At 50.0% G+C, this 56,244-nt stretch carries 57 protein-coding genes, 1 tRNA gene, 1 other RNA gene and 1 pseudogene (1 of these 60 only partly in view); 28 read left to right on the top strand and 32 right to left on the bottom strand.

The features are described 5' to 3' along the window. The 4 genes from AC1S52_RS30250 to AC1S52_RS30235 form a co-directional block, all read right to left on the bottom strand. Positions 1–1,961, bottom strand: partial view of a glycerol-3-phosphate acyltransferase gene (locus AC1S52_RS30250; RefSeq protein WP_482032764.1) — the 5' portion only. It extends 1,018 nt beyond the left edge of the window; the window shows 1,961 of its 2,979 coding nt (coding positions 1–1,961); it begins with the start codon at positions 1,959–1,961; its stop codon lies beyond the left edge, outside the window. A gap of 96 nt (positions 1,962–2,057) precedes the next feature. Beyond that, entirely contained in the window at positions 2,058–2,513 is a 456-nt protein-coding gene (locus AC1S52_RS30245) for a bactofilin family protein (protein ID WP_482032763.1), read from the bottom strand. Positions 2,514–2,767: 254 nt separating this feature from the next. Continuing rightward, a complete protein-coding gene (locus AC1S52_RS30240) occupies positions 2,768–2,971 on the bottom strand; it encodes a hypothetical protein (RefSeq protein ID WP_482032762.1) in 204 nt (67 codons plus the stop codon). 6 nt (positions 2,972–2,977) lie between these two features. Continuing rightward, positions 2,978–3,682: a Coq4 family protein gene (locus AC1S52_RS30235; protein WP_482032761.1), complete on the bottom strand. Its 705-nt coding sequence runs from the start codon at positions 3,680–3,682 to the stop codon at positions 2,978–2,980. Positions 3,683–3,781: 99 nt separating this feature from the next. Here AC1S52_RS30235 and AC1S52_RS30230 point away from each other — a divergent pair, with 99 nt between their 5' ends. After that, positions 3,782–4,414 (top strand): TetR/AcrR family transcriptional regulator, encoded by a 633-nt coding sequence (locus tag AC1S52_RS30230; RefSeq protein WP_482032760.1) that lies wholly within the window; start codon positions 3,782–3,784, stop codon positions 4,412–4,414. A gap of 50 nt (positions 4,415–4,464) precedes the next feature. On the opposite strand, the gene galK is transcribed toward AC1S52_RS30230, so the two are convergent. Genes galK through galT form a run of 3 tightly spaced genes read right to left on the bottom strand, consistent with a single transcriptional unit; the run spans position 4,465 to position 6,839 of the window. Further along, entirely contained in the window at positions 4,465–5,523 is a 1,059-nt protein-coding gene (galK, locus tag AC1S52_RS30225; RefSeq protein ID WP_482032759.1) for a galactokinase, read from the bottom strand. Beyond that, on the bottom strand, positions 5,501–5,629 hold the full coding sequence (locus AC1S52_RS30220) for a hypothetical protein (protein ID WP_482032758.1): 129 nt from the start codon (positions 5,627–5,629) through the stop codon (positions 5,501–5,503). Before AC1S52_RS30220 ends, galK begins: the two co-directional genes overlap by 23 nt. A 25-nt stretch (positions 5,630–5,654) precedes the next feature. Then, positions 5,655–6,839: a galactose-1-phosphate uridylyltransferase gene (gene galT / locus AC1S52_RS30215; protein WP_482032757.1), complete on the bottom strand. Its 1,185-nt coding sequence runs from the start codon at positions 6,837–6,839 to the stop codon at positions 5,655–5,657. A 365-nt stretch (positions 6,840–7,204) separates the two neighbouring features. Between galT and AC1S52_RS30210 the strand changes: the two genes are divergently transcribed. Continuing rightward, positions 7,205–7,708 (top strand): hypothetical protein, encoded by a 504-nt coding sequence (locus tag AC1S52_RS30210; protein WP_482032756.1) that lies wholly within the window; start codon positions 7,205–7,207, stop codon positions 7,706–7,708. A 310-nt stretch (positions 7,709–8,018) separates the two neighbouring features. Here the strand turns inward: AC1S52_RS30210 and AC1S52_RS30205 are convergent, their stop codons facing one another. After that, a complete protein-coding gene (locus tag AC1S52_RS30205; protein WP_482032755.1) occupies positions 8,019–8,351 on the bottom strand; it encodes a CRISPR-associated protein Cas4 in 333 nt (110 codons plus the stop codon). On the opposite strand from AC1S52_RS30205, the gene AC1S52_RS30200 reads away from it, so the two are divergent. Then, positions 8,344–8,886: a Uma2 family endonuclease gene (locus AC1S52_RS30200; protein ID WP_482032754.1), complete on the top strand. Its 543-nt coding sequence runs from the start codon at positions 8,344–8,346 to the stop codon at positions 8,884–8,886. The genes AC1S52_RS30205 and AC1S52_RS30200 overlap by 8 nt on opposite strands. Here the strand turns inward: AC1S52_RS30200 and AC1S52_RS30195 are convergent. The 3 genes and pseudogenes from AC1S52_RS30195 to AC1S52_RS30185 form a co-directional block, all read right to left on the bottom strand. Then, positions 8,839–9,018: pseudogene (locus AC1S52_RS30195) on the bottom strand (hypothetical protein); the annotation flags it as partial. The gene AC1S52_RS30200 and the pseudogene AC1S52_RS30195 sit on opposite strands and share 48 nt — an antisense overlap. 62 nt (positions 9,019–9,080) lie before the next feature. Further along, positions 9,081–9,154 (bottom strand) — tRNA-Pro (locus tag AC1S52_RS30190). 36 nt (positions 9,155–9,190) lie between these two features. Continuing rightward, on the bottom strand, positions 9,191–9,712 hold the full coding sequence (locus AC1S52_RS30185) for a GNAT family N-acetyltransferase (RefSeq protein WP_482032753.1): 522 nt from the start codon (positions 9,710–9,712) through the stop codon (positions 9,191–9,193). A 229-nt stretch (positions 9,713–9,941) separates the two neighbouring features. On the opposite strand from AC1S52_RS30185, the gene AC1S52_RS30180 reads away from it, so the two are divergent. The 3 genes from AC1S52_RS30180 (at position 9,942) to AC1S52_RS30170 (ending at position 11,886) form a co-directional block, all read left to right on the top strand. Continuing rightward, positions 9,942–10,667, top strand: coding sequence for an ACT domain-containing protein (locus tag AC1S52_RS30180; protein ID WP_223047624.1), 726 nt, complete (start codon positions 9,942–9,944; stop codon positions 10,665–10,667). A 122-nt stretch (positions 10,668–10,789) separates the two neighbouring features. Continuing rightward, positions 10,790–11,689 (top strand): alpha/beta fold hydrolase, encoded by a 900-nt coding sequence (locus AC1S52_RS30175; protein ID WP_482032752.1) that lies wholly within the window; start codon positions 10,790–10,792, stop codon positions 11,687–11,689. 32 nt (positions 11,690–11,721) lie between these two features. Further along, positions 11,722–11,886 (top strand): hypothetical protein, encoded by a 165-nt coding sequence (locus tag AC1S52_RS30170; RefSeq protein WP_482032751.1) that lies wholly within the window; start codon positions 11,722–11,724, stop codon positions 11,884–11,886. Between the two features lie 390 nt (positions 11,887–12,276). On the opposite strand, the gene tsaD is transcribed toward AC1S52_RS30170, so the two are convergent. Further along, entirely contained in the window at positions 12,277–13,338 is a 1,062-nt protein-coding gene (tsaD, locus tag AC1S52_RS30165) for a tRNA (adenosine(37)-N6)-threonylcarbamoyltransferase complex transferase subunit TsaD (protein ID WP_482032750.1), read from the bottom strand. A gap of 163 nt (positions 13,339–13,501) precedes the next feature. Here tsaD and AC1S52_RS30160 point away from each other — a divergent pair, with 163 nt between their 5' ends. From AC1S52_RS30160 to AC1S52_RS30150, 3 genes are all read left to right on the top strand, one after another. After that, positions 13,502–13,993 carry a Photosystem I reaction center subunit III gene (locus tag AC1S52_RS30160; RefSeq protein WP_482032749.1) on the top strand — a complete coding sequence of 164 codons (492 nt, stop codon included), beginning with the start codon at positions 13,502–13,504 and terminating at the stop codon, positions 13,991–13,993. 38 nt (positions 13,994–14,031) lie between these two features. Then, complete coding sequence (gene psaJ, locus AC1S52_RS30155) at positions 14,032–14,160, top strand: photosystem I reaction center subunit IX (protein WP_482032748.1); 129 nt, start codon at positions 14,032–14,034, stop codon at positions 14,158–14,160. 228 nt (positions 14,161–14,388) lie between these two features. Next, positions 14,389–14,874, top strand: a complete 486-nt coding sequence (locus tag AC1S52_RS30150) for a photosystem I reaction center subunit XI (protein WP_482032747.1) — start codon at positions 14,389–14,391, stop codon at positions 14,872–14,874. A gap of 22 nt (positions 14,875–14,896) precedes the next feature. On the opposite strand, the gene AC1S52_RS30145 is transcribed toward AC1S52_RS30150, so the two are convergent. Further along, positions 14,897–15,667 carry a DUF429 domain-containing protein gene (locus tag AC1S52_RS30145; RefSeq protein WP_482032746.1) on the bottom strand — a complete coding sequence of 257 codons (771 nt, stop codon included), beginning with the start codon at positions 15,665–15,667 and terminating at the stop codon, positions 14,897–14,899. 28 nt (positions 15,668–15,695) lie between these two features. Between AC1S52_RS30145 and AC1S52_RS30140 the strand changes: the two genes are divergently transcribed. The 3 genes from AC1S52_RS30140 (at position 15,696) to ndhO (ending at position 16,681) form a co-directional block, all read left to right on the top strand. Next, a complete protein-coding gene (locus AC1S52_RS30140) occupies positions 15,696–16,076 on the top strand; it encodes a hypothetical protein (RefSeq protein ID WP_482032745.1) in 381 nt (126 codons plus the stop codon). A gap of 34 nt (positions 16,077–16,110) precedes the next feature. Next, on the top strand, positions 16,111–16,263 hold the full coding sequence (locus AC1S52_RS30135; RefSeq protein ID WP_482032744.1) for a hypothetical protein: 153 nt from the start codon (positions 16,111–16,113) through the stop codon (positions 16,261–16,263). A 169-nt stretch (positions 16,264–16,432) separates the two neighbouring features. After that, on the top strand, positions 16,433–16,681 hold the full coding sequence (ndhO, locus tag AC1S52_RS30130) for an NAD(P)H-quinone oxidoreductase subunit O (RefSeq protein WP_482032743.1): 249 nt from the start codon (positions 16,433–16,435) through the stop codon (positions 16,679–16,681). Positions 16,682–16,755: 74 nt separating this feature from the next. On the opposite strand, the gene tsaB is transcribed toward ndhO, so the two are convergent. Continuing rightward, positions 16,756–17,397, bottom strand: a complete 642-nt coding sequence (tsaB, locus tag AC1S52_RS30125) for a tRNA (adenosine(37)-N6)-threonylcarbamoyltransferase complex dimerization subunit type 1 TsaB (protein WP_482032742.1) — start codon at positions 17,395–17,397, stop codon at positions 16,756–16,758. A gap of 172 nt (positions 17,398–17,569) precedes the next feature. After that, the gene (locus AC1S52_RS30120) at positions 17,570–18,241 is read right to left on the bottom strand and encodes a DUF3593 domain-containing protein (protein ID WP_482032741.1); all 672 of its coding nucleotides are present in this window, start codon (positions 18,239–18,241) and stop codon (positions 17,570–17,572) included. A 123-nt stretch (positions 18,242–18,364) separates the two neighbouring features. On the opposite strand from AC1S52_RS30120, the gene csaB reads away from it, so the two are divergent. From csaB to AC1S52_RS30105, 3 genes are all read left to right on the top strand, one after another. Beyond that, positions 18,365–19,438, top strand: coding sequence for a polysaccharide pyruvyl transferase CsaB (csaB, locus tag AC1S52_RS30115; RefSeq protein ID WP_482032740.1), 1,074 nt, complete (start codon positions 18,365–18,367; stop codon positions 19,436–19,438). 95 nt (positions 19,439–19,533) lie between these two features. After that, complete coding sequence (locus AC1S52_RS30110; RefSeq protein ID WP_482032739.1) at positions 19,534–19,962, top strand: NUDIX domain-containing protein; 429 nt, start codon at positions 19,534–19,536, stop codon at positions 19,960–19,962. Continuing rightward, positions 19,959–20,354: a RidA family protein gene (locus AC1S52_RS30105; RefSeq protein WP_482032738.1), complete on the top strand. Its 396-nt coding sequence runs from the start codon at positions 19,959–19,961 to the stop codon at positions 20,352–20,354. Before AC1S52_RS30110 ends, AC1S52_RS30105 begins: the two co-directional genes overlap by 4 nt. 72 nt (positions 20,355–20,426) lie before the next feature. On the opposite strand, the gene AC1S52_RS30100 is transcribed toward AC1S52_RS30105, so the two are convergent. Continuing rightward, entirely contained in the window at positions 20,427–22,103 is a 1,677-nt protein-coding gene (locus tag AC1S52_RS30100) for an iron uptake porin (RefSeq protein ID WP_482032737.1), read from the bottom strand. Positions 22,104–22,730: 627 nt separating this feature from the next. Between AC1S52_RS30100 and AC1S52_RS30095 the strand changes: the two genes are divergently transcribed. The 3 genes from AC1S52_RS30095 to AC1S52_RS30085 all read left to right on the top strand — a co-directional run bounded on the left by AC1S52_RS30095 (position 22,731) and on the right by AC1S52_RS30085 (position 26,679). Beyond that, entirely contained in the window at positions 22,731–23,786 is a 1,056-nt protein-coding gene (locus AC1S52_RS30095) for a Fe(3+) ABC transporter substrate-binding protein (protein ID WP_482032736.1), read from the top strand. Positions 23,787–23,945: 159 nt separating this feature from the next. Next, on the top strand, positions 23,946–24,923 hold the full coding sequence (locus tag AC1S52_RS30090; protein WP_482032735.1) for an NAD-dependent epimerase/dehydratase family protein: 978 nt from the start codon (positions 23,946–23,948) through the stop codon (positions 24,921–24,923). A gap of 157 nt (positions 24,924–25,080) precedes the next feature. Continuing rightward, a complete protein-coding gene (locus AC1S52_RS30085) occupies positions 25,081–26,679 on the top strand; it encodes a mechanosensitive ion channel family protein (protein ID WP_482032734.1) in 1,599 nt (532 codons plus the stop codon). 142 nt (positions 26,680–26,821) lie between these two features. Here AC1S52_RS30085 and AC1S52_RS30080 read toward each other — a convergent pair whose 3' ends face one another. Next, positions 26,822–29,251, bottom strand: coding sequence for a hybrid sensor histidine kinase/response regulator (locus AC1S52_RS30080; protein ID WP_482032733.1), 2,430 nt, complete (start codon positions 29,249–29,251; stop codon positions 26,822–26,824). Positions 29,252–29,524: 273 nt separating this feature from the next. Here AC1S52_RS30080 and cobN point away from each other — a divergent pair, with 273 nt between their 5' ends. The 3 genes from cobN to AC1S52_RS30065 all read left to right on the top strand — a co-directional run bounded on the left by cobN (position 29,525) and on the right by AC1S52_RS30065 (position 36,418). Further along, a complete protein-coding gene (gene cobN / locus AC1S52_RS30075) occupies positions 29,525–33,607 on the top strand; it encodes a cobaltochelatase subunit CobN (protein ID WP_482032732.1) in 4,083 nt (1,360 codons plus the stop codon). Positions 33,608–33,975: 368 nt separating this feature from the next. Next, on the top strand, positions 33,976–35,553 hold the full coding sequence (locus tag AC1S52_RS30070; RefSeq protein WP_482032731.1) for a DUF8082 domain-containing protein: 1,578 nt from the start codon (positions 33,976–33,978) through the stop codon (positions 35,551–35,553). Between the two features lie 100 nt (positions 35,554–35,653). Further along, a complete protein-coding gene (locus AC1S52_RS30065; RefSeq protein ID WP_482032730.1) occupies positions 35,654–36,418 on the top strand; it encodes a hypothetical protein in 765 nt (254 codons plus the stop codon). A gap of 33 nt (positions 36,419–36,451) precedes the next feature. Here AC1S52_RS30065 and AC1S52_RS30060 read toward each other — a convergent pair whose 3' ends face one another. Next, complete coding sequence (locus tag AC1S52_RS30060) at positions 36,452–37,309, bottom strand: DNA adenine methylase (RefSeq protein WP_482032729.1); 858 nt, start codon at positions 37,307–37,309, stop codon at positions 36,452–36,454. 171 nt (positions 37,310–37,480) lie between these two features. Between AC1S52_RS30060 and AC1S52_RS30055 the strand changes: the two genes are divergently transcribed. Next, the gene (locus AC1S52_RS30055; RefSeq protein ID WP_482032728.1) at positions 37,481–37,693 is read left to right on the top strand and encodes a hypothetical protein; all 213 of its coding nucleotides are present in this window, start codon (positions 37,481–37,483) and stop codon (positions 37,691–37,693) included. Between the two features lie 23 nt (positions 37,694–37,716). Here AC1S52_RS30055 and AC1S52_RS30050 read toward each other — a convergent pair whose 3' ends face one another. Then, a complete protein-coding gene (locus tag AC1S52_RS30050; protein WP_482032727.1) occupies positions 37,717–38,211 on the bottom strand; it encodes a plastocyanin/azurin family copper-binding protein in 495 nt (164 codons plus the stop codon). Positions 38,212–38,484: 273 nt separating this feature from the next. Between AC1S52_RS30050 and AC1S52_RS30045 the strand changes: the two genes are divergently transcribed. Continuing rightward, positions 38,485–38,784 (top strand): DUF2103 domain-containing protein, encoded by a 300-nt coding sequence (locus tag AC1S52_RS30045; RefSeq protein WP_482032726.1) that lies wholly within the window; start codon positions 38,485–38,487, stop codon positions 38,782–38,784. Positions 38,785–38,883: 99 nt separating this feature from the next. Here the strand turns inward: AC1S52_RS30045 and AC1S52_RS30040 are convergent, their stop codons facing one another. Both AC1S52_RS30040 and AC1S52_RS30035 read right to left on the bottom strand, forming a co-directional pair. Continuing rightward, on the bottom strand, positions 38,884–39,198 hold the full coding sequence (locus AC1S52_RS30040; protein WP_482032725.1) for a hypothetical protein: 315 nt from the start codon (positions 39,196–39,198) through the stop codon (positions 38,884–38,886). A gap of 249 nt (positions 39,199–39,447) precedes the next feature. After that, positions 39,448–40,158 carry an MORN repeat-containing protein gene (locus AC1S52_RS30035; RefSeq protein ID WP_482032724.1) on the bottom strand — a complete coding sequence of 237 codons (711 nt, stop codon included), beginning with the start codon at positions 40,156–40,158 and terminating at the stop codon, positions 39,448–39,450. 478 nt (positions 40,159–40,636) lie between these two features. On the opposite strand from AC1S52_RS30035, the gene AC1S52_RS30030 reads away from it, so the two are divergent. Beyond that, complete coding sequence (locus tag AC1S52_RS30030) at positions 40,637–42,106, top strand: DUF3370 domain-containing protein (RefSeq protein ID WP_482032723.1); 1,470 nt, start codon at positions 40,637–40,639, stop codon at positions 42,104–42,106. A 77-nt stretch (positions 42,107–42,183) separates the two neighbouring features. Here the strand turns inward: AC1S52_RS30030 and AC1S52_RS30025 are convergent, their stop codons facing one another. The 8 genes from AC1S52_RS30025 to ffs form a co-directional block, all read right to left on the bottom strand. After that, complete coding sequence (locus AC1S52_RS30025) at positions 42,184–42,687, bottom strand: GNAT family N-acetyltransferase (RefSeq protein WP_482032722.1); 504 nt, start codon at positions 42,685–42,687, stop codon at positions 42,184–42,186. A gap of 26 nt (positions 42,688–42,713) precedes the next feature. Continuing rightward, positions 42,714–42,956 carry a hypothetical protein gene (locus AC1S52_RS30020; RefSeq protein WP_482032721.1) on the bottom strand — a complete coding sequence of 81 codons (243 nt, stop codon included), beginning with the start codon at positions 42,954–42,956 and terminating at the stop codon, positions 42,714–42,716. 83 nt (positions 42,957–43,039) lie between these two features. Continuing rightward, positions 43,040–44,416 carry an AmpG family muropeptide MFS transporter gene (locus tag AC1S52_RS30015; protein ID WP_482032720.1) on the bottom strand — a complete coding sequence of 459 codons (1,377 nt, stop codon included), beginning with the start codon at positions 44,414–44,416 and terminating at the stop codon, positions 43,040–43,042. 95 nt (positions 44,417–44,511) lie between these two features. Beyond that, positions 44,512–45,132 (bottom strand): transcriptional repressor LexA, encoded by a 621-nt coding sequence (gene lexA, locus AC1S52_RS30010; protein WP_482032719.1) that lies wholly within the window; start codon positions 45,130–45,132, stop codon positions 44,512–44,514. Positions 45,133–45,364: 232 nt separating this feature from the next. Continuing rightward, positions 45,365–46,285, bottom strand: a complete 921-nt coding sequence (gene argF / locus AC1S52_RS30005; protein ID WP_482032718.1) for an ornithine carbamoyltransferase — start codon at positions 46,283–46,285, stop codon at positions 45,365–45,367. Positions 46,286–46,466: 181 nt separating this feature from the next. Then, entirely contained in the window at positions 46,467–46,895 is a 429-nt protein-coding gene (locus tag AC1S52_RS30000) for a hypothetical protein (RefSeq protein ID WP_482032717.1), read from the bottom strand. A 362-nt stretch (positions 46,896–47,257) separates the two neighbouring features. After that, on the bottom strand, positions 47,258–47,629 hold the full coding sequence (locus tag AC1S52_RS29995; protein WP_482032716.1) for a phasin family protein: 372 nt from the start codon (positions 47,627–47,629) through the stop codon (positions 47,258–47,260). Between the two features lie 219 nt (positions 47,630–47,848). Further along, positions 47,849–47,945: signal recognition particle sRNA small type (gene ffs / locus AC1S52_RS29990), an RNA gene on the bottom strand. Between the two features lie 194 nt (positions 47,946–48,139). Between ffs and AC1S52_RS29985 the strand changes: the two genes are divergently transcribed. Beyond that, positions 48,140–49,477: an ATP-dependent DNA helicase gene (locus AC1S52_RS29985; protein ID WP_482032715.1), complete on the top strand. Its 1,338-nt coding sequence runs from the start codon at positions 48,140–48,142 to the stop codon at positions 49,475–49,477. Between the two features lie 32 nt (positions 49,478–49,509). Here the strand turns inward: AC1S52_RS29985 and AC1S52_RS29980 are convergent, their stop codons facing one another. Beyond that, positions 49,510–49,776 carry a YciI family protein gene (locus AC1S52_RS29980; protein ID WP_482032714.1) on the bottom strand — a complete coding sequence of 89 codons (267 nt, stop codon included), beginning with the start codon at positions 49,774–49,776 and terminating at the stop codon, positions 49,510–49,512. A gap of 158 nt (positions 49,777–49,934) precedes the next feature. On the opposite strand from AC1S52_RS29980, the gene AC1S52_RS29975 reads away from it, so the two are divergent. Then, positions 49,935–50,522 carry a 2'-5' RNA ligase family protein gene (locus AC1S52_RS29975; RefSeq protein ID WP_482032713.1) on the top strand — a complete coding sequence of 196 codons (588 nt, stop codon included), beginning with the start codon at positions 49,935–49,937 and terminating at the stop codon, positions 50,520–50,522. Positions 50,523–50,725: 203 nt separating this feature from the next. Next, positions 50,726–51,781 (top strand): ABC transporter permease, encoded by a 1,056-nt coding sequence (locus AC1S52_RS29970; protein ID WP_482032712.1) that lies wholly within the window; start codon positions 50,726–50,728, stop codon positions 51,779–51,781. Between the two features lie 21 nt (positions 51,782–51,802). On the opposite strand, the gene AC1S52_RS29965 is transcribed toward AC1S52_RS29970, so the two are convergent. Next, positions 51,803–51,952 carry a hypothetical protein gene (locus AC1S52_RS29965; RefSeq protein ID WP_482032711.1) on the bottom strand — a complete coding sequence of 50 codons (150 nt, stop codon included), beginning with the start codon at positions 51,950–51,952 and terminating at the stop codon, positions 51,803–51,805. A gap of 68 nt (positions 51,953–52,020) precedes the next feature. Here AC1S52_RS29965 and AC1S52_RS29960 point away from each other — a divergent pair, with 68 nt between their 5' ends. Next, positions 52,021–52,989, top strand: coding sequence for an ABC transporter permease (locus AC1S52_RS29960; protein ID WP_482032710.1), 969 nt, complete (start codon positions 52,021–52,023; stop codon positions 52,987–52,989). Positions 52,990–53,104: 115 nt separating this feature from the next. Here the strand turns inward: AC1S52_RS29960 and AC1S52_RS29955 are convergent, their stop codons facing one another. Beyond that, complete coding sequence (locus AC1S52_RS29955; protein ID WP_482032709.1) at positions 53,105–55,540, bottom strand: ligase-associated DNA damage response DEXH box helicase; 2,436 nt, start codon at positions 55,538–55,540, stop codon at positions 53,105–53,107. Positions 55,541–56,244 lie beyond the last annotated feature (704 nt).

The following is a 56,244-nucleotide window of genomic DNA, read 5'->3' as shown; positions in this document are numbered from 1 at the left end:
ACCTCTGGAGTATCGCGATTGTCCAGATCTTCATCATTGACTTTAGCGATTGCCTTACGGAGGGCTGCACTCAGGGGAGCCAGAATACTGTAGTAAGTGGCAATCTGCAAGTGCTTCAGAATGACATCAATTCGCTCTAGTAACTGAGAAGTGGAAAGTCTAGAAGCGGGAGTCTGGGCAAGGGCGGCAAGGGTGGGAGCAAATCGCTGCTGGTCGTCTTTCTGGAAGCCTTTTTCTAAAGCCAACTCCCGACTGAGTAACCGCAGTAGCCCTGGTAGGTTTCTCACGGTCGAGTTGAGCGGCGGTCGGCTGAACTTTGCACCCCGGGTCAAAAACTCCAGGCTTTCGGGGGGCAACCCCATCCGGAGAAAGATTTGCCCTAACAGGGAAGCATTGAAGTAGGCACGGGAGTAATGCAACGTCGCTGTCTCATTAAAATCCAGCCCCCTGGCACGGTTCGCCAGCACGATAGTAAAAATCTTGCCCCAGACCCCACAGGTTAAGGGACGATTAATCGACCAGGTCAGCGGGCGAATCAATCCTGGAATGACTTCAGCGGCGATTTTGCGGGTCCAGATGGGTAGGAGCGTAGTAATCGGGCGCGTTTGCAGCAGCCAGACGACGGTGCCGTCATAGCTCCACTCAATGTCCTGGGGAATTCCGTGGTAGTGTGCCTCTAGATGGCGAGCCAGAAAGGCGACCTGTTGAATCACCTGGGGCGGAACGGTGCCACTCCCTTCAACTGGCAGAGTCAGATCTGTGGGAAGCCGCCAGTCATTTTGCTTCAGAGCTGCCAGAGCGGAATCGGGCACCCATACCTGATAACTTTCGGGGGTGACCTGTCCAGACACAACCTGAGAGGCACTTCCAGGTAATGCCTCAATGACTACAGCCTCCCCCTGCCGGGAAATTGGATCGCGGCTAAAAGCAACGCCAGAAAAGGTGCCCCGGATTTGTTTTTGGATCAAGACTGTCATTGAGGCGGTGGGTAAGCCGCGATCGCGGCGGTACTGCACAGCCGCCGGAGCATCGTAGGAAGCCAGGCAGCGGGAAATTGCTGGCATCAACTGTTCTCGCCGGGTTACACTCAACACCGTTTCATACTGTCCTGCGGCGGATGCCGTTTCCGAATCTTCGCCAACGGCGGAAGATCGAACGACGAGGGGAAGGCGAGGGGAAGGGTCTAGCAGGCTCAACAAAGGGTCTGGGTCATCGCCGGGAATCAGCACCCACCCCATAGGTACCGGATAGCCCAAACGTTTGAGATGGGCAAGGGTGGCTGCCTTTTGACCCACTTTTTGGGCATCCAGGGATTTGTCCAGGGAAGGAACGGCGCGATCGCCCTGAAAAAACCGGAATACCCCCTGGGAATTGGACTGGGCACCTGCGGATGTCATCTCCAGATCATCAGGAATTTTCATATAAATCCAACCCAACAAAACTGCCAGAGCAATGGTTGCCACAATCAGATCAAGCTCTTGACTATGGAGCAACGCGGTTATTAGTGGAAACAGAACCAGGACACTAAACCGTGCCTGTCGCCGTTCTCGCAGAATTGTAAAACTGATACCACTGATCAAAAACACTAACCCAGCGGCGATCGGGTCATGCACCCCATAACCCCACACCACATTGGTCGTTCCCGCCCCTTTGCCAAACCAGTAGCGCCCCATCACCAGCGCAATCAGCGCTATGATTTCCCAGGCGGGATCTTTTGGGAAAAAAGAGCGGGCAAGTAAGACAACAGCAATTCCCTTGAAAGCCTCAGATAGGACTGCCAAAATTCCAGCTAAACGCCCACCGTGGTAAAACGCGGCTGAGACGCTGACATTGCCAGTCCCAAGCTGCCGGAGTCGTTGCCTGGTCAACCCATAGGTCATCCATTCAATTAGCGGCAAGCCACCCAAAAGCGGGCAGACCGTAAAAATGAGAAAGGCACCCCAAACCTGAGTCAATGTCATGGAACTGATGCTGTGATGGTGAGTAGTGCGTTAACCAAGACAACGCACAATCTACACCCGCAATTATGCGCCTCATAGCTGCACAGAGCCAGCCTGCTAATATCCTTCCTTGGGGTAATACTCATCCGTTGTACCCGCTAGTTCCGGGCGGTTACGACTTCCTGGCAAAGCTTTCACATCCCCCGTTTCGATATATCCCACATAAAAAGCCCCTGCCTCAATACTCAAAGCATTGGCACTTACGTCTCCCTCCAGACGGGCAGTGCGACTCAGCGTTAGGGTTCCCTCCAAAGCCACTCGTGCCTTGAGTACACCATGCACAACCAGGTTTCTTGCCCGCAGTTCTGGCCCCTCAATTAACCCTGTTTCAGATATCACCACGTCGCCCCTGACTTCGACCGTACCGTGGATGATGCCGTCCACTAACAAGTCCCCTTCGACATGCATCGTTCCCTGAAACTCACTATTCGGAGCAATGTAGGTAGGTCCCACTTTCTTAGGCTGTTGCGGACTTTGTTGATAGTTTCGCTGAGGATTTTTTCTTCCAAACATGGTTTCCTTAGAGGGTAAAACTCAAGAACTCAATCCCGCTGACGGACTCTGTACCGCTAACTCATCGAACGCTGTGCGACACATGACACCCATCGTTGCAGAAAATCAAGAAGTTATAAAGTAGGAATTTACAAATCAATCAGCGATCGCTTCCAGCGTACCTTGTGTTGGACTAGAAGTCAGGGGATAAGCGTCCGTGTTTGTAGGGTTTATATAAACACTCTCCATGTCGATCAGTTAGATAGATGGGCAGGTTAGACCCAATATTCAGGTTGGATCAAATCGATCGCGATCGCCAATAAGTTGGCAAAATTGATGCGGCTGTAGAGTTGCCAAAACCGGATCTGGACACGGGTACGATGCTCATCCGTTGCAGTTACTAGATGCCAGAGGGTAAGGACGAGGGGCAACCAGGGATAGGTGAGGCGAACAGTGCGCCAGAAAAATTTGCAAGCCATTTTGATTTAAGCCGTTACAGGTTGCAGATTCAGTTCTACACGCCACTCAGCCAGAGGTTTTTGCCATGCCTCTTCCCATTTCTGGGCAATCAAGGGGCTGGCGGTTTTACCCATCTGCCACCCCTGCGCAATGGCACCCAGCATCAAGTTCAGCGATTCCGGTTGCAGTAACGTCGCACTAATTAAGGCATTAGCAATCAGCAAACCGGACAGCGGCAGTTGAAATTGCGCCAGGTAAAAGGCTTGTAAGCCAATTTCTCCTATTTCGCTGACATAAAATCCGGTAATGATATGCCAGATATCATGAGTCTGTTGCCAACGATATTCGACATAACGGCTATCCGAATCGATCGCGATCGCTGCCTCAAACGGTTGAAACCCCAATTGCCGCATCTGGTGGGCATAGACGTATCCCAAGGACTCTGGGGGATATTGCAGCAATTTCTCTAAATTATGGGGTGGAGCCAGGTAGCGTTCTGCCAGGATAGCCGCAACTTCAGGTCTTGTTCTCATGGAGGCGATCGCTAGTTGGAATGCAGGACTATCGACCAGACTGTGGCTCAAATTCCATACTGGTTCCAGACTGCCACTGTCATCAAACAAGAGCGTTACAAACGCTTTTATCCCTCTCATCGTTTGGACGACAGATTGCAGGGTCGTCCCAGCAGGCAGATAGGGGAGGCGAACAACCAAGGAATGAATGGGCTGCATCAATGACCTCCGGGGATGAAACCCGATAAAATATGAACAACACTCATATTTATAAAATACGAACACCGTTCATGTTTTGTCAAGCAAAGGGGATAGGTAATGACTGACGATCGCCCAAAAGCCTCAACCATGCGTCGTCAGCCCAAGCAGTTACGCAGTCAGGAGCGGGTGCATCACATTCTGGATGTAGCGGAGCAACTTTTTATTGAACTGGGCTATGAGCAGACCACGACACGGGCGATCGCAACTCGTGCAGAAGTTCCCGTTGGATCCCTGTATCAGTTCTTTCCAGACAAAGAGGCGATCGTGCGAGCACTTGCCAATCGCTACTTTGAGCAAGAATATCGGATGTTTGTGCAACTTCATGCAGAACTGGCAGAGGTGGAAATTTCTCTCTATGTGGATCGCATGATTGATGCATTTGTGCAGTTTGCTGATGACCATCCTGGCTATCGTGCCGTTTTGGGACAGTTGATTGACCTGGTGACGGTTGCCGATGCCAATAGGATGAATGAATTCGACCAACGGATGCTGACCGGGCTGGCAGATTTTCTGTCGCGCCGAAATCTTGACCTTGATGCTGCCCGCTGCGAACTCATTGCAACCACTGTATTCAAAGCGGCTAATGAGTTGCTGTGGCTGGCGTTTACTCGCAGTCCAGCGCAGCGACAGGCACTGGTAGCAGAAACCAAAACCCTGATTACGGCTTATCTACAAACCTATCAGGTTTGATTCACGATAAAAAATCTCCAATCCCTTTGCTTGATTGCTCAACAAGTTTTTTAATCCACTAGGATATGTCCTTGATAGCCAGCGTTGTTGTATTGGTTGAGAACCGTTTCTGCGATCGCTTTCCCTGTTCCAGTTTTGACTAAGGCTACACAAGCCCCCCCAAATCCGGCTCCGGTTAAGCGTGCCCCAAAGACATCCGGTGTGGTTTGCAAAATCTCCACCAACTGATCGAGAGCCGGAACCGAAACCTCGTAGTCATCGCGCAGGCTAAGGTGGGAAGCGTTGATTAATTCGCCAAAGGTTGCAGCCGAAATGCCTTCTAACACCTGCAATACCCGGTTATTTTCAGTGATCACATGTCGGGCGCGGCGGCGAATCGGTTCGGGTAAGGATTCTGCCATTTGAGGATCTCTAATATCTCGCAATGCCTGGACACCTAACTGGCGTGCGGCTTCCTCGCACTCTGCCCGTCGCAGATTGTAACCACTGCTAACCAGTGATCGCGCCACACCGCTATCCATCACGACAATTTCTGCCCCGGCTGGCAAGGAAAGCATCTGACGAGCGAGGGTACGGGTATCGAGAAATAGCATGTGTTCCGTATCTGCCAGACTACAAGCCATCTGGTCAAGAATGCCACAATTGACTCCGGCGTATTGAATCTCTGCTTTTTGTCCCAGTTGAGCAATTCTTACATCATCCAGGTCAAGCTTGAGGAGCGATCTCAATCCCCGTAAGGTTGCCACTTCCAGGGCTGCACTACTCGATAACCCTGAGCCGATTGGCACGCAAGAAGTCACAAACAAATTGATGGGGGGAATGGGATGACCTGCTTGCTCTAACACCCGAATGCAGCCATCAACATAGCGGGCAAATCCTGGCGGGGTAGATTCAGCCGGGTTAACGTCAATCCGTTCTTCTAATTCAGCGGAGTAAAAATGGTGGCGATCGTTGGGACTATACCCAATGCAAACGGTTGTCTGCTGGGGAATGGCAATGGGTAAGACAAACCCCTCGTTGTAGTCGGTGTGTTCGCCTAATAAATTCACTCGTCCCGGTGCAGTTGCCTCAACCTCAGGGGTGGCATTAAAAATCTGCTGAAAATCCACTTGCCTGCTCCAAAATATAGCCCTTTTCAAGGGTGTACTTTACCCAGGTGCAAACCGTTGTAGTGACCGCTCCAGCGGCAAGCACAGAGCCGTGCTGCAATTCCAATGTAGGGGAACCTGGTGCCGTTTCACTACCCCAGTTCCACGGGGACTGCCTGCAATTCTTTTGCTTTCTCTTCGGGTAAGGCATCGTTGGCAAACATTCCGGCTGCCAGTTCGGTTCCAGCTAAGTATTTAAGTTTGTCGGAGGTGCGGTAAGGAGGATAAACCTCGGCGTGGAGGTGCCATTCGGGATGGGGGGCGCTGTTGACGGGCGCTTGAAACCATGCCATCAGGTAGGGGAAGGGACGATGCCACAGTCCGTCATACTTTAATGTCACAGTTTTGAGTGCCCTGGCAAGTCCGGCTTGCTGGGCTGGGGTCAAATCTAGAAACGTGGCGACGGGTTGAATGGGGGCAATCCACACTTCATAGGGATAACGGGCACAGACTGGGACAAAGGCGATCGCCCACTCATCCCGGTACACAATTCGCTGATTATCTTCAATCTCTTGCTGAATTAAATCGTGCAGCAACCCCCGTTGATGTTGCTGGTAGTACTGAAGCTGGCACGCCCCCATACGGGCGGGAACTGGGGGGACAAAGGGATAGGCATAAATCTGCCCATGAGGATGGTGCAATGTAACACCCACCTCAACCCCTTTATTTTCAAACGGTAGGATGTACTGAATTTGGGGCTGCTGACTCAGGTTGCGGGTGCGATCGCCCCAGACTTGAAGCAGCAATTGTAAATGATCCAAGGGTAAGGAACTTAGGGAAGCCTGCGGGTCCTGGGTAAACACCACCACCTCACAGGCTCCATTGGCTGGCAAGGTATCAACGATGGCTGGAGGGGCATCTGGCGCAGAGGGAATTAAGGACGGAAACCGATTATCAAACACGGCAATGTCATAGTCTCCTGCTGGCAGTTCGGTTGGAAACTGAGGGTCTTTGGTAGGCGCTAACGGGTTATACGCTGCGGGCGGCATAAACGTTCGCCCCTGGCGATGACTGGCATAAGCCACCCACTCGCCCCGCAGCGGATTCCAGCGCAGGTGAGGGTTTGCCCGAATCGGATCTTTGCCTGGACTGGGAGCGACTATACCTGCGGGAATGGGGTGTCGGCTGTATAGAGTCAGGTGGCGTCCGTCTGGCTTTAAGAGTGTTTGAGAATACATTTTTCCCTGGATGTCATACCGATTCAAACGGTTATTGCTACAAATGACCCCACCGCCTGCGGCACCTCCCGCGCTTCGCGCCGCTGACGCTAGAGCCAACGGAAGGTAGGGAGGGGTTCAATGGGTCGCGATCGCAATTTAAATTGGTGTTCAGTTAACGGTGTGGAGCAGAAGCCCTGAACATTGCGACCTCGTCCACTGTTTGTAACAATACGGTGTATGGTCGTTGCACCGCTAAAACTTTACAAGAATGAGCCTAGCCTCAGGAATGGGACCTCCGTGCCAACTTGCCGATCGCTGATAATGCCACGTCCCTGGTGTGCCGTCAGGAAAGTTTTGAGGTCTACGACCCGTCAAAATTTAGCCATCATTAACTTCCTGGGTATTCGCTATCAGTCAAATTAAATTTGACAGAGTACTAGTAGGCTAGAAAAGCCGACTTTTTGTTCAACGGTGTTCATTTCATGCAAAAGACTCATGCCTTTGCGATCCTTGTTCCTGTCCCAGAGATGCACTTAATTTCTGGGGTGGAGGCAATCGCCGCTCAACTGGACTCTGACGATCTGCCACCCGACCATGTGCCCAAAGTGGCTCTTGGCAGCATGGACTTTGAAGTGTTTGGCGAGGTCGAAAAGCTGCGGGGTGGAAAGGCGATCGATGTCTTTATCTATGCCTCTCATGCCAAAGGGGAGCAACCCTTAAACCCGGAGGTAACCTGGAGAGGATTGTACCTTGGCTATGTGGGTTCTCGTCGAGGTCGCTATCCAGGTAAATCAATTTATCGTCCTGAATCGACGGCTGCCGATCCCCCAACCTGGGCAGTGTTTTGGGAGGTGCAAGGGCTAGAGCCGCTTAAGCGCCGCATCCCAATTGGGAGTTTGCGTGGGAAGAATAAGAAAACAAATTATCAAGCTCGGTTTATTCCAGAAGGTCCTGTTCTGATTGAATATCCTACAATCCGGTCGTGATTGGTAGTAAGCGGCGTAGGTTTGGTGGGGGGAAAGGTGTTGGGTGTTAGGGGCAGGAATGGCAGATAGATTTTCCCCTGTCAGTACTAGATTCTCCAGGTTGTAATCCATTTTTCTTTTTTGGTTTCAGTCCCGTTGAACGGGATTAGGGGTCTGGCGAGGTTTTTCTGATCCATAGGTAATGGTTCGTTTTACCGCTTCAGCATCCAAAACATAATCCGAATCGAGTCATCATCGGATTTAACCAGCTTTTCCAAACTGAATTTGCAATTTAGTAAACTGCACAGTCGTTAAAAAACACTCGAAAAGACTACATTGAGTCCATTTGCCGTAGCCAGAGAAAACGAGTTCGACGTTTGTTGGCAGGGTTGGTGTCTGGCAGGCGATCGCTCCAGACCCATTGTTGTTGGTGAATTTGGATGTCTCCATCTGAAATAGTTTCTTCTTGATTGATGTTGCGATGTAAATGTTGTCCAAGAATAATATGTTCGTTGTCTTCCATTTTTCCTAAGACGTATTCCAAATAGAAACGGCGGGGACAATACTCCCAGGCATTGAGGTATGCCAGGGGCAGGTAATCTTCGGTCATGTGACGCTGTCCTAGAATAGGGGTAGAACTGAGCTGGAAAAAGCTGATGGTCATTGCAGCCGCATCTAAAACAATGTCACTGGAAGTATTTCTAGAAAATCCGCTGGATCGAGTCGAGTGGGTGGATGAGGCGTTAATCGAAAAATCTGAGATGACAGCAAAAACAGGGCGAATTCAAGCACGATTAGCCTACTATTGGCGAAGTCATTTGCTCTCCAGTGGTCAGGGTGGGGAAGTGTATACGGAAACGGCTTGCCGCACCGTTGGGCGAGTTCGTTGTCCTGACGTTGCTTATCTCCCTCCCGATCTCGTCCAACAATTTGGAGACTTCAAAGTATTACCTCAAAGTTTTCCACTCATTGCTGAAATCATTTCTCCTATCGATGAAGCAGAAGAAGTTTTTACCAAAGTTCGCGAGTATCTAGAATCGAGTGCCCAGGAAGTGTGGCTGATTTTTCCAGAGAGCCGCTGGCTGATGATTGTGACCGAGCAATCGCAATCACTATTAAACGAGCAACAATCGGCAATGACTCAACTGGTTTTACCAGGGTTTAGTGTGCCTGTTGGAGAACTGATTGCGCGACGATAGGCGTCTAACTATACCCATGCCCATTAGCGTTTTGCGTCCTACTCCGGTAAAGAGGGCAAAGTCTCCAAGCCTGTTGATTTGCTTAATCATGGGTGGTTCAATATCCCCAATATTTGAAAAGATAAGATCACCGACACAGCCATTAAAAAGCCCTAGAACCTTGACTAGCTCTAGGGTTTACCGATTTCTGAAAATCGGGATGACAGGATTTGAACCTGCGGCATCCTGCTCCCAAAGCAGGCGCGCTACCAAGCTGCGCTACATCCCGTTAACGTTTACCCAGCTAGTATAACCTGCCACTGCCTTAATCGGGATACCAAAACATGCCTTTAATACCCTCTGGGTCAGACATAAATCCTAGATTTCGGTAAAATTCCACAACTTGAGGGTCTGCAAATAGAGTAATGTTGCTAATATCTTCACTCCGCAGCTTTTTGATAACTTGCCTCATCAATGCTTTGCCCAAGCCTTTACCCTGGAAGTCTGGGTGGACTACTACATCCCAGATAGTGGCATTGAAGGCGTGATCTGAGGTTGCGCGTGAGAAGCCAATTAAGCGACGTTGAGTTCCCCGTTGTTCCCACATTGAAACAACCAAAAAGCTGTGCTGAATCGCTTTTTTAACTTTTCGCAGAGGGCGACGGGACCACCCCACCGCATCACACAGTTCTTCAAGCTCGTAGAGGTCAATTTCTCTATCAGTACTAAAAAATATCCGCGAACTAGCGCGATCGCTAGCCGCATCGCTAACGTAAGATTCGACCTGTAATGTCTTAGACACCCCAGGAACATCAGAACTACTAAACAGGCTTTTCCAAAAACCCATGCAACCGTGGTTAAGGTAGTAGAAGTTGGATCACAGTACTAGATAGTATATTCTGCTCTACCTCTTCTTCGCTGCTCTGAAATACCAATCCATTCTCCGGCGACCCAAATTTAAGCGTGGCATTTGAAGCAGTAAGCGGTATAAAAGAGGTCAACTGGGATAGTTTTTAGCACTGACCATCCATTCTTTACCACCCATCTTTCAAAATTGACGACATGAGTTCCTGATTATGGCTCTAGGCTTGAAGTCATCGACACTGGAGTTATTAAAACGCTTCAATCGGGCGTTTCCCCAGTTTTATGAGCAGTTTGTTAGCAGTGAGATTCAACTGCAAAATCTGAGGTTGGCATACCACCTGTATCGAACCAAGCAGGCAGTGATTGAACTGAAGCAAGAAGGCAGCAAAAGCGCGCTCCACTTTGCTTACCGCAACCAATCTTTTCTGCTCAGCGATATTTTTGGGGTTCTGGCTGCCTATGGGCTGACGATCCACAGCCTGAGCCTGTACGGGCAGATTTACCCGCCGATGCTGGTGTTCATTAAGCTGATTGTGTCTCGTAGTGGCAAGGCATTAACTGAAAAGACGGCGGAAAACGTCTGTCGGGCAATTCGGGAAGCTCTGGCAGGACGATTTGAAGTGGAGGAAATGCTGGCAGTCGAGTTCAATCTAGATGCCGGGTTGGAGCAAGTTGAGACAGAGTTTTACGTTGACCCGGTGTTTCACCTGCCAGCCTTGCTGATTGAAGCCGACAACCAGCCGGGTTTGTTTTATAAGGTGATGTATGCCATATGGCAGGAGGATTTGCTGGTCGTTAATGCAAACCTGCTGGTCTGGCGAGGTCGTACCCGTCTTATCTTGTATCTACTGGGACCCAACGAAAGTTTAATCCCAGAATATCTGGGACAGAAGATTGCAGAAGGAGTGAAGCAGAGACTTTTGGGGAGACGGTTTTAGTTGAAAGTGAAATGTCCTTTGTCATTCGTCCTTTGTCATCTATAAAGACTACTCACTGACCACTGACCACTGACTCATAGCCAACAACCGCCTATCCCCTTCGCGCAGGTTAGCATAGAGCTATGCCAACCATTGATATTACGGGCGTTTCACACGCCTACGATCTAACAGAGCCGACCACTTCGACCAATGTTTTAGTCTTTATCCACGGGTGGCTTCTAAGCCGCTGTTACTGGCAACCTTTGATTGAGCGGTTGTCAACCGAATATCAATGTCTGTCCTACGACTTACGGGGATTTGGTTGCTCCCAAGTTGCCTTAAGCTCAGAGGTTCAGCCGTCTTGCAGTCGCTACAGTTTGTCTGCCTATGCCTCCGATGTGGTGCTGATGCTGAAGCAGCTAGGGATTCAGCGGGCATGGCTGGTTGGACATTCCCTGGGAGGTAGTATTGCCCTGTGGGCAGCAGATCAATCGCCTGAAGTGGTTCAAGGGGTCATTTGCTTAAATGCGGGTGGAGGGATCTATCTAAAAGAAGAATTTGAGCGGTTTCGGGCAGCGGGGCAGCAGTTGGTCAAATGGCGACCACGCTGGTTGCGCTATGTGCCATTGCTGGACTTACTGTTTACGAGGGCAAGTGTGGCACGAGCGATCGCTCGCCCGTGGGGCAAGCAACGTCTGCTTGATTTTGTTACTGCCCATCCGGAAGCTGCTCTGGGAGCGCTGTTGGATTCAACCACCGAAGCCGAGGTTCATCGTCTACCCCAGATTGTTTCCCGTCTGAAGCAGCCGGTTTACTTCATGGCTGGGGAGCAAGATCCGATTATGGAACCGAAATATGTCCGTCACCTGGCAAGTTTTCATTCCCTATTTCAGACGTGGGGGGCAAACGTGATAGAAATTCCGAATTGCGGACACATGGCAATGGTGGAACAGCCTGATGCAGTGGCTGAAAAAATCCGCTTAATCCTTGCCGGTCAATGGTTTGAAGGAGAGAACATAGATTCTAGTCGATTACATCAATAATGTTTTAGAGATAGGAAAATCCTGGTTCCTGTATGGCGCTTGACATTATTGGTCCAACCAAACGAACGGCAATCTACGACGAAGATTTGCCGATGTTTCAAATGCTGAAAGACTTTGGGCTGAAGGCTCCGCAATTTGAAGTAATTTGGGAAAGGTTTTATCAAAACCCCCTGTGTGGATGCCTTCGCATGGCTTGAGGAGATTAAAAGACTACGTGAAGCTTATCTTCTAGCTCTAGGCAAAGCTAGAAACGTTCATACGGAAAATCCCGAACTCCGAAGACAAACCCTGGATAGATTGGGACAATCTGACCGATGGGTGGTGAGATTTGGTGAGTTAATCGCGGTTTGCGAGGATGCGATCGCAGCGGAGCAGGATCTTCAATTTTTGAGCGATTGATATTTAGTAGCTGAGTATTTACGCAGCCTAACAGCAATCTCATTGTTATCCATATATGTTGGCTCTACTTCTTAAACTTAATGACACTAAAGTAAGGCATTCATGGAAAAATTTGGAGGACTTAGCAAAGGTTTTAGACTTAACTCAGTTCTATTCAACTAAGTACAGCTTATCAGGCATCTTCAGGTTCAGCCGAGCGAGATTTCAGGTAAATTGTAAAGCTGCATCACATCTGAAATTGCCATGCGAGACTGGGCACCCAGGGTCAGGGGTGAGGTGTGTCCCCGCTCCAGGTGGTCGGCGGCGGCGCAGGCAATCATGGCGGCATTGTCGGTGCAGAACTTGAGGGGTGGAAAGAGAACCCGCAGGTTGTGAGCTTCAGCCGCTTTCTGGAGATGTTGACGTAAGCCACTGTTTGCCGCGACACCACCACCGATGGCAATTGTGTCGAGTCCATAGTCCAGGGCGCAGGCGATCGCTCGTTTCGTTAGTGCTCTAGCAACCGTCTCCTGAAAGCTGGCAGCCAGGTCTGCCACAGGCAAAGGCTGGTCGCTCTCTTGAAGTTTTTGAGTCAGCCGCAAAACGGCGGTCTTTAAGCCGCTAAAGCTGGAATCATAGCGGTGGAAGCCACCGTCTGGTAACGACACCTGACCTTCTGGCAGCGGAAAAGCCCTGGGGCTTCCCTGGGTTGCCAGTTGGTCGATGATGGGTCCACCGGGGTAGCCCAACCCCATCAAGCGAGCCACTTTGTCAAACGCTTCCCCGGCAGCATCATCGCGGGTCTGCCCCAGAATCTCGTAATGACCACAATCTTTGACATAGATCAAACTGGTATGACCGCCGGAAACCAGCAGACAGAGGAACGGAGGCTGCAAATCCGGTGCGGTCAGGTAAGAGGCATAGATGTGCCCTTCCAGATGATGTATGCCAATCAAGGGCTTTTGATGTAGCAGTGCCAGGGTTTTGGCAGCGGTCAGACCCACCAGCAGGGCACCCACCAGACCTGGGGCACAGGTCGCCGCGATCCCATCAATGTCAGACCAGCCTAAGTTCGCCTCCTCAAATGCCTCGGTCACTGCTCCATTCAACGTCTCCACATGCTGGCGAGAAGCGACTTCTGGCACAATTCCGCCATAACGTCGATGCAGCGGAATCTGAGACGAAACAATATTACTCAAAACGTGACGATTTTTAACAATCGCCACCGCCGTTTCGTCACAACTTGTTTCAATTGCAAGGATGGTAGCCATTTCCTGGTAATTTTTGGGGTATAGTCACTTCTTGTAGCTTAAAATCAATTGGTTTTGCTGAAAGCAGAAGAACGCTGCTTAATGGCGATCGCTTTGCTTTCTGTAAATCCTCTCTGTCTTGATACATGAAGTTTTTTGTTCTGTAACAAAGGGAAACAATTCCATGAGACGATTGTTTGCTCTAATTCTTGCCATCTCCCTCTGGTTTAGCGTCGCTCCAATGTCTTCCGCTAATGCCGCTCCCACTGGTCCTGTCCTCGTCCCCTGTAAAGAGTCCCCTGCTTTTCAGCAACGGATGAAGTCATCGACAAGCGCAACGGCAGCACGTCGCGCTCAGGCTTATGGCGATTTGCAGTGTGGTCAAGAAGGTCTGCCCCACCTGGTTGTAGACCCTGACTACGCTCACCTGGGCGAATTTGTCATTCCCAGTCTACTCTTTCTGCTGATTGCAGGGTGGATTGGTTGGGCTGGTCGCTCCTATATCCAGGCTGCTAAGAAGACGAGTAATCCAGAAGAGAAGGAAATCATTATTGATGTTCCTCTGGCAATTCAATGTGCCCTTGGTGGTGTTGTGTGGCCCCTTGCCGCGCTCAAAGAGTTCACCACTGGCGAATTGACCGCTAAGGACGATGAGATTCCTATCTCGGTCCGTTAATTCATCCGATGTTCTAAGGCAATTTTGGAGAGTCTTCCATGCAGTATTTCGTTAAGTATCTTTCCACCGCTCCGGTGATTACCGCGATCTGGTTAACCATTACGGCTGGCATTTTGATTGAGTTCAACCGTTTCTTCCCCGATATTCTGTTCCACCCCATGCCCTAGGGGTTTTCTCAGACGCTTGCAGGCTTACCCTGGTCAGCGTTCAATGGAAATCGTTCCTGTTAACTAGAAATTCGCAGTTACCGTAGGGTAGCTGCGATTTATTTTTTGTAACATATAGCAGGTGACCGCTAATTGGATGGAAGCCCTAATACAGCCAAGGTTTTGAATCAGTGGTTCAGATCTACCTGAATGTACTGGCTTCGTAAAACTTATTAAATTGAATGATTTATGCAAGACAAAGACATTAAAGTCCGTTCAAGCGGTCCCAGGAACCGAGAAGTGGTTCATGGATCTGGCGATCGCTGGGTGGGAAATCTGGCTACCCCAATCAATGCTTCGGCACTGGTAACCACCTATCTCAATCTACTGCCTGCTTATCGTAAAGGATTATCACCTCTGCAACGGGGTGTGGAAGTGGGCATGGCGCATGGCTACTGGTTAGTTGGTCCGTTTGCCCGGTTGGGTCCGCTGCGGGAAAGTGCGATCGCCAACTCTGTAGGGCTGCTTTGTGCGATCGTGCTGATTGGCATTTGCACCCTTGGCTTATGGCTCTATGCCCTTAGCAATCCCCCCATTCCTATAGCCAGTAACGTACCTGCCGCCTTCAAAACCTCCGGCGGCTGGACTCAGTTTGCCAATGGCTTTTTAGTCGGTGGAAGTGGAGGGGCGATCGTGGCATGGCTGGTTTTGGTAGGAGTCAGTCTATTAGGGTAAGTTGAGAATTGATAGTTGGGGCTTAGACCTCCGAGGTTTTCAAAACCTCGGAGGTCTGGGAGTCCCTCCCTAGCGGCACCACGATATACCCTTCCGTCCGATCGCCCAGAACCTGGTTTCGCTTTAGTCCCCAGTACCACCAGTGGGCAGCGATGTAGGCGCAGATGATGCTGTCTAGCTGGTCTTCCAGTGCCTTGAGGGCGGTTCCTTTGAGGGGGATCTCTGGTAGGACGATTTGGCTCCGGGCAAGGTCCAGGCTGGGTTCCAGGAGGGGAAGGCGATCGCAGATGTAGGTTCTGAGTTTTGCTAACTCTACCCGCCGTTCCGCTAAGGTTCCTTTTTTGTACTTCAAAATTCGCTCCAGCCCAAACAGATGGACGATCGCTGGATGGGGGAAGGCTTCGATCTGATAGCGACCGGGCTGCTTGGGTTCCATCAGGGGAGCGTGGTGAAATCCCCGTGCTTCCAGGCTTAAACCAAAGCCAAGGGTGCGTTCAGCAAAACGACTGCCCAGGTTAGCCGGGTAGCAACCCGCATGGTAGCGACCAAAGTATTTGTGGGCGAGGCGATCGGGGAGCCGCATTCCGGTCAGGTTGGGGATCAGAGTTGGAGCATCGACCGCAACCAGGGCAGGTTCGGGGTCAGGTGCCCAGGTATCGATCCAGGCAAGCACATCGGTAATGGCTACCTGCCGCTGTAAGTCGAGTAGCTCCAGCCTGTCCTTTTGCCACTCCAGGCAACAGAGTCCGCTGGCTCCTGTAGTCCAGCCGAAGTCAACTCCTAAAAATCTCATTTATTTTTGTATGCCAGAATAGGTAGAAATGTTTATCCAGCAGCTATCAGGAGTTTCAGCAATGGACTCAGATAATCAATCGGATCCTACGCCAAAACAGCCTTCAAGGATTGGTAAAGTAACCTTTGTTCTCTTCATTTTGTTTGCTGTAGGTTTGGCAGTCCTAAATCATTCCCCTCAATGGATTCTGCCCGCTCTAGTACTTCTTGCTTGGATATTCGCTTTAACTCCTCAACAAAGGATTGTAGGAATAGGTGCATTTCTGGCGGTGCTGATTTTATTGGGTATGGCAGTGGAAACTAAGGACCATAATCCAGTATTGAGCAGTAGTAGCCTCCTAGGTGCGCTTTTTGTATCTTTGGGGGCTGTGGCAGTTGTGGCAGTCCCCAGGATGCAGCTATTTCTGTAAAGACACTGCTACCGGACAAAAGCTCCCTACATTCATGGATTCTTTAGTGATGGCGGATACTGGAGCAACGGGCATGGAAACTGGAGTGATGGCGGTGGCTGCGGTGGAGATAGTGGCGGCAGTTGTGGGGATGGATAACTTAATGAAAGTGAGGTGCAACTTGGTAGCCGAGATCCCCGGCTTCTAAGAGAGGTTTACAAAGCTCGTCAGCAATGCAGTTAAGAAGCCGGGGATCTAAGTTTATGTTTATGTTCCTTGTTAGCAATCCCAAAAATCTTTAGCCTTTGGCTTCTGCCTTCTAACTCCTGCTCTCCCTTACAATTCATAAAGGAATTCATTAGTAGCACCTCAAAACTATGGCAATTAAACGCGGCGATCTGGTAAAGGCTGTCAAGGAAAAGCTGGAAAACAGTCTGGAAGCGAAAGCCAGTGATACTCGCTATTCTCCCTATATTTTTGAAACTCCTGGCGAAGTCGTAGATCTGAGTGGCGACTATGCTCTTGTCAAGTGGGGTATCGTCCCAACTCCGAATGTCTGGTTACGCCAGGATCAATTAGAGTCATTTAGCCCCAAACCAGCCGCCAGTAAGAAGGGAGAGAAGTGAGGAGTCGGGGGTTGTTAGTCATTGGTCATTGGTCATTGGTCACTCTCAATTCTCAACTCTCAACTCTCAACTCCTCACCCCTTCTCCACCGGATGCTGCCCATAAAATGGCAGTGCCTCTGACCAGTGGGGGCGGTTTCCATGTTGCCAGGAAAGATGAGCCAGTTCCAGCAGGCTGGTCACGGAATCTCCCAGTTCACCGTTGACTTCAACCAGATGGTAGGGACTTGTCCAATCCTCTAGAGTTTGTTGCCAATCTGCTGGATTCATTACCCCATCGGATAATAGGGATTTCAGCCCTAACCCATTGGAAAAGGGTTGATAGATAGCAGTGAAAAGTTCTCCTCGCTGGGCAGGCATCTGTAAAGCGATGTCTGATGGTTGGGGTAGCTGGTTGACGGTTGACCAGGCGATCGCCTCCAGGGTGGAAATCGCAAACAGGGGAATGTCTAATTGCTGTGCCAGGGTTCGAGCGGTGACCACTCCGATTCGAGTACCTGTGAAGCCTCCCGGTCCCCTGGCAACGGCAATCAATGCCAGATCAGACCAGCGTTGGGGTTTGAGAAACTCTGCCAGGTGAACATGCAGATGGGTTGATAAATCTCGTCCCAGATCCCAAACCTGGGAACGGCTATCTCCAGCAACGTTGCTGATAGCAAGCCCCAACTCTGGACTGGCAGTATGAATCGCTAAACCGTAGGAAGTAGACAATTGCATGAAGGATATTTGAATCGCACCTTAGCCGGAAACCCTTGGTGCCAATACAACTAATACCATTTCTTTATGAGGCTGCACTGAACAAGGGGCTTAAGCCCCTTGCCTGACAAGGGTTAGTTCTGCTCATCCTTAAATGAAATTGGTATAACAACTAACAACTAACAGCTAACAACTAATAATCTTCCTGCTCTAACATTTGCTGCCGTTCTATCACAGCCTGCCGGAAGCCGAGCACAACCAGGATATTTGACAGGGTTAGAAAGGACTCGGCACTCCCATGCAGCCAGTCCACATCCGCCAGGTTTTGACCATAGGCGACTTTGGCATAAATGCCCGCTGGAATAGTGACTCCTACAAATACCAGGGTCATGTAAAACCCGATTAGCGCCAGTCGAGGCATTTGGCGAGAGCGGGTAATGAACCAGAGAAATGCCAGGTAGGGAAATAGGGAAACGGCAAACAGAGTATCTTTGGAAATGGAAACCGCTGGGAGGAGGAACAGACTGGGCGCGATCGCCCCGCCCCTGACCCCAGTATTCTGTCCCTTATCCCCTGTTCCCTGCCTCCACAGCACCCAGGCGGCAATCATCAACGTCACATTTCCCACAACCGTCATTGAGGCTTGCAGCGTCACCAACCATGTCAGGGACTCTGGGTTGTCAAAAAAATGCCAGGTGCAGGCACACATGGCGCTCACCAGAGCAGGCAGCATCGCCAGCGAGAACCACCACCAGGCACGATTACCCGTTAATTCGCCATAGCGCCAGATGAGCCAGATAGCGGCAATCCATTCAATAACACTAGAGGTGTGGATGATCCAGGTAGGGATGGAGAGGGCGTGCATAGTGAGGTGAGGGGTGAGGAGAGTTGTTGGTTGTTGGTTGTTGGTTGTTAGAGCAGAGGGGAAAGGTTTTGAGTTTGGAACGCATTCCTCTAACTTAGAACTCATAACTCAAAACTCAACACTATGGGAACCGTGCGAGCGATTTTATGTGGATATTATGGGCAGGGTAATGGGGGAGATGAGGCGTTGCTGGCTTCGTTATTGCAGATGTTACCGAAGCATGTGCTGCCGCTGGTGTTGTCTGGGAATCCACAGCAGACGAGCGATCGCTACGGTGTGGCTGCCATCAACCGGAAAGATCCCCAGGCTCTATTGCGGGCATTCCGCCAGTCCCAGGTATTTATCTGGGGAGGCGGTAGTTTAATTCAGGATGCCACCAGTGCCATGAGTCCTCTCTACTACACCGGGCTAATGAAACTGGCTCAAATTTTTGGCTTGAAGACGATCGCCTGGGCACAGGGGATTGGTCCCCTGAAACGACCCTTCACCCGCTGGGCAGCCAAACATACCTTTGCCGGATGCTCGGTCGTGAGTGTGCGCGATCGTGGCTCGGCTGAGTTTCTGGCGGATTGGGGCATTCCTTTTACGCTGGCTCCCGATCCGGTATGGGCAATGGAGTCGAAGCCAGTCAGTGGACTGTGGGATTTGCCCGCACCCAGGGTCGCCGTGAATCTGCGGACCCATCCTTTACTGACTCCAACTAAACTGGCAAACCTGACCCAGGCTTTGATTGATTTTCAGAAAGCAACCCAGACCTGCATTTTGTTAGTACCGTTTCAAAAGAGCCAGGATCTGGCGATCGCCCAAACCATTCAACCCCAACTCCCCGGTCCCAGCCAGATTATCAGCCTGGAAGATCCCCAGCAGTTAAAAGGATTGTTTCGCGGGGTTGAGATGGCAATTTCCATGCGCTTCCACGGACTAATTATGGCTGCTGCCGAAGAGTGCCGCTGCTTTGCCCTCAGCTATGACCCCAAAGTCCGCCAGCTTATGCAAGATCTGTCTCTCCCTGGTTGGGAACTCACAGACATTCCAGCCAACCCCAACCAGATCAGCCAAACCTGGATCGAACAATATGCCAATGGTTCCCCCCTATCGAATGACCAGATTCAATTTCTGGTCGATCGGGCACTGATTCATGGAGAATTGTTGCAACAAGAATTGGGGCAAAGGGGAGAGGCAGGAGGCAGTTGTTAATTAGCGTTCATCTAAACTCAAAACCTCCGAGGTCTAAGTAACCTGACGATTTCCAACTCTCAACTCTCAACCCTCAACTTCTCACTCCTTACCCCATGACCTACCGCAATCCCACACCCGCTGTTGATATCATCATTGAACTGATTGACCGCCCTCACCGTCCGATTGTTTTGATCGAGCGGCTCAATCCTCCTTACGGTTGGGCGATTCCCGGTGGATTTGTGGACTACGGGGAATTGATAGAAACCGCTGCCCAGCGAGAGGCACACGAGGAAACGGGTTTAGAAGTCGAGTTGATTGAACAGTTTCACGTCTATTCCGATCCGAACCGAGATCCTCGCCAGCACACCATTGGTATCGTGTTTTTGGCAACTGCCCAGGGTGAACCCAATGCTGGAGATGACGCGAAGCACCTGGAAATCTTCGATCCCTGGCAAATTCCTAAAAATTTGTGTTTCGACCACGATAAAATTTTGCAGGACTATCTCCGCTACCGATTCTACGGACACCGACCACGATTATGACTCGCAAAATCATTCGTACCGATTCCGCTCCGGCTCCTGTAGGTCCCTATAATCAGGCGATCGCGGCAAGTGGGCAATTCGTCTTTGTGGCGGGACAGATCCCGCTGGATCCCGTAACAGGGCAAATTGTAGGGGATGGGGATGTGGCAAAACAAACCGAGCAAGCCATCTCAAACTTAAAAGCGATTCTGGAAGCGGCAGGTGCCACACTGTCGGATGTAGTGAAAACCAGTGTGTTTCTGGCAAATATGAATGACTTTGCTGCCATGAATGCAGTTTATGCCCAATATTTTGAGGAAAATACTGCTCCTGCCCGTGCCTGTGTCGAGGTTTCCCGATTGCCCAAGGATGTTCTGGTGGAAATTGAGTGTATTGCCGCGATCGCAGGTTAAGAATGGAAAAAAGCCCCTTTGTTACCGAGGGGCTGGTCTGATGTGAGGGGAATTTTAGGGCATTAATCCGATTTAGAACGAGAAGGTTGTCCGAATTAAACCCACATAAACGGTGTCGTTGTTGCGATTGTGTTCCGGGTTAAAGATTACAATCACTCCTGGTGTAATCGAAATATTCGGACTGACTTGATAGCGGTAAAGGGTTTCAACATGGATGGAAGTGTCCGAATTTTGACGAGTTCTGATGTCGTTATCCGTCACTTTGGGAGGCATTCCAACAATAATTCCACCCAAGTTGCCTTTCTTGCCCAGATCGGGAAACGCCAGGTTCACTGACCAGTTCCAAATGGTAGCGTCAGCACCTCGGTTAACTCCAGCTTCAGCATTTGCCTGAGTGAGTCCAGCCCAGCCTCCCAGGTTAAATCGAGGACTAATCAGCCAACTGGCAGTCGCGCCATAGGAATTAGTCGAAGTGGCAACCTGGTTAAATGGGCGTTGGGCGAAAGCGCTGCCAGTACTGCTTGTCGCATTTACATCAAACCCAGCAAAGTAATTGCGAACGTAGGTCGCTCCTACGCTGAAGGTTTTGCTGGGCGAAAAAGTGAGTTGGGCAAGGGCGCTATAGTTGCCGTCAAACAGTCCTCTTTTTTCCTCTGGGTTACTGGCATTCTTTGCCCGGTAAGCCAGTGCCAGAGTCAGAGAATCCGCAAATTTGTGTTCTAAAGCAATACCAGCACCTTCGGCTATTCGATACAGGGGACTGAAGCGCCCAAACCGGGAAATTGAGCCGGAACCATCACTTTGTAAGAATGGATTGAGTGGATTTGCGATATTTTCTGAACCGTAAGCATTCGCGATCAACCAGACTCGCGTTTTGTCTCCCAGGGGAAAGCGATAGAACAGGTCATCCACATTGACCTGATTTCCTTCATTTCCATCAAAGGCGAGTCGAGTCATGTTGGTTCCAGTTACATTACCGCTAAAAGGAGTAATGTTTCTTCCCTGGATGCGAACTCTTAGTTGATCTTTGCCCGTAAAGCTCGTATCAAAGTTTAAACGCGCTCGATTTGCCAGAATCGGGTTGTCTTGCAGTTCTCCTCCACCAGCGGCTTCATTGCCAAAGACACTTGCCAGGGCAAAAATGACTTCCCCTCTCAGTTTGGTTGTGGTCGAAAACTGTTGCCTTTCCAGGGTGGCAGTGCGAACTTCAAGAGAATCCACCCGACCGCGCAGGGTTGCCAATTCTGCGGCGAACTCTTCCTGCATCCGCTGAACTGCCAGCAGGTCTTCTTTGCGAACCAGATCGGCGGTGCCTGCCACAATCAATTCATTGATCCGATCCATGCAAGCGTTTAGTCCGGCGGCAAACTCGTAGCGGGACAGTGCCCGGTTGCCTCGATAGGTGCGATCGGGATAGCCCACAATACAGCCATAGCGCTCGACCAGGGACTGCAATGCCTGGAATGCCCAGTCTGTAGGGCGGACATCAGATAGCTGGGACACCGAAGTGACTTGAGCTAGGGAAGATTCATCTAGAGAGGGGGAACCCTCACCCACAGACATTGGGGAGAAATCACTTTGAGCGATCGCCCGCCCTTCACCTGGCTGACTCAAGGGGCGATCGCTAACTGGCGCTAAGACTTCTGCCTGCGGAGACAGAACTTCCTCAGCCCTTGTTTGAGCAGAGACCATTACTCCCAGGGCGATCGGAGTCGTTAGCAGCACACTATGCAGCAGCAATTGATTCATTGGCTTTGTTCACTCTCCCACCATTACAGAACTATTTAATTGAAAGTAAAACTCATTAATTCACTACGCTTTTATGCCCAACACAAAGCTAGCCCTGGAGTCCATCGACCTTAGACAAACCGCAGAAAACCTGTCCAGAAGTGATCTGACTGCAATGCAAATCAATCTGAAATTGCAGCAGAACACTGGACTATGCATCCTGGGAGGCACGTCTAGAGCGATAAAGCTCAGAGCTTATTGGCTAATACTCTCAAAAAAGTAGCTGGCTGAGGGTTGCTCTGTCAACATCAATTGCCAATAAGTTGCAATATTTATGCCTCGCACAATTCCCTATCCGCTTAAAAAGATCAGTCTCGTCATCAGCAGACCTGGGAAATCTCCGTTTAAGGATATAAAAAATAGCTAAAACCTATTTCCCAAAAGCATTCTGAGGCATGGCGAATTTTCTATCTTGAATGGTCATCATCAAAGCAATACAGAATTAAACTGATCGACAGGAATCCACTTGACAGTGGCCCTGATTTATCCTACTTTCCTTATTAGTAATCTATTTCAATAACCTCAACAAACTACTGGAAGGGCAACTCAGACGCTCTTTCAAGATCGACATGGGAATGAATGAGAAAAATGGGAATTACTAGACGTGTTTTCATCGCTGCTGGCGCAGCCGCGGCAGCCGTAGGGATGCATCACTTGAGCAAGTCAGTCAGCTTTGCTCAGTCTAATCAAGTGATTAATCTTTACTCAGCGCGGCACTACGATACCGACACGGCAATCTACGAAAGCTTTACCCAGAAGACCGGGATTAAAGTCAACCTGGTTGAAGCGGATGCCGATAAGCTGATTGAGCGGATGAAGAGTGAAGGGGCAAATAGTCCGGCGGATGTGCTGATTACCGTCGATGCCGGTCGCCTTTGGCGGGCGCAGGAAGCGGATTTGCTGCAACCCGTTACATCGGCTGTGTTGAAGAAGGCAGTCCCAGCTAACCTGGCAGAGCCAGCGGGCTACTGGTATGGCTTTACCAAGCGAGCACGGGTGATTGTTTACAACAAAGACAAGGTGAAACCCGCCGAGCTTTCGACCTATGAGGATCTGGCGAATCCGAAGTGGAAAGGACGGGTGATTTCGCGCACCTCTAGCCATGTCTATAACCAGTCCCTAACTGGCTCGATTCTGGCGGCGGATGGACCCCAAGAAACGGAAGCCTGGGCAAAAGGGCTGGTTGCCAACTTTGCTCGTCCACCAGAAGGGAACGATACTGCCCAGATCAGGGCAGTGGCATCGGGAGCGGCAGACGTTACTTTTGTCAATCAATACTATGTAGTACGGCTGCTGAAGTCAGACAAGCCAGAAGACAAGGCAGTGGCTTCTAAAATTGGGGTGTTTTTCCCCAATCAGGGAAAGGGCGATCGCGGCACTCACATTAATATCAGTGGTGCTGGAGTGGTGAAGACTTCCAAAAACCAGCAGGCTGCCATTCTATTTCTGGAACATCTGGCAAGTCCCCAGGTGCAGGAAATTTTTGCCAAAGGGAACAATGAGTATCCAATTCTAGAAGGGGTTGCGAAAGATCCGGTGCTTGCCAGCCTGGGTACCTTCAAGGAGGATAAGCTGAATGCGGCGACCTACGGTAAAAATAACGGTGAAGCATTGAAGTTGATGGATCGGGCAGGTTGGAAGTGATACTCCATCCTTCTACTTAAAAGATCTGATTCAGCCTGGAAAGCAATTCTTCCAGCATCGAGCCTCTATCCAGATCCCCGGAATCTCGTAGATTCCGGGGATCTAAAGCCTGTTGTTCTGTGTTGTGTCACAATAGGTCGAACATTCAGGTTTGGGGACATGAAGGTACTTGTTACAGGAGCTAGTGGGTTTACAGGATCTCATCTGGTTAAAGCTCTAGAACAGCGAGGAGACGAAGTTACCGCTCTGGTAAGAAAGTCGAGTAACCTGTCACGATTGGAGGGGTGCAAGGCAACGTTGGTTTATGGGGACGTGGGCGATCGCGCCATCCTGAAAGCCGCCACCACAGGAGTAGATACGGTTTTTCATACGGCTGCCTATGTGGAACTGGGGATCGTGAATGAAGCCGAGATGGAGCGAGTGAATGTGGAAGGGACTCGCGCCGTTCTGGAGGCTGCACAGGCTGCGGGGGTTTCTAAACTGGTTTATTGCAGCACGATTGGTGTGTTTGGGGATACCCAGGGGCGCTTAGTCAATGAAACCTTTAAACGGGAGCAACCCGACTTTTCCTCTGCCTACGATCGCACCAAATTTGAAGCACAGAAACTGGTTGATCAAGCAGCGGCGGCAGGGTTTCCGGTGGTCAGCATTTTACCATCGGGCATCTTTGGTGCCGATGACCCCCACTTTGGTCCCATCCTCAAACAATTCCTTAAGGGCGGGCTGAAACTATGGGCAGGCGGTAGCCGCATCACTGGTATCGTTCACGTAGACGATCTGGCAACCGCCATGATCCTGGCGGCTGAAAAAGGCAAACCGGGAGAACACTACATCATCTCTGCGGGAGAAATGACCACCTCCGAGATGTTTGCCCTGCTTGGCAAGGAAAGAGGCATTCCCGCCCCCAATGAAGCGCCAGAATTTTTAGTCCGCCTGCTGGGAAACCTACTTGACCCCACTGGTCGCCTATTTTCCTGGCAACCACCCTTGAGCCGCGAACGAGTCCATTACATCTACGATCGCTGCGTCCGAGTCGATGCCAGCAAAGCCCGTCAAGAACTGGGATGGCAACCGCGATCGGCAGAAGCCGTGATACGGGAGTTGGGGCGGAGTGGAGAATTGAAAGTGGAAACTTGAGAGTTGGAAGTTGGGGAATGGAGTTATTTGTCCTTTGTCATTCGTCCTTGTCCTTAATCCCCGATCCAAACACTGTTTTGTAGTTTCATATACAGTCTTAACCCCAAAGCCAGAAGAGGCTTGAGATGCTGCCTGTCACTTAGTGTTTTGACGAACTGTGGACATCGCTATTACCTTCGCTCAAGTTGTTTTTTTAATTGTTGTCTTCACGGGACTCAACTGGCTGGTTAGGATTTTGTTTAAGCTGCTGACCACCACTTGGTTCAAGGGTCAGATTCAGAAATTGCTGACGCTACGGCAAAATATTAATCTCCTATGCCTGCTAACCTGTGTTGGGTTCTGCTTTGTGATTGTCAGCATTAACAGCGTGTTGATCTATCAGGGCAAAAGTGTCCAGGAATTCCAACTCAATTTGATTCGCAGCGTTCCACCAGAATTTTGGTTGGCATCGGTGACGGCGATCGCCAAGTGCATCATCCTGTTGCTGCTGGTCAAATATTGCCTACCCTTTCTGCATCAATGGTTAAACCGGGCAAGTACCTTCGCCAAAAACTACGATCGCATCACTGCCAACGATGAAGCCGTTGAAGCATTTTTCACCTATCTGAAAAAGACCCTCACCAATAGCATTTGGATATTTGCAGGAATTCTGTGTACCCAATTTCTCTACTTACCCGACGTTGTTCCGAAATATCTGTATATTGCGCTCAAATCCTACGTGGCGATCGCGATCGGGCAATTGGTCATCAAAACCCTGACAGCCTTGATCGATACGCTCGATGCACTCAGCATCCAGTATTCCAATCCTGATAATCTGTTGCGCTACTACGAACGGTTTCGCCATCTGGTTCCGGCACTGAAAAAGTGTGTGGCATATATGCTTTATGTCGGCATTGCAGCCCTGATTATTCAAGAAATTGATTTCATTGCCTGGATTGCATCCTATGCCGATGACATGATTGGCATCATTACCATTTATTTTGCCTGCGGAGTTCTAATTGAGTTGACCAATGTTGTGCTTGAAGATTTAGTCCTCAGCACTGAGCATCTGACGGACTTGCAGCGGCAGCGGCGACTGACGATTATTCCCCTACTCAAAAGTGTTTTGAAATATGCAATTTACTTCTCAGCCGCCCTGATTATCCTCAAAATTTTCACCATCGATCCGACTCCACTTCTGGCAGGCGCAGGGCTGGTTGGCATTGTAATTGGTTTCGGTGCTCAAAACCTGATCAATGATATTGTGTGTGGGTTTTTCGTCCTGTTTGAAAATTACTACCTGGTGGGTGATTATATTGAAGCCGGAAAGATGGAGGAAAGACCTGTAGAAGGAGTTGTAGAGGCGATTGAACTGAGAACTACCCATATCCGCCATCCCGATGGTCAACTACAAATCATCCGTAATGGCGAGATTGGCTCCATCATCAACTACTCTAAGCAATATACTTACGCCAAAGTGGAAGTGCCTGTAACCGATCTCGCCAACCTGGAACAGGTCTACTCCCTCATTGAAACGGTTGGGCAACAACTAAAAGCAGATTGTCTGGACGTATTAGAAGCAACCCAGGTGGATGGCTTGGAAACCCTTGGCAGAGATAATTTGGTACTCCTCACCCGAACGAAAGTAAAACCCGGTAAACATTTAGATACCCAACGTCTGCTCAGACGGAAACTGACCCAAGCCCTCGATCAAGCTGGATATTCCTGGGCAGTGTCCTCCCAGAATGGAGGAATGCTAGGGCTAATCAAGTCCTAGTAGAGCAACCTAAAAGTTCTGCAACGTAGGTTGGGTTGAGCACTAGCTCAACCCAACACTTTCAACAGGTCGTGTTGCAAAATTAAATACTCACTGTATTAGCAGGAAAGTCTGCTTCAGGTTTTTGACGCTGACGCACACCCTACTCTTTGCTAACCAATGCCGCCACCTTATCCAGCAGTTGATAGGGCTGAACAGGTTTTGCCAGGTAAGCATTGGCTCCTGCTGCCAGACAGCGTTCCCGGTCTTCAGGGAGTGCCCTGGCAGTCAGTGCCAAAATTTTAATGGTTTTTGTCGCAGGGTGATAGCGGAGAAATTGGATGACTTCGTAGCCGTCCATTCCCGGTAGCTGAATGTCTGTGATCACTAACAGCGGTTGCAACATTTCAATTTGCTTAATCGCAGTAGAACCATCCAGCATCCAGACGACCTGACAACCCGCGGCTGTGAGCAAATCACAGACCAGCATGGCGGTTTCTTCATGGTCTTCAATTAGAACAATACGCCCACCAAACGATAGGACATTGTTGATTCTTTTAGCTTTGTCCAGGCTCTCAGCTACGAGGGTCGAAGAGGAGACCTGGAAATTGTCCGTTGCTCCATTTTTGGCACTGGGCACCAGTGGGTGAGCAGGAAGTTTGACGGTAAATACAGAGCCGACTCCAACCGTCGAATCTACATCAATGGAGCCACCGTGAAGTTCCACCAATTGTTTGGTCAGAGCCAATCCCAAACCAGTGCCTTCGTAGTTGCGGTGATAGGTGCTGTCTAGTTGCTGAAATTTTTGGAACAGGAGGGAGTGCTGGTTTGCTGGAATCCCAATCCCTGTATCTTGGACTTGGAAAATGGCTTGGTTGTTCTCAACCCAAACCCGCAAAGTTACCTGTCCGCCCGTTGGGGTAAATTTGACGGCATTACTCAAAAGATTGAGCAGAATTTGATGAATCCGTCGTCGATCAGCGGTGAAAGAGTCTTCTCCCAGGGGTGCGCTATTGGAATGAGTGTCCAGGCGCAAATCCAGAACCAGCTCAACTCCGCTGGAGTGTGCCTTTTCCCGAAGCATTTGTAAGCTCTGATGCGCAAGCTGAGACAGAGAAAAATGAGTGACATTTAAGACTGTTTTACCCGCTTCAACCTGAGACACATCCAGAATATCGTTAATTAGCTCTAGCAAATGTTCGCCACTACGTTTGATGATACGGAGATATTCCTGCTGCTTTTGTGGTTGTAATGAGTAAGTATCTGGCTTCTGGGACATGGCACGCAACAGTGTTTCAGCCATTCCAATGACGCAGGTCAGGGGCGTGCGTAACTCATGGCTCATAGCAGCCAAAAATTCAGTCTTAGCACGGCTGGCAGACTGCGCTGCAACCAGGGCATCGCCTAGCTCCTGGGTGCGTTCCACCACTCGTTGTTCTAGCATTTGTTTCTGCTGCTGCAACTGAGTGTAAAGCCGGGACTGGTTGATAGCGATCGCCAGATGCTCGGCAATCCGCTTCATAAATACCTTTTCGTGATCCTGCCAGCAGCGTGGTTTGGTGCATTGATGGGCAATCAATAACCCCCATAGTTCCTTCTGCACCGTAATTGGAACGACGAGCTTTGCCCGTGCCTGAACCCGCCGCATTAGTTTCAGCAGGCAGGGGGAGAGGGCAAAGGTTGCTTCAGTATCGTCAATTGCCTGAATAAACCCCTTAGAGTATCGCTCTAAGTAATTGGGAACATCTGGGAAACATTGCATTCCCTCTTCCATGTTCAGGGCGGCAGGTAGTGACTCTGAGGCTCTCGATTCATAGGTAATCCGTCCGTAGGCAGTGCGTGGGTATTGGGCTTTGTCCGCCCATCTGCGATCGCATCTTTGGGCGATCGCAGATGGGTGAAACTCATAAACCACCACCCGTTCCGTCTGGAGCAGTTGGCGCACCTGCTTCACGGTGGTTTCCAGAATATCCGGCAGGTTCATGCTCTGGCGGATTTGACTCGTCACCTCATTCAGTAAGCGTTCCTGCTCTACCTGTTGCTGCAATGCCGCCGCCACCACCAGATCACAGGAAATGTCTTCAGACGGTGGGAGCGCCACCGATAGCGCCACCGCCAACATTTCCGCTAATCGCAGTGTAAACTCACTTTGCACCGTCGGGTCATTGGGCTGAAGCTGTTGAATCGCCTGCTTTAGCGTATTGGCGGCTAACGGGTCGTCGTGAAGTTTGTCGGACAAACCTGTTAAAAAAGATTCAATTTCATCGATATTAAAGGTCAGCCCAACCTGGCAGACCATCCACCTCATCACATTATCCGGTGGCAGCACCTCATCAATCGGCTGATTCTGCAAAGGTTCCGCTTTTCCAGGTGGAGTTTCTGCCAGCAATAACCCACTAAACTGGCTGGAAATGACTACCACAAACCGTTCAACCTGCCCCAACGGTCGTTGATTTGCAGGTAACACCGCTTCTGTGAGGACCAGGGGGGCTTCTGCGATCGATTGGACGGTCTGACGCATCACGTTGCCAAGCTGATCAAACACCGCAGAGGGCAAAATTCGGCGAAGACTAAAGGCACGAGCAAGAGACATCAAGGGAGCCTGGAGTTCAGAAGCATGGACTAGATGCACGCTGCCATGAAAATATGCTGTTTAAAGAATGAAACTGAAGTTCTTTAAAACCGCTCAGATTCTAAACATCATCTGTTCAAGGGCAATCAAACTCCGAATACCCCAGTCCTTCAAGACAAATTATTAAAGGCTGATTATTGTCAGCTTAACCAGGTAGACTCAGAGCTGTTCGTTATCATCTCTTGAGTATAGAGCCATCAAATCAGAATCGCTCAATCTAGACCCGTTACATCCATGCACCGCATTGCTGCTACACCGGGAGGGTGGAACCCTGAAGGAGAAGGAGTTGTTTTCCTGGAACAAACTCCCGCACCGCTGGTTTTCCTGACGGCTGCCGATACCGATATTCAAACGCTAGCAGGAGCCATCAGCCAGCTACCCCCCTCCTTTCCAGCCCTACGGGTCGCCAACCTGCTGCACCTGCAACAACCGCTGACCATTGACACCTACGCCGAAGATGTCCTGGATCAGGCTCAGGTGATTCTGCTGCGCCTCTTAGGGGGACGGGCATACTGGTCTTACGGATTAGAAGTTGTCCAGGAGCTGGTGCAGCGAACAGGGAATACCCTGATTGTTTTGCCAGGAGACGATCGCCCCGACCCCGAATTACTTAGCCTCTCCACCATTCCCCTGACTGCCGTTAACCAGATCTGGCGCTACTTCACCGAAGGCGGCGTTGAAAATGTTACCCATGCCCTCCAATTCATTGCCGATCTTTGCCTGCAAGGACAGTACAATCCCCCCGCCCCCAAATCCATTCCGCCAATCGGCATCTATCCCTGGCAGAAATCTGCCCCTATCCCACCCTCAACTCCCAACTCCCAACTTCCACCTCCCAACTCATCCCCCCTCCCCCCGCTCCCCCAAATCGGCATCCTCTTCTACCGGGCACACTACCTGGCAGGCAACACCGCCCCCATTGATACCCTCTGTCGGGCGCTAGTGAAACGAAACCTGGAACCCGTCCCCGTCTTCCTTTCCTCCCTCAGAGATGCCAACCTACAGGATGAACTTCGCTCTCTGCTACAGCCTAAGGATGCGCCTGCGATAGCTCTGCTGCTCAACACCATGAGCTTTTCCGTCGCCCAACTCACCGCCGATGCCCCCAGAGTCGATCTCTGGCAGCAGTTGAATGTCCCCGTTTTGCAGGTGATTCTGAGCAGTGGCACTATAGACCAGTGGCGAAACCAATGGCGGGGGCTGTCCCCGCGAGACATAGCAATGAATGTCGCGCTACCAGAAGTCGATGGGCGCATCATCACCCGTGCCGTTTCCTTTAAAGCCATCAAGACTCGCAATGAGGCACTGGAAACTGATGTTGTGACCTACGAACCCGTGGGCGATCGCATCCAATTTGTTGCTGACCTTGCCGCCAACTGGGTCAACCTCCGCCGCACCCCTCCAGAACAGCGCAAAATTGCCTTGATCCTGGCAAATTACCCCACCCGCGATGGTCGTTTGGCAAACGGGGTCGGGTTGGACACTCCCGCCAGTTGTGTTGAACTGATTAAAGCCCTCCAGCAAGCCGGTTACTGGGTAGAAAACCCACCTCAAACCGCTGACGAACTCATCCAGCGCCTCACGACCGGCATCACCAATGACCCTGAAGGACGGGAACTCCGCCCCACCCATCAAAGCCTTACCCAGGCGGAGTATCAATCCTACTTTGCCAGCCTGCCAGCAACGGTACAGGAAGGGATTCGTGAACGGTGGGACAGCGGGGCAGCGGAACACGGAAGGGGGATTAAACTCATTAACAACCAACAACCAACAACCAACAACCAACAACTAACAACTAACAACTCCATCCCCATCCCCGGCATCCAACTTGGCAATCTCTTCATCGGCATCCAACCCACCCGTGGCTATGACAAAGACCCATCTCTGAACTATCACGCCCCCGATCTGGAACCCACCCACGAATATCTCGCCTTCTATCACTGGCTACGATCGCAGTTTGGGGCGCAGGCGATCGCCCACATCGGTAAACACGGCAATCTGGAGTGGCTACCAGGGAAAAGCATTGCGCTTTCGGCATCCTGCTATCCCGAAGTCGCGCTTGGTCCCATTCCCCACCTGTATCCCTTCATCGTCAACGATCCGGGGGAAGGTGCCCAGGCAAAGCGGCGATCGCAAGCCGTTATCCTGGATCACCTCACCCCACCCATGACCCGCGCCGAACTGTACGGACCCTTGCAGCAGCTAGAAGGGTTGATCGATGAGTACTACGAGGCACAAAGCCTGAACCCGTCTAGATTAGAGGCAATCCAAGAACGAATTGCTAGCTTGATCCAGCAGGAGAAGTTGGAGTGGGATGTAGGGGTCAGGGGTCAGGGGTCAGGGGTCAGGGAAGTAGGAGGGCAAGGGAGTAGAGGAGCAGAGGGGCAGAGGGGCGGAGGGGCACTCTCAACCTTCACCTCTCAATTCCCAACTCTCAATTCCCAACTCTCAACTCTCAACTCTCAACTCTCAACTTCTCTCCCCCTCACCCCCTCAGAGGCATTCACCGACCTCATCACTTCTATGGACGGTTACCTCTGTGAGCTGAAAGAGGCTCAGATCAGAGATGGGTTGCATATTTTTGGGCAGTGCCCCCAGGGACGGCAGTTACGAGATTTGATCGTAGCGATCGCCCGCCAACCAGGAGCGGGACGACTCGGTTTAACCCGCGCCCTTGCCCAGGACTGGGGATGGGAGTTTGACCCTCTAAAGGCTGATATGGCTCAACTTTGGGAAGCCAGAAGCCAGAAGCCAGAAGTCAGAAAACAGGAAGATGGCTATCCAGTACCCTCACCCCCTCACCCCCTCACCTCTCACCAAACCGTAGGGGATGCGATCGCACTCCTGGAAACCCATACCGCCTGTTTAGTCGAGCAGTACTGTTTGGAGGCTGCTCAGGGAGACAGACAACCAGATGAGGGGGTTTCTCTGCCGCTGACTCAGAAAGAACTGACTTGGATCAAATCCCATCTCCTGCCCGCCTTGCAGCAAACCAATCAGGAAATCACCTACTTTCTGCGGGGGCTGGATGGTCAGTATGTTCCGGCGGGTCCTGCCGGTGCCCCTACCCGCGGTCGTCCAGAGGTTCTTCCCACGGGACGCAACTTTTACTCGGTAGATATCCGTGCCATCCCAACTGAAACCGCCTGGGATGTGGGGCGCAAAGCGGCAGAAGCTTTAATTGAGCGCTACACCCAGGAGCATGGGGAGTATCCCAAAACTCTGGGGCTTTCCGTGTGGGGTACCTCCTGTATGCGCACGGGAGGAGATGACCTGGCAGAGGCGCTGGCACTGCTGGGCGTTAAACCTGTGTGGGAAGGCATTGCTCGTCGGGTAATTGATTTTGAGATCCTGCCTCTGTCTGTCCTGGGTCGTCCCAGAGTGGATGTGACCTTGCGGATTTCTGGATTTTTCCGGGATGCATTTCCCAATTTGATCGATTTATTCGACCAGGCGGTTGCAGCCGTTGCAGACCTGGATGAACCCGATGATCAAAACCCGCTGGCGGCACAGGTAAAGCAGGAAACAGCTTACTGGCAGTCTATAGGGTTGGCAAAGGACAAAGCGAAGGAGCGATCGCGCTATCGCATTTTTGGCTCTAAACCGGGTGCCTACGGTGCCGGACTCCAGGGACTGATTGAAGCCCAAAACTGGACCGAGGATGCCGACCTTGCCCGCGCCTATATTAACTGGAGTAGCTACGCCTATACCGCGCTTGTCCCAGGCAACCCTGGCGGAACTGCTGCCCCGGAGGCATTTGAGCAACGCTTGAGCCAGCTACAAATTGTCTTACAAAACCAGGACAACCGCGAACATGATCTGCTCGACTCCGACGACTATTACCAGTTCCAGGGGGGCTTAACCGCCGCCGTGCGTGTTATTCAGGGGCACAATCCAGAAACCTATGTTGGTGACCACTCCCAACCTGAAAACCCCAAAATCCGCCGCCTCCAGGAAGAAATTGCCCGCGTCTATCGCTCCCGCGTCGTCAATCCTAAATGGCTGGCAGGGGTGATGCGTCACGGCTACAAAGGTGCCTTTGAAATGGCGGCAACTGTCGATTATCTGTTTGCCTATGATGCCACCGCCCATTGTGTGGAAGACTTCATGTATCAGGGCATTGCCGAAACCTATTTGTTTGACCCAGCGATCCAGGCGTTTGTGCAACAAAAAAATCCCTGGGCACTGCGTGATATGGCAGAGCGCCTCCTGGAAGCCAACCAACGGGGACTCTGGCAGTCCGTGTCATCAGCCACGCTAGAAAAATTACGGGCGATCGCCCATGAAGCAGAGGGCGAGATCGAGGGTATGACTTAGGCTTAGCCCTCGGAGGTTTCAATCTAAATTAACCATCACGATCCAGCTTAGAAGCTTAAACCTCCGAGGTCTGGGTTAGTGCAGGTCTGGGTTAGTGCAAACCTTTGGAATCAAAAGGATAAGAAGCTTTACAAGATAAAACCCTTCTCCGGATTAAACTTCCCAGTAAGTGAAGTCTCTGGCAGAAGACTAATACATTCCCTGATTCTTCTCGATTGTGCTCTACACTGCCCTTAAATCCGGTGGTCACAGACTGGTAATCGGTAATTGCCCATCACCAGTCTTAGGTTTACCGATTACCGATTACCCACATCTGCTCGGACACCAGCTCTCACTATATTAATTTTTACGATTCCTGGAAGCCCCCAATGGAACAGCAACAGCAGACTCAACCTGTTGAATTTCCCCAACCAAAACAGCGTAGTATTGCTACCGGAACCCTGGTCGGCGGACGGTACAGGGTACAACGACTGTTGGGACAGGGAGGGTTTGGGCGATCGTACCTGGCGGTGGATACTCAACGGTTTAATGAACCCTGTGTCCTAAAGGAATTTGTCCCTCTTAACCAGTCTGGGCGAGTGCTGCAAAAAGCGATCGAACTGTTCAAGAAAGAAGCAAAGACACTTTATCAAATCAACCATCCCCAAATTCCAAAGTTCCTCGCGGGCTTTACTCAATCTCAGCGGTTGTTCATTGTCCAGGAGTTTATTAATGGTGTCACCTATGCCCAACTCTTGCGCCAACGACAGCAACAGAGACAGCGGTTTTCTGAAACCGAAATTATCCAATGGCTGCAACATCTGTTGTCCGTTTTAGAGTACCTGCATAGCCTTAACCTGATCCACCGGGATATTTCGCCCGATAACATCATGTTTTCCCGCGATCGCGAGGTGCCTGTTCTGATCGACTTTGGGCTGGTCAAAGATGTTCTTAACCGCTCGTCTGAAGCAGAAGGTTCTGAAACCGAAGGAACAGTCATCATCCGCCGCACTTCAATGGTGGGCAAGTTTGGTTACTCTCCACCAGAACAGCTTCGGATGGGGCATTGCTATCCCTGTAGCGACCTCTATGCTTTGGGCGTGACTGCGATCGTGTTGCTGACTGGCAAACCTCCCAACGCACTGATCAACGCTGAGTCTTTGCAATGGCAGTGGCAGCCCCACGTCACCCTCCAAACTCCCTTGAGCCAGGTACTCGACAAATTATTAATGCCGCAGCCAAAGGCGCGTTTCCAGACTGCCCACGAAGTATTGGATACTATGCAACGGTTGTCCATTTCCGGTGCCAGGTCTACTCCAGTGACCTTTGCCAGGGCTGCCTCCCCAACTCCCCGCCTGCCACAACCTGAACAGGGCGCAGGTAAGCGGTTGGCTGGTTCAATTGATTTAGGTACGCCCGTTTCTGCTTCAGGCAGATCGCAAACCCTGTCTGCCTTTATCGAGCAGTGCCGTCAGGAGTTAGCCCGTTGTGTCGGACCCATTGCCAATGTACTGGTTGACGAAATCCTGGCAAACTATCCCTACATCACCCCCCAGGGTTTCATCGAAACCCTCACCTCCCATCTGACAGACCCCAAACAGGCGATCGCCTTCAAACACCGGATCCAAGTTCCCTTGGAGCTAACCTCAGAAAACCTATCCCTCATAGCATCGGGTTCCAGAGACACGTCCGGTTCTCAAACTGCCGCTACCCAAGCACCCCAGGTAACCGCTCAAAGCAATCCAGAACCTCCCCCCGCCTTAAGTGCCACCTTTGTCGAACACTGTCGTCAGGAACTGATTCGCTGCGTTGGACCGATCGCAAACGTACTGCTCAAAGATGCCCTCAAAAGTAATTCCCAGATTGACCCCCAAACCCTGATCGAAACCCTTGCCGCAGCCATCCCCGACCCTAAAATAGCAACTGAATTTCGCCAGCGGATCAAAAAGATTCAACAGCAAGAGTAATAGCGGTTAAAAATTTTATTCGAGGTGTGCTTAAGTCTGCTGATTTACTTTATCAAGCAGTGGGGGAATGCTAAGAAAGATCAATTTGGACAGTCTATCAATGGCAGGCAATGAAATAGAGGTTTGCAAATTCTTGTTTTCCAACTTAGGAGTCATCTTTTTAGAGCATATTGGGCGAGTCATAGAAATTTCTGCGCCAATGGGGGTTGGAGGATATAGAGGAATCACAACTTCTAATGATTTGCAGTTAATTTCCACATCATCGGCTCGGAAAAAAGCTGATGTATATCTCAATGGGAGAGGCATTTCAATCAAACAACTCGGACCTAGTGTTTTATTTAACCGCTTGCAAAGAGTCAATTTGTATAATCTTCTCTCAGGGCTGAATATTAGTGATATTGAGGCAAAGATTAACCAATTAGATCTAGAAATTCGTCAGTTTCACAACGGATATATTCTACGAGATAGACCCTGGCAGAATTTTTTTGAAGAGCAGGATTTTAAGAAATTAGTTAATTTTTTAATGCTTAAAGGAAGTCCTAATTATGGTTTATCAATGCATCCGGTGGACTATATCCTTGAGGCTCCAAACAGAATAGAAAAACCATCAGATATTAAAATTTATTCTTTTGACGAGTTTTTTCAACATTACTACACAGCGATAAGAATCTCAATCAGGCGATCATGGATTGGACAACTCAGCAACTCGGAGCATAATAGAGCATTGAGCCTGTCTAGGAAACAAGGGAATCTACCCTGGGTTTACGATAATATTATTACTGAACCTCCAACTGGTTGGAGAGAGAATTTTCCAGAATCAGCTAAAAAAACCGTTTACTACATTATGATTCTGAAAGTCAAATAATTTTGATAAATGAGTTTGACTGAAACGCAAGAGCTATGAATAGCCGTCCAGCAGCATTAGTTGTTTCGGTTTATTTGCATTAGTCTCATAGTTTGTTATAAATAACTCTTTACCCTTAGCGGCACTGTTCTGCATATAATTATTCATTCCATATTGCATTTCCCAACTGTACAAGTTTGCAAACTGAAAATTTCCTCTAATTTCAGGAGAATCGTCATAGGTGATGAGCCACTGATGTTCGCAGTGCTTTAGCACTCGCGCGAACCGATTGTGATCAAAGGAAGTATGCAAGTCTCCTTTTTTGCCATAAAGTCTAGATTTTGTGGCTGTGAAATAGGGTGGATCCAAGAAAACAAAGACCTTATTTCCATGAGCAATTAAAGACTCACTATAGTCTTGGTTGGTGATTAAAACATCCTGTAGCAAGTCTTTGAGAGCATAGAGGCGTTCGATGGATGAATTGGTAAACCTTGTTTCAAATGCTTTCTGTGAAAAACCACCACAGTCAACGGTGCCGGAAAAAGAAATCCGATTCAATACGAAAAAACGTACCGCCCTTTCAAAATCTGATAAACCATCAATATCAACCGAAGTTAGTTCTAAAAACAACTCTTTTCCAGGTATCTTACTGTTTTTCACTGTCCAAATCGCTGCTACTAGTTCATCCATCCTAGATTGAGCATGTTTCCAAAAGCAAAATAAATCGTAGTTTAGATCATTAATCCAAACATTAAGATGAGGAAATTTATATTTTAGGTAAATGAATAGAGAACCTCCCCCGACAAATGGTTCTCTATATTCAACAAAGGTTAAGGGCAAGTAGGATTGAATTCTATCCAACGCTTTTGCTTTGCCACCCGGATACCGCAATGGACTTTTTAAATTTGCCATATTTGCAACCAACTTAATTAGAGAAGAATGGGCACAACATTAATAAGCGACTCATCTCGTAAAGCATGTGCGACCACTATAAATATAGTAATTAGCTAATTAGCTAATTGTCAATAGAGCTAAGGAAGTGAGATATAGTGGTTGAAAGTTCTTTATTTTATGATGCGTTTAATGGCACAAACGCAACGGAAACCCGTTTATATCCAACCGGAACATCACGAAATCCTGAGACGGGTTGCCTATGAGCAGAATTGCAACCTTTCGGATGTACTGGATGTGGTGTTAGAACAGGCAAATTGGGCAGGCGTTTCTGCTGAAGCAGGGCAAAAACCCAAGCAAAGGGCAATGGAGCGACGGGGCCATTACGACCCACATTCAACTTGATTGCTTTTGCATTCCCGATGCTCTTACTTAACCACTATTTCCCCCACCATGCCTGCCTCCGAGTGTCCTGGAATGGTGCAACGGAGGTGATAGGAACCAGATTTGACCGGGATGAATACCCACTCGGCTTCTGCTCCGGGTTTGAGTTCTAATTCGTGAATCGCTCCTTTTATTTCGACTTTGCCTGCTTCCACCTTCTGGTTCCAGATGTTGTCGGCAAAATCCTTAGAGGTGAAGTAATGCTTCTGGGAACTGGGGTTACTCAGCACGAGTTTATAACGTTTACCACCAAGGAATTCCAGATGATCGGGAACAAATTTCAACTCATTCGCTGAATTACCCAGAGTGACCTTCACTTCAATGGCAGGTTGTTTAGAAAGGTCACTGGATAGTGCAGGAGCCGCGATCGCCGCCTTTGAAATCATCAAGCCAATTAACCAGACTAACCCTGCAAGTACCCAATATAGGATGACTGTGTAAGGATTCCAGCGATTTCGACAGCAAACTGAAGTGTTCATAGGGTGAGGGAATGCACAACATATTTTAGATATAGCAGGTAGTCAGGGGAGGCGAGGGGGAGAGTTGAAAGTGAAGAGAGAAGATACTAATTCGCCAGGTTTAGCCCTCCGGTTTTCAAAACCTCGGAGGGCTGGAGGCTTACTATTGCAGGACATATACCTTTACTAACAACTAACAACCACCCCTCTGCTCCCTTGTTCCCCTTTCCCCTCATCCTTCATCCTTCCCTAAAAATGAGAAGATAGGTTGGAAAAGGAACGGAGGGCGGGAGATTGAAAGGGCGTTCAAATAGCGGCAGATTGGTACTTAACCATTCCACCCACATTCCGGGCTTGATTCCAGTGTTAGAACGGTTATGTTGTCAGGAGGGGATTCAGACAGTGACACCGGGAGTGATTGGTCCGGTTCGTTCCCATGCCCCTCGATTGGCACTGAAGGTCTCTGTGCCTATTCTCGGAGGGTTCAAGGCGATCGCGCGGCAGGGCAAAACTGTCCAGGAGGTGTTTGTTTTGACGGTTTTAAACAAAACACAACTGGAAACTGCGATCGCTCAAGCGGTAAAAGCCCGTTAAGTTTTCACGATGAAAATTTGACCTGCAACGGCAATAAAAAAGACTGATGCCATCGGTGAACCTGTTAGACGAGTGTTTCAGCCCTTGTCTGTAGCGTCCTTATTCAGTCTGCCGTATGGATACCCGATGCAACGGCAAACTGAGCACACAGGCAAACGTTAGCAGGTAGGAAAGTGCACTGGTCAACTTAATACTGGTTAGAACCATTTCCCACTCAGGCAGAACCAGCTTCTGTAAGCCAACTGCCACACAATGCACCAGCCAATAGGCAAAAATCATCATTAATAGAACCCGATTCGTCCCTTCAGGGTCGTTGGAGTCTGGCTGTTTATCAGCTAATAGGAGAAGGAGACCGGCGATCGCAGCAAAGAAAGAGAGGATTAATAAATCGTAGTGCCAGGAAAGGTGAAACATAAGTACTTCAAGACCTTTTAAGCAAACATCTCTTAGAAATTTGGAACTCAGTCTAAGGGATGATGTGTCCTAAGAGACAGTAATCCTTACAAACAGCAATAAAGTACAGGATTTTCTTTAAAAAACTCAAAGAAGGAGTTGGTAAGGGAAGGGGGCGGCAGGCAGCGTTTACCCATTACCCGTCCCCTAACTTTCAACTCTTCACTCTAAATTCTCAACTACCTTCATCTCCTTCACCGCTCACCCCACCTACCTTCTAAAGTATTTACCGTCTCTCCAAACTCCTTCAAGCAGAGTTCCGTTGGCAAAAATATAGGTTCCACGCCCGTGTTGCCTGCCATTGCGAAATTCTCCCTCATAGCGGTTCCCACTGGGAAAAGTGCAAAGACCGGAGCCATTTAACACACCGTTGCGAAAGTCGCCTTGACAGCGGGTTCCATTCGCAAAGGTAAATACTCCCGGTCCCTGCTTCTGGCTATCTTTGAAGGTTCCCTCGTAGCGGTTGCCGCTAGGAAAGGTGCAGGTTCCCCGACCATTCAACAGGTCATTTTGGAACTCTCCGACACAACGGGTTCCATCTACAAAGATAAATGCACCAACCCCTTGACGTTTACCGTTAACAAATTGCCCCTCATAGCGGTTGCCGCTGGGAAAGATGCACAAGCCTTTGCCATTCAGCAGGTCGTTTTGAAACTCTCCTTCACAGCGGGTGCTATCAGCAAAAACGAACACCCCTTTTCCCTGACGGCGGCTATTACGCAGTTCGCCTTCATACTGATTTCCACTGGGAAATCGGCAAATCCCGCGACCATTGATCAAACCATCGCGGGCGGGTCCTTCACAGTAATTACTGGCAATCAGCACTTTAGTGTGTGCAAACGCTCCTGGGGTATTACGGGTATAGTCGATCGCACCTGCCAGAACCGTGGCGATCGCAACCATCCCTAGTTGCCGTGTCAAGCGGGATGACCAAAAAAACATCTGGATCGATAAATGTGCAAATTGCTTCATTGATCTGGAAACTGTGACCTCATCTCAAGTTAAAATGCATACTCGGCTAAGAAGGTTTTGATTTCACCTTTTATTCCTTCAAATCTTTGAGAGTCCCGATAAGGAGCATAATCATCCGTAGTGAGTATGAAGATTGAAATGTGATTACCCCCACCGTCCTCTCTGAGTCTGTTTTACGAATGATCAATCCCTTTGGAAAAGTAACTGAGTTGTTGTGAATTAGACATGATCAGGACTTATTCTGTTTCCTTCGCCTTTAGCCACGGCATGATAGCAGCTTCAGTGGGTTTGGCTCAATGAATTTCCAGGAGAGTTTGGAAATTGTTTTATCTATATAGGGAACAATAAATTTAATCCTTTTGCATCTCCCTTTCTTTCCATTCCCTACCGCTAACGCTTTAGACGTAAGACTTTCTTAAGTTCGCTCATGTTTCAGTTGTTATCTTTCCTTACACTCGCTCAAACATTCTCTGCCCCTCTAGTACCTCCTAAAATTCCCTCACCTCCAGCCCCCAAAGCCCCTCCTCCTCAGGAAGTCATTCCACAGCAGGAACGCTTAAAGCCTCAGGAGACCCTTCAGATTCAAGAAATATTTCAGCCACAGGAATTGCGGGCTTTGCCGGGGCAACTGGATGCTGTTCCAGTTTTTAATAGTAACAGTCCAGAAGTCGTTCAGACGGAAGGAGTTTTGCTTTCAACCTTTCCTCCAAATGGGATGAGGGACCCCTCAGCGCACTTAAATTTTCCCTTTAAGGGACGTTTTGATGTGTTCTCCCATCACATTGCCAGAGCCAGAAATTCCAGTCAGACTCGCACTCTTTTTCAAGGCATCATCCTCTACAACCCTTCCGATCAACTGATTAAAGTGGATGTGCTGCAAGGAGCCAGCTATTTGACCCGTCCAGATGCTCTGTTTGTGGATTTGCCATCTTTTGTAGAAGATCCTCTGGGCAAGGTCTATGCCGGACCGGGAAGTCGGGCAATGAATGATGTGCTGCGAGGGCGCAGACACGGCAGTATTCCACCGTCGATTATTATTCCTCCCGGTGGCAGTCAAATGTTAATGAATCTGCCAATCCCGGTGGGGAATTTGACCCCTTCCTCTAACGGTCGATCGAGCCTATTTCGGTTGTCGAGTAGCGGCACTGTTTATGTGGCAAGTTTGGCAATGTTTGCGCCACTCAATCCAGACCGAACAGAGCGGTTTCCCACACTGGATGAATGGCAGACGCTTCTGGTCAATAGCAGTTTGGCAGGACCTCGCGATATTGCTCCAACCCCCATGCAGAGGGATTATGCCCAGGTTATCTACGGACGTGTTGCTGGAGTGGCGGTGGGTTCTGAGTGGCGGGCAAATCTGACGGATAGCCCAAAGGTGGACTATCTCAGTATCCCCAAGCGAGGATATGCCTTTTCCTACGGACTTAGCACCCTTTACCGGGGCACTTTTGGGACAGGGCAGATTCAGAGTGCCAAGTTGTTAGCCCGCTACCCGGATACCGCCTATCAAGCTCATGGTAACTATGGGATTCAGTACAGTTTGACGTTGCCGCTCCATAACAAGACCAGGCAAAGGGAAACGATCGCGATCGCCCTGCAAACGCCCTTAAAAGAAGACAAAGCCAAAGGAGGGTTACTGTTCTTTCAACCGCCTGAGAACCGGATATTTTTCCGGGGTCCCGTGCGTATCCGCTATACAGATGACCAGGGAGTGGGTCAAACGCGCTATATCCATGTCACGATGCAGCGGGGGCAGGAAGGAGAACCCCTGGTAATTTTGAATATGCCTTCGGGCGATCGCCGCACTGTCTTGATCGACCTCCTCTACCCGCCTGATTCTACGCCCCCCCAGGTGTTGACAGTGAAAACCCTGGAGCCTTCCCTTTCAGGAAGGTGAGGGGTGAGAATCAGTCAGGGGTCAGGGTCAGGCTTCGACGTAAGCTTCCGACCTTCTGCCTTTCCCTTTCGACTCTCTCACGTCAATCCCCCCGACTTTAATGGTTTAACCATCCACAACGACTGGGGCTGGAAACCCAGGCTGTAGTATAAGTTGAGGGCAGGCTGATTCGATTGAAAGACCTGAAGTCCAATTTGACGATCGCCCTTTAGCGTTGCCCACTTTTCAGCCTGACGCATCAGGGCAGTTCCCAACCCTCGGCGGCGGTGATCGGGAGTGACGTAAAGTAAAAAAATATGGGTGTGGCGATCGCCCCGGAGTTGGTCAACGGCAGTTCCCATCCAGAGACCAGCGATCGGCTGTCGCCGAGCAGATGGAAGTAGTGGTTCTCTATCTGTAACTTCAACCCACCACAGGGGGGTCTCTTGGGAAAGATATTGGTCAACGGTCTGAGCCAGGTGCGAATAATCTTGCCCTGACTCGATTTCTTTATAGGTCTGCCGCATAAACTTCAGCAGCAGAGGACGATCCAGGCTGGAGCCTAAATAAAGCCGATAACCCTGAGGCAACACGTCAGGCATTCTGGCTCCTGTTTCCTATCTATACCCTACAGCCGCTCCGTCAAGGCAATCTCATCCGGTAAGCCTTTGATCAGAGTCGAAAGGGAAGGGGGTAGATCGGCGACTGAGTCTAACTTGGGAACGGTTGCCCTTGGAGGAGTAGACTCCTCCACCGGAGCCGGAGCCGCCATGTCCGATGGCAGAAAAATGCGGGAACTCACCGCAACTAACGCCACCAAAAACACAAGCACAATTAAAAAGGGAGCCACATACTGCCGGAAGAAAACCATAGGTACAGCCGCAAAAACTTTATTAAAGAAAGATAGAGTTTCCTGAGATTTCACTCAAGATTTGTGACGTTTCTTCTTTTATCCTATCGTGTGTCAGTGTCGTTCTCATCGGTGATAGGGGAATTTGTATGCGGTGCATTCCAGGGGGCAAAGAAAGGTAGCAGGACAAGCCCCGGTATGGCAGCCGCCAGGGTAATTAGAAAGAAAAGTGCCCATCCAGGCTCGGCGGCTCCTGCCAACGCCGTCATTCCCTGGAGCGGGGGGCCAGACTGAGTTAGACGTTGGGCAAGTTCACCGCTGGCAGGACCTGCCAGAAAGTCTCTTCCCACTGCCATCAAGCTGGACAGGAGGGCAAATTGGGTTGCCGAAAAGCGAGGATTGCATAGACTGATGAGAAAGCCCAAAAAGCCAGCGGTACCCAGTCCCCCACAGAAGTTTTCGACATTGACGGCAAGCACCAGGGCAGTAAAGTTTTTGCCTATCACTGCCAGGGCAAAGTAGCCCAGGTTGCTGACTGCCTGCAAGCCTCCGAATACCCAAAGGGAACGGTTAATGCCGAGCTGACTGAGAAATGCTCCACCTGCCAGGGTCCCAACGATGGTGGCAATCAAGCCCATTCCCTGCCGAATGTTACCAATATCAGCATCGGCAAAGCCCAGTCCTTTGCCGCCCAGGAAGGGAACTGCCATCTTGGCAACCATGGCATCACCCAGCTTAAACACAATGATGAAAACCAGGGTAAAGACGGCTTGCCGCCATCTCTGACGACGAAAGAATTCCAGAAACGGGTGAACAACTGCCTGTTCTAAGGTTTCGGGTGGGCGGGCATTACGGGATGGTTCGGGTGCCCGAAAGGAAGTGATGAGACCAACCAGCATCAATAGCGCCATCAAGCCATAGACCCAGTGCCAGGTAATGCGATCTGCCAGGTTAAAGGCAATCCACCCGGTGAGTAGCAGCGCAACTCGGTAGCCCAGAATAGTCAGGGATGCACCTGCCCCTACTTCCCGTTCTTCCAGGGCATCCGCACGATAAGCATCGATCGCAATGTCCTGGGTTGCACTTAAAAAAGCCAGTCCCAGGGCGGTGAGGGCCAGCAGTTGCAGGCTCAACGTTCGCTGCTGTCCCTCCTGATTAACAATGAGTGCCATCTGGAGGGCGATGGCCAGAATTGCCCCAATTAGCCCCACCTGTGCCACCGCCATCCAGCCCCGTCTGCGTCCCAAAACGGGCGGAATAAATCGATCCAGAAAAGGCGACCACAGAAACTTTAGGGAATAGGGCAGGCTGACCAGACTAAACCAGCCGATTGTGCTGAGATCCAGTTGAGCACGGGTCATCCAGGCGCGAAAGGAGTCATCCGTCAAAGCAAAGGGTAAACCAGAGGAAAAACCCAGCAGCAGAATGGCTACCATTTTCTGGCTTTGAAAAACACGCAGCAGAGATTGAAATTCTTTCACAGTTCAGGCAATGGCTAACGGACAGGTGGTTTAGACACGACATTCAGCCATCATGCCACAGCGAAGCCTGATTACCTGAGTGGGAAAATTCTCTGCTATGAAGCTCGTTTAAACCGCCAGACACCGACCAGTAATCCCTGAATCTCTACCTGACTGGCAGGTAATTCAATCACAGGGTAAGAATCCCGGTCAGGGTTGCCCGGTTCTAAGGTAACTTTGCTGCCCTTGCGGCTGTAGTACTTGAGTGTGGTTTGCCCATTCACATGAGCGGCAACAATGGTGCCCGGTTTGATTGATTTTGGATCGATTGCAGGCTCCATGATGACCACATCGCCATCATCGATTAGCGCATCAATCATGCTCAACCCTCTAACTCGCAGCGCGAAATAGCGAGGATTTAACAACAGGTTGGAAAAATCGAGATGTTCTACTTCTACATCCTGAAAGGTTTCCACCAGACCCGTTGCGGCGATCGCCCCTCGAATCGGCACCCCTGGAGAACCGGCATGCATTAGCCGAATGGTGCGGGCTTTACCCTCATTCCAGCTAATGTATCCTTTTGCCTTTAAATGTTCCAAGCGGCTTTGAACCGGCGCTGGAGACTTCAACCCCATTGCCCGCATCATTTGCCGAATAGACGGTGAGTGCTGATTTGCCTGAATATATTCTACAAGCCAGTCATATAGCTCTTGTTGGGCTTCAGTAAGAGGTTCCATAAATTTGAACAGAGAAAAGCAATACTTAGAACACGTGTACCATCATATTGCACGTCTGTCCAGCTTTTTGCAACCGAACAAAAATTAAATTTTGTGTATAAGGGAGGATAGGTGTTGGGTGTCAGGTGTTAGGTGTCAGGGAGTTTTGCTGACCACGTAACCACTAACCACTCAATTACCCGTAAACTCTCAACTCAAAACTCTCAACTTAAAACTCTTCACCCCTCTACCCCTACTCTGCCCCTAAAAGGCTCGCCAGCAAAGCTTTCTGAGCGTGCATTCGGTTTTCTGCCTGGTCCCACACGCGAGATTGGGGTCCTTCAATCACGCTGTCAGTAATCTCTTCTCCGCGATGGGCGGGCAGGCAGTGAAGGACGATCGCCTCGCTATCGGCATGTTCGAGCAGTGCCTCGTTCACCTGGTAGGGTTGAAAGATGGGAATCCGGCTTTCCGCTAAATCTTCCTGCCCCATGCTTGCCCACACGTCGGTATAAATCACATGGGTGCCTTTGGTTGCAGCAATGGGGTCAAGCGTGACAATCACTTCTGTACGACCGTCGGAGATCGCGGTTGCCTGGTCAACGATCGCTTCCAGTGGTTGATAGTTGGCAGGGGAAGCGACACGAACATTCACCCCTGCCATCGCGCAGCCCAACATCAGGGAATGGGCAACGTTATTGCCATCCCCCACGTAAGTTAGAGTCAACCCAGTCAGTGAGCCAAAGGATTCCTGCATCGTCTGCAAATCAGCCAGTACCTGACAGGGGTGCTCCAGGTCACTGAGGGCATTGATGATGGGAATGCTGGCATAGTCGGCAAAGGTTTCCAGGTCGCGCTGGTCAAAGGTACGAATTGCCAGAATATCAAGGTAACGGTCCAGGACACGGGCAGTATCGGCGATCGGTTCCCCTCGACTAACCTGCGTTACGCTGGGGTTGAGGTCAAGCACTTGCCCGCCTAGCTGATACATGGCGGCTGAGAAGCTGACGCGGGTGCGTGTCGATGCCTTGTAAAACAGCAATCCTAAGGTTTTCTGGCACTTCAAATGAACTGCGCCCGATTTCAACTGGGCTGCCAGATTTAGAACCTCTTGCAATTCGCCCACAGTCAAGTCAGCTAGACTGAGCAAGTCCCGCCCATTCAGTCCTCCCATGCTTCCCAATCCTTGATTTGTCTACTGTCCTAAAAACCCTATCAGATCTCTAACCGTTCGCCTAGTAGAGATTTGTCAGGGGTGGCTGACGGACAGAGAATTGGCATGGAATATTTTCCAAGCCCCCCGGAATCTCAAAGATTTCGGGGGGCATCAGATTGATTAGTTCAGTGTCAATCGTTCAGGCTTTATCCTCACCCTTCCATACAGATTCCCAATCTGGGCATTTTTCGCTTTCCCAACCGTAGGGGTGCATTCCGCAGACCAGCATGGTGCCACCGTAGGACTGACCATGATAGTGGCGACACCCAACACAGGCAGGATGGTCGTTTAGAAATGGTTCAACGGTGTGAATGACGGGTTGAGTCGTTTCCTCTACCGAGATTTCAAATCCCAGGTATGCCTCCAGGATGGGATCGAAGAATTCGTTGAGGTGGGGTTCAATTTCCGTTTCAAACGCAATTTGCATCTGTTCGACAGCTTCTTCAGAGGTTGCCACAAACGAATCCACCATTTCACCAACATCTTTGGCGATCTCGGTCAAAAACTGTTCGACCTCTTTAACCATAGCTTCCATCATCTCGAAGAAATTAAATGACCAATCTTCCATACATCTCCCCAAAAGCCAATTGACTAACCTGGTAAAAGGGATATTGACACCGTCTTTCTCCGACGAACTAACTGATAGAAGCTATTTCACGGTCAGCAAAAGTCGGTCTTTAAGTAAAACAGAAATTAACTCTTTGAATTTGTTGCATCCTTCGTATGGGGTCGTTCTGATCTAGGTAAAACATTTGAGCAACGATTTGTCATGCTTGAACGAGCAGAACTAAAATCCCCTAACCAAAAATTCCTGGCAATCGTGCGATCGCATATCACTATATGAGAGTTCAATGACTGGAACATCTTTGGCATCCATAGGGGGATCACCTGACTCTAGTTCAAATTGTATCTGCTCCCAAAACTCTCGTGTCAGGGATTATCTTTCCTCAACCGTCTAAGTTCTTCCTGCAAGTCCATGACCTGCCGTCGCATCTCCTCTGTCTGACTCGGGGGGGAAGAATCGGGTTCTTCATCATCTGTAACAATTTCGATTCGCCGAGGCTCTGCTGGTCTTTCAGGAGCCGCCGGTTCAGCCGCAGACTGTTGCGCTTTATTAACCATGTCATCGACAAATTTACGGGCTTCGTCGGCAGTCATTTCCCCCCGCTCAACCATTTCATCGGCTAGTTTCTGTACCTGAGATCTCAACTCAGTCAGTTTTTCGCCTGCTTTCTCGCCTGCATAGGATGCAAAACCGATGCCAAGATAGACCGCTTTTTGAACCAGATCTCCCAAACCCATAGTTGCCCAGGCTCCTCAGAACATATTGAATAAATCCAGCATAGGAAGAAAGCTGGCAAAGTGTCCCTAAACTTTACGGGTAAAAACCGTACCTGAAGGTCTTAATTAATGATCAAATTCTTATTATCGTGCCTGTTAGCAGTCCTTATTCTCGAGTCTCAATCAGTCTAATTGAGCGGCTATGAAGCGAAACCGACTCTGACCATCAAGCTCCGGCTAAAAGACCCGGATTCCACGCCTATCGCAAGCATCCCGTATTGCTGCTACCTTCCGGTCCTGACAAGATTTGGGCGTCGCGATCGCATGGGTCCGGATCTCCTAAAGCATAACATTATCTGTCAGCCATAGATCGGTCAGCCGTAGGGGTGTTAATTGCAAGGTTAGGTAGCCTTTGGGTCGGTTTCAGTGGCAGAATGGCTGTCAAAACCGTTTCAGGATTCACCATTACGGGTTGGGATTTCATTTCTAAGTCCAAATGGGCAAGGTCGAGCAGGCGCACCCTCTAGAACTGTGGATTCTTTTCAACTACCGCCACCTGATACGGAAACTCCCGGCACAATTCCTGAAATTCTGCCAGGGATTCCGCTGACCGACGAGCAGTGGTCTGCCCTGCAAGCATTGGAACAATTTATTCAGGGTGAGGAAAAGTTGTACCTGCTGACAGGATATGCCGGGACTGGCAAAACGACCTTGTTGCATGCGCTCGTTACCCGGATGCATCAGCAGAAAAATCGTCGCAAGATTGTCCTGACTGCTTTCAGCAATAAAGCCACTAAGGTTCTGAGCACAATGGCTCATCGCTGGGGGCTGGAACTGGACTGCATGACCTGTTGCAAACTGTTGGGTCTAAGACCCGTTGTAGATGAGCAGACGGGCAAACAGATATTCAGAATTGATACTGAGCAAGCCAGTCAGTTTGGGCGTTATAGCCTGATCATTGTGGATGAATGCTCGATGATTAATGAGGAAATGTGGGGGCTGTTAGTGTCGGCGGTTTCCAGTCTGTATGAGCGCACCCAGATTTTGTTTGTCGGAGATCCTGCCCAGCTTCCTCCGGTGGGCGAAACCGAATCCCCCTGTTTTCGCCAGATCTACCACCGGGCTGAACTGACCGAAGTGGTGCGGTATGGGGGGGCGATCGGGGTGCTGGCTGAAAACATTCGACGAAACCTCGATCGCCGATATCTGCCTCGATTCCAGAACGACACCAACCCCGATCAGACGGAAGGCATTTTTGTGCTGCGGCGGCAGCATTGGGAAAAGCTACTCATTCGGGCTTTTACCAGTCAGGCATATCAAAAAAATCCCGACCAGGTGAGGGCGTTAGCCTACACCAACCGGCGAGTGGATAGTCTAAATCGATTCATCCGGGAGGCAATCTTTAGCAAAGATGTCGATCGCTTTGTCCCAGGGGAACGTCTGGTTGCCAACAATCCCTGCCTGGAACGGGATATGATCCTGCTCCAAACTTCGGCTGAATGCGAAGTTTTAGACGTTTACGAAGGCAAGGAAGGATCCTGGTTTGTCTGGTATTTGGAGGTATTAACGGAGGAAGGTAATTCTCGTACTCTGCGCGTGCTGCATGAGCTGAGCCAACCAACCTTTCAACAACTACTCAAGGACTATGCGGAACAAAAGCGCTGGCAGGAGTTTTGGGAAATGAAGCAGAAGTTTCACGATGTCAATTATGCCTACAGCCTGACGGTACACAAAAGCCAGGGATCCACGTTTCAAGATGTATTTATCGATCTGCCCGATGTTTTGGTCAATCGGAACATTATTGAACGAAACCAGCTCTGCTATGTAGCGCTAACCCGTGCCGCAAAGCGTCTGTTTATTGTGCAATAGACCCGTTCAATCAATCGGTGCATTCTTAATGTCTATTCCACCACAATGCACCACTCGTAAAGCTTGTACTCGACACACCCATTTTGAACTAAAGGATCATGGGCTGCGATCGCCCGCGCCTCATCCATTGATGCCGCTTGAAACAGTAGCATTCCGCCGCCATAACTTCCCCAGTAGCCCGTCTTTGCCTGATGCCCCTTCTGGATCAGGTCTTTAACGTACTCCTGGTGCGCTGGAACATACTGGTCAAACGTTGCCTTATCGACAATTCCTTCTTCAATTTTGACAAACCAGGGCATCGGCAAAATTCAGTGATCGTAAAGTGCAGTTGAGTGTAATTAAGGGAAATGAGGGAGTCGGGTGAGTTAGGGCGGCAAGGGAGCCAAAGTGTATCTTAGAGGATGTTTGAAAAGTATCTTCTCACACCTGACCCCTACACACCCAACATCCCACTCCCTTGACTGACCCAACCCCCCTAAATTCCTCCAAACGCCGCTTTTTCATTGCCCTGCTACCGCCCCAAGCGGTGCAGGATCACGCGAACAGTATTCAGCAAATCTTTGCCGATCGCTACCACAGTCGAGCAGCTCTAAAATCTCCGCCCCACGTCACCCTACAACCCCCGTTTGACTGGTTAACAGCAGATCTGGCAACCCTGGCTGATACCCTCAGTGAATTTTCTGCGCACCAATCTCCTGTACCTATGACTCTTTCAGGATTTGGAGCATTTGTTCCCCGTGTCATTTTTATCAATGTGATCAAAACACCAGAACTACTGGAGTTGCAAACCTCACTTATGACGCACCTGGAAACTTTACTGGGCATTGCCGAGCCAGCCTCCAAGACCCGTCCTTTTGCTCCCCATTTAACCGTTGGCTTTCGGGATTTGACCAAGCCTAACTTTCGAGCCGCCTGGGCAGAGTTTCAACACCAGGAATTGCAGTTTGAGTTTACAGTTGCCCACCTGACCCTACTTATCCACGATGGCAAGCGGTGGAATGTTTGCCAGGAATTTCGGTTGGGGGGAGGGGGAGTTGAAAGTTGAGAGTTGAAAGTTTTCAAGGGAAGGGGAAAGGGGAAGTTGCCAGACCTCGGAGGTTTTGAAAAACCTCTGAGGTCTAAGCCTGAGATCCTCCTAGAATATGGAACAGCCTGAAGAAAGCTTTCTCCTACCCCTTTCTGATTGCCTGCCCCCTATCACCTCTCTAACAACTAACAACCAACAACCAACAACTCTTCCCCCTCCCCATGCTCTCCGCTAACCTGAGATCCAAACTCCAGACGCTCAAAGCGCTTCATCCTTTATCCTTCATCCTTTATCCTTCCATAGGTGCTCTCCTGGCACTGGCGATCGGAGGGTTCCTCATTCTGTTGACCGGGAAAAATCCTCTCCAGGCTTATCAAGTCATGGTTTTAGGGGCGTTTGGGGGAAGTCGTCAGATTACTGAAACCATTCTCAAAGCCACCCCCCTGCTGATCATTGGCTTGGGGTTAACAGTCTCCTTTCGATCGCGGGTCTGGAATATTGGAGCGGAGGGGCAGTATTACTGGGGGGCACTCCTTGGCAGTATCGTTGCCCTGAATTTGCCAGACCTTTCACCCTGGCTATTGATTCCGGCTATCCTGCTTGCCGGAGTAGTGGGGGGTGCCCTCTGGAGTGGGTTAGCAGGCTTATTGCACCTCCAGCGGGGCATGAACCTGATTATCGTCACCCTGATGTTGAACTACATCGCTATTTTGCTGGTGCAGTTTGCGATTCGGGTTCCCCTGCGCGACCCTGATGGGTTTCTACCCGAATCTGCCCAATTTGGCGATTTTGCTCAAATCCCGCGCCTGTTTGGCAGCCGTTTACACTGGGGAGTGCTGCTGGCTTTGGTGCTGGTTGTCGTTGTTTACATTCTGCTGTGGCGAACTCCCCTCGGCTTTCAACTGAGGGCGGTGGGTTCTCGCGCCAGCGTTGCTTGTTATGCCGGAATCAAAGTAAACCGCAGCATTCTAACAGCTTTGATGATGAGCGGGGGACTGGCAGGATTAGCCGGAATTATGGAAGTTAGCTATTCCTTTACCCGACTGAAAGGCAATATCTCGGATGGCTATGGCTTCACTGCAATTCTGGTGGCATTGTTGGGGCAACTTCATCCCGTTGGGGTTCTGATTGCAGCACTGCTGTTTTCTGCGCTCACGATTGGGGCGGGATCGCTGGAAATCAGCCTCCAAATTCCAGTAGCGGTTGCCCAGGTAATTCAGGCATTAGTGGTGTTGTTTGTGCTGGCGGGGGACGCGATCGCCCGCCGCAGTGAATAAAAGCTAATTGGAGAAGAGGCATCAACGACTTCGGCATTTAGGCTCTGACAGGAACGTTGCTTGGAGTGCCAGATTTCGTTCACTAATCCAATCGTAGGTCATCGCAATTCCCTCTTCAATACAGTAAGTACTGGTGTGGAATGTTTTATCATGCCCATCTTCAGAACTCATAGACTGAATTCTACTTTGGTTCCCAATCTTCTTCCTGTTCAGCCAAGTATGCCTGTAAGATAGTGCCCATGCCGTGGGATCAAATTCTGAGTTGGACATTTCTAATTGCCCTGTTTGCTGCCGGGATTCGGTTAGCGGTTCCGGTGTTACTGGCAATTTTGGGTGAAATTATTACTGAACGGGCAGGCATTCTGAACCTGGGACTGGAAGGGGTGATGCTGGTGGGGGGACTGGCAGGTTTTGCCGTTGCCTATGGAGTGGAGTATGGGTTAGGGCTACCAATGGTGGGTGCCTGGGCAGGGTTGGTAGCGGGGATGCTTGGCGGCGCACTGATGGGGCTGATCATGGCGGTGCTGACCGTCAGTTTCAAAGCCGATCAGGTAGTTACCGGAGTTACCCTGGTGCTGTTTGGGCAGGGGTTAACTAGCTATCTTTACCGCCAGCAGTTTGGTTCAACGACGGCACGGGTCACGGGCTTGCCGGATGATCCACTGCCCTTACTTTCGCAAATCCCAGTCTTGGGGGAAGTCTTGTTTACCCACAATGCAATGGTTTACATCAGCATCTTGCTGGTGCCCCTCTGCTGGTTTTTCCTGTTTCGCACGACCTGGGGACTTCAAATCCGGGCGGTTGGAGAGAACCCAGCCGCCGCCGATACATCAGGCATTAATGTGGCGCTGACTCGCTATGCAGCCATTTTAATCGGAGCGGCATTGGCTGGCTTAGGCGGAGCCGTGTTGACCGTTGTGCAACTTCACCTGTTTCGGGAAGGAGTCACCGCAGGACGAGGATGGATCGCGGTGGCACTGGTTTTCTTTTCCCGCTGGCATCCTGCCCGGGCACTGTGGGGGGCGTTGCTGTTTGGTGTTGCCGATGCCTTGCAGTACCGCATTCAGGCGTTTGGGGCTAAGGAAATTCCCTATGAGTTTCTGCTGATGTTACCTTACGTGCTGACCCTGCTAGTCCTGCTCCGCAAGACCAAACGGGGAGAAGCTCCAGCAGCACTGGGACTGCCTTACTTTAAGGGCAGACGGTAGCAGGCGATCGCCCACTCTGGACATCTATCTGGCTAAGGACCTCCCAGCTTGACCATCTCTGCAAGGGGTTGACTCCCCCAGACTGGGAGCGTTATTTCTGTGTGCTTTTTTTGGATTAGCTTTTGTTATTCCATTGTTGTTTCATTCGCTCGATCCGCTCCAGCAAGCTTTCATTGGACATGCGCGAGTTTAGCCGCTCGACCAGGAGCGGAAAGGCAAAGGGGGAAGGTCGTTTGGTTTCTTTCCAGACCAGAGTTAGTTGCTGGATGCGATCGAGGGTTTTGGCTAGACGATGCACTTCTAATTGCTCATCTAAAGCTGCCGTTTCTGCCTGCTTTAGCAACAGGTTTTCGGGTTCATATTTGGAAAACACTTCGTAGATGAGAGAAGAACTGACCTGGAGCTGACTTGCCGTTTTTTTGGCAGAGGGGTAGCCCTTAAACACCAGTCCCGCAACTTGGGCAATACCACGAAACTTGCGGCTGGTTAATTCTGAGAGATTGAGACTGGCTTTGAGGTCTGCGTGAAGGCGATCGCTATCAAAAAATCGCTCTGAAAACAGTTCCTTAAATGGGTAATCTTTGGGGGCAAGGATTTCAAATCCGTAGTCGTTCACGGAAATGGTGAAGGTTGTACTTTTTTGGTTGGCAAAACGGTATCCCCACAGGAATCCCAAACCCTCATGAACAAACCGCCCCTCAAATGGAAATACATATAAATGCTGTCCCTCACGGGTTTTACACACCTCAATCAATAGTTCATCAGTTGCCGGAAGTTGAGAAATTCGCTTTTGAGCAGACAGGATGGGCAGAACACAGCTCAACTCCTGGTTTAACCCTGAAGGGGCACGGCTTGCCTCAATTTCGCTCCGCAAGTGGCTACTGAGGGAGTCTGAAATTGCCAGGTTGCCCCCTGCCCAAGTTGGCGTTACCGTGGATTTTTTGTGTGCTGCCTTCACGTAAACTACCATGTCCTTCATCATGAAGAACTCCAGTTGTTTCCCGGCAAAAAAGAACACGTCTCCTTTCTTTAACTTGGAAACAAAACTTTCTTCAACCGTGCCAATCTTGCTCTGGCTCTTGAGATAGCGGATTTGAACCGCCTGATTTGAGGTAATGGTGCCAATGCCCATCCGGTGCATCCGGGCAATCTGGGCATCCGAAACTCGATAAAGCCCGTTTTCTAAAACAGCTTTCTTGTAGCGCGGGTAGGAACTCAAGCACTGACCGCCCTGAGTAATAAATTCCAAAATCCAGGCAAATTCTGCATCGGTCAGGTTTGCATAGGAAACGGTTGCTCTCACATTTTTCAGGGTTTCCTCTGCCCTGAAGCCATCCCCACAGGCAAGCGTAATCAGATGTTGAATCAGGACATCGTAGGGCTTGTTCAGTGGTCGTCGGACTTCCACATCGCCTGCTGCCAAACCATTTCTCACCCCAGAAATTTCCAGCAGTTCCAGGGCATGGGTGGGTAGAAAGAACACCTCTGAGGTGCCCTCCGGTACATGCGCCGATCGCCCCGCCCGCTGCAATAACCGCGCCAGGTTTTTGGCACTGCCAATCTGCACCACCCGCTCAACGGGCTGAAAATCAACCCCTAAATCTAAGGAGGAGGTACAAACCACCCATTTAATTGCACCGGATTTAAGTCCTGCTTCAATCGCTTCCCGTTCCTTAACATCGATTGAACTGTGATGCAAAGCAATGCGATCGAGATGCTCTGGCATCACAAACGACAACGCTTGAAACCATCGCTCTGACTGGAAGCGGGTGTTCGTAAAAATCAGGGTTGATTTCTCCATATCCAGCGCGTTCACCAGATCTCCCAGCATGTGCAAACCGAGATGCCCTGCCCAGGGAAAGGTATCTACCGACTCCGGCAGAATGCTTTTAATCACGGTTTTCCGCTTCAGGTTCGTCTTGATGATCACCGGATCCGCGCCCAGCCCTACTGCCACCTGAGCCGCTTCCCGGACATTTCCCAGCGTGGCAGACACTGCCCAGGTTTGCAGGTTGGGACAGATGCCACGCAGGTGAGACAAACACAGTTCCGTCTGGGTACCCCGTTTGGAACTCATTAACTCATGCCACTCATCCAAAATGACTCCGCGCAGGGATCTAAACAATCCCCGCGCCCCAGAATATGCCAGCATCACGGCAAGGGACTCTGGAGTCGTGATCAAAATTTCTGGCATGTTTTTGAGCTGGCGAGTTTTGCGGGCTGAAGTCGTGTCGCCCGTCCGGGACTCTACCCGCAGGTTCCAACCCATTTCTAAAATGGGACGCTGAATCGACTGCTCAATATCCCTGGAAAGTGCCCGTAGGGGAGTGATGTAGAGAAGTTGTAGACCCTGGGCGGGAGTTTGTAGCAGATCGGCGATCGGACCCATGACAGCGGCATAGGTCTTGCCCGACCCCGTCGGCACCTGGATTATGCCGCTCTTACCCGCCAGGTATGCCTGCCAGGTTTCCAGTTGAAACGATAGAGGCTGCCAACCCTGGTTTTCAAACCAGGTTAGAACAGGCTCCAGAATAGGCTCCAAAACAGGCATTTTGCCTTTGTCTCAGGTTGCGAATGGTCTAATTCTAAACTCCCTGTTACAGGTTCGGGTGCCTTGCTACTAAATGTAGATAGACAGGGGGATGCCAAAGAAAATTTGAGAACTCAATCAATTGTGACGCTGTTCCGTGTAGCCGTACTGGTAAGCGCAATGACAGGGTCTCATGGGGAAAAAATCCGGGTAATCCTCGATTTTTAAAGATATACGGAAAGCGTCCTGATAATCCTCTTGCCGAAGGTTTTATCAGGAAAAAATTCAATGATTTAATAGCTATACAGCTTGAGTTAATGGCATAGCAGTTTTGCCAGATTTTCTGCTGGCATCGTAACACGAGTTGACACTTCTAATTAGGATTTAGCGAGTATTGCTTGATTCTGGCAATTAACATAAAATAGTCGCATACTACAAATGTAGTATGCGAACGATTGCCTTTAGTTGGATGGTCAAGATAAATATTATGAAGATTGAGCGTAAGACTTATAGAGATGGAAACCTATATCCTGAAGTATTCAACTACTTAAAGGAACTTCCTGACACAATTCTTTTTCATTCTCAATACACAGAACCAGAAGTGTTGAATCCAGATATAAAACTTCATATTTCAGTGGACACTTCAATGGACAAGTGCCTCTGGGAGGAAATCATAGCTCCAGTGGACGATGGAGCAACGACGACTGAATTCTAATTGTAAATAG

The sequence above is a fragment of the Kovacikia sp. CALU 1929 genome, assembly GCF_056784235.1.
Note: the sequence above shows the minus strand (reverse complement) of the source record. Positions and strands in the feature narration are given on the sequence as shown.

Excerpts from the sequence above, each read along its gene's own strand:
- AC1S52_RS30140 (WP_482032745.1), top strand. The coding sequence starts at position 15,696 with ATGTTTATCCAGCAGCTATCAGGAGTTTCAGCAATGGACTCAGATAAT.
- AC1S52_RS30060 (WP_482032729.1), bottom strand. The coding sequence starts at position 37,309 with ATGGCAAATTTAAAAAGTCCATTGCGGTATCCGGGTGGCAAAGCAAAA.
- AC1S52_RS30090 (WP_482032735.1), top strand. The coding sequence starts at position 23,946 with ATGAAGGTACTTGTTACAGGAGCTAGTGGGTTTACAGGATCTCATCTG.
- AC1S52_RS29980 (WP_482032714.1), bottom strand. The coding sequence starts at position 49,776 with ATGCCCTGGTTTGTCAAAATTGAAGAAGGAATTGTCGATAAGGCAACG.
- AC1S52_RS30040 (WP_482032725.1), bottom strand. The coding sequence starts at position 39,198 with ATGTTTCACCTTTCCTGGCACTACGATTTATTAATCCTCTCTTTCTTT.
- AC1S52_RS30210 (WP_482032756.1), top strand. The coding sequence starts at position 7,205 with ATGCAAAAGACTCATGCCTTTGCGATCCTTGTTCCTGTCCCAGAGATG.
- AC1S52_RS30050 (WP_482032727.1), bottom strand. The coding sequence starts at position 38,211 with ATGAACACTTCAGTTTGCTGTCGAAATCGCTGGAATCCTTACACAGTC.
- AC1S52_RS30150 (WP_482032747.1), top strand. The coding sequence starts at position 14,389 with ATGCAAGACAAAGACATTAAAGTCCGTTCAAGCGGTCCCAGGAACCGA.
- AC1S52_RS30000 (WP_482032717.1), bottom strand. The coding sequence starts at position 46,895 with ATGGAAGATTGGTCATTTAATTTCTTCGAGATGATGGAAGCTATGGTT.
- AC1S52_RS30205 (WP_482032755.1), bottom strand. The coding sequence starts at position 8,351 with ATGACCATCAGCTTTTTCCAGCTCAGTTCTACCCCTATTCTAGGACAG.
- AC1S52_RS30170 (WP_482032751.1), top strand. The coding sequence starts at position 11,722 with ATGGCGCTTGACATTATTGGTCCAACCAAACGAACGGCAATCTACGAC.
- AC1S52_RS30180 (WP_223047624.1), top strand. The coding sequence starts at position 9,942 with ATGGCTCTAGGCTTGAAGTCATCGACACTGGAGTTATTAAAACGCTTC.
- AC1S52_RS30200 (WP_482032754.1), top strand. The coding sequence starts at position 8,344 with ATGGTCATTGCAGCCGCATCTAAAACAATGTCACTGGAAGTATTTCTA.
- AC1S52_RS30080 (WP_482032733.1), bottom strand. The coding sequence starts at position 29,251 with ATGTCTCTTGCTCGTGCCTTTAGTCTTCGCCGAATTTTGCCCTCTGCG.
- tsaB (WP_482032742.1), bottom strand. The coding sequence starts at position 17,397 with ATGCAATTGTCTACTTCCTACGGTTTAGCGATTCATACTGCCAGTCCA.
- AC1S52_RS30185 (WP_482032753.1), bottom strand. The coding sequence starts at position 9,712 with ATGGGTTTTTGGAAAAGCCTGTTTAGTAGTTCTGATGTTCCTGGGGTG.
- cobN (WP_482032732.1), top strand. The coding sequence starts at position 29,525 with ATGCACCGCATTGCTGCTACACCGGGAGGGTGGAACCCTGAAGGAGAA.
- AC1S52_RS30025 (WP_482032722.1), bottom strand. The coding sequence starts at position 42,687 with ATGCCTGACGTGTTGCCTCAGGGTTATCGGCTTTATTTAGGCTCCAGC.
- AC1S52_RS29970 (WP_482032712.1), top strand. The coding sequence starts at position 50,726 with ATGCTCTCCGCTAACCTGAGATCCAAACTCCAGACGCTCAAAGCGCTT.
- AC1S52_RS29995 (WP_482032716.1), bottom strand. The coding sequence starts at position 47,629 with ATGGGTTTGGGAGATCTGGTTCAAAAAGCGGTCTATCTTGGCATCGGT.
- psaJ (WP_482032748.1), top strand. The coding sequence starts at position 14,032 with ATGCAGTATTTCGTTAAGTATCTTTCCACCGCTCCGGTGATTACCGCG.
- AC1S52_RS30065 (WP_482032730.1), top strand. The coding sequence starts at position 35,654 with ATGGCAGGCAATGAAATAGAGGTTTGCAAATTCTTGTTTTCCAACTTA.
- AC1S52_RS30110 (WP_482032739.1), top strand. The coding sequence starts at position 19,534 with ATGACCTACCGCAATCCCACACCCGCTGTTGATATCATCATTGAACTG.
- AC1S52_RS30160 (WP_482032749.1), top strand. The coding sequence starts at position 13,502 with ATGAGACGATTGTTTGCTCTAATTCTTGCCATCTCCCTCTGGTTTAGC.
- AC1S52_RS30020 (WP_482032721.1), bottom strand. The coding sequence starts at position 42,956 with ATGGTTTTCTTCCGGCAGTATGTGGCTCCCTTTTTAATTGTGCTTGTG.
- AC1S52_RS30055 (WP_482032728.1), top strand. The coding sequence starts at position 37,481 with ATGGCACAAACGCAACGGAAACCCGTTTATATCCAACCGGAACATCAC.
- AC1S52_RS30175 (WP_482032752.1), top strand. The coding sequence starts at position 10,790 with ATGCCAACCATTGATATTACGGGCGTTTCACACGCCTACGATCTAACA.
- ndhO (WP_482032743.1), top strand. The coding sequence starts at position 16,433 with ATGGCAATTAAACGCGGCGATCTGGTAAAGGCTGTCAAGGAAAAGCTG.
- AC1S52_RS30120 (WP_482032741.1), bottom strand. The coding sequence starts at position 18,241 with ATGCACGCCCTCTCCATCCCTACCTGGATCATCCACACCTCTAGTGTT.
- AC1S52_RS29955 (WP_482032709.1), bottom strand. The coding sequence starts at position 55,540 with ATGCCTGTTTTGGAGCCTATTCTGGAGCCTGTTCTAACCTGGTTTGAA.
- AC1S52_RS30245 (WP_482032763.1), bottom strand. The coding sequence starts at position 2,513 with ATGTTTGGAAGAAAAAATCCTCAGCGAAACTATCAACAAAGTCCGCAA.
- AC1S52_RS30070 (WP_482032731.1), top strand. The coding sequence starts at position 33,976 with ATGGAACAGCAACAGCAGACTCAACCTGTTGAATTTCCCCAACCAAAA.
- AC1S52_RS30105 (WP_482032738.1), top strand. The coding sequence starts at position 19,959 with ATGACTCGCAAAATCATTCGTACCGATTCCGCTCCGGCTCCTGTAGGT.
- AC1S52_RS30100 (WP_482032737.1), bottom strand. The coding sequence starts at position 22,103 with ATGAATCAATTGCTGCTGCATAGTGTGCTGCTAACGACTCCGATCGCC.
- AC1S52_RS29960 (WP_482032710.1), top strand. The coding sequence starts at position 52,021 with ATGCCGTGGGATCAAATTCTGAGTTGGACATTTCTAATTGCCCTGTTT.
- AC1S52_RS30145 (WP_482032746.1), bottom strand. The coding sequence starts at position 15,667 with ATGAGATTTTTAGGAGTTGACTTCGGCTGGACTACAGGAGCCAGCGGA.
- AC1S52_RS30230 (WP_482032760.1), top strand. The coding sequence starts at position 3,782 with ATGACTGACGATCGCCCAAAAGCCTCAACCATGCGTCGTCAGCCCAAG.
- AC1S52_RS30030 (WP_482032723.1), top strand. The coding sequence starts at position 40,637 with ATGTTTCAGTTGTTATCTTTCCTTACACTCGCTCAAACATTCTCTGCC.
- argF (WP_482032718.1), bottom strand. The coding sequence starts at position 46,285 with ATGGGAGGACTGAATGGGCGGGACTTGCTCAGTCTAGCTGACTTGACT.
- csaB (WP_482032740.1), top strand. The coding sequence starts at position 18,365 with ATGGGAACCGTGCGAGCGATTTTATGTGGATATTATGGGCAGGGTAAT.
- AC1S52_RS29965 (WP_482032711.1), bottom strand. The coding sequence starts at position 51,952 with ATGAGTTCTGAAGATGGGCATGATAAAACATTCCACACCAGTACTTAC.
- AC1S52_RS30135 (WP_482032744.1), top strand. The coding sequence starts at position 16,111 with ATGGATTCTTTAGTGATGGCGGATACTGGAGCAACGGGCATGGAAACT.
- lexA (WP_482032719.1), bottom strand. The coding sequence starts at position 45,132 with ATGGAACCTCTTACTGAAGCCCAACAAGAGCTATATGACTGGCTTGTA.
- AC1S52_RS30235 (WP_482032761.1), bottom strand. The coding sequence starts at position 3,682 with ATGCAGCCCATTCATTCCTTGGTTGTTCGCCTCCCCTATCTGCCTGCT.
- AC1S52_RS30095 (WP_482032736.1), top strand. The coding sequence starts at position 22,731 with ATGGGAATTACTAGACGTGTTTTCATCGCTGCTGGCGCAGCCGCGGCA.
- AC1S52_RS30240 (WP_482032762.1), bottom strand. The coding sequence starts at position 2,971 with ATGGCTTGCAAATTTTTCTGGCGCACTGTTCGCCTCACCTATCCCTGG.
- tsaD (WP_482032750.1), bottom strand. The coding sequence starts at position 13,338 with ATGGCTACCATCCTTGCAATTGAAACAAGTTGTGACGAAACGGCGGTG.